This window comes from Pseudoalteromonas sp. S2721, assembly GCF_005887425.1.
GTDB classification, from domain to species: Bacteria; Pseudomonadota; Gammaproteobacteria; order Enterobacterales; family Alteromonadaceae; genus Pseudoalteromonas; species Pseudoalteromonas simplex.
This window is the reverse complement of record NZ_PNCZ01000004.1, coordinates 1-57671: the sequence shown is the minus strand read 5'-3', so window position 1 is coordinate 57671 and position 57671 is coordinate 1. Positions and strand designations below refer to the sequence as shown.

Here is a 57671-nt window from a genome sequence, read left to right as displayed (position 1 = left end):
TGATTATATGGGTGTACCTGCGCATCAAGCGTGGATGAATAATGGTAAATTCGACGGCGGTGCGCTTTCAAAGCAGCAAGCTGATCTTCGCACTTACTACTCTAAGTTAATGTCGTTAAACACACTTCCTGCCATTGTTGGTGGTGACATGCAAGCGATTGAATTGACAGGCTCAGAACAAGTTATTGCTTTTACGCGAAAGCTAGGTCAACAACTGGTGCTCGTCGTAAGTAATTTTTCAGAAAACCCTCAAGATGTTGAACTAACACTTAACCAAACGTTGTTACCTAAGCTTAATCACAGTGGCTTAACGTTAATTGATAACCTAGAAAATCATGCCGACATTGTGATTTCTGAGGCAGCTACGAATGCGCCAATTCAACTACAGCTGAATGGCTTAAGCAGTGCAGTATTTACCTTAAAGGCTGACTATGAATAATAACAAACCAACGCTGAGCTTTTGGCAAATATGGAATATGTGTTTTGGATTCCTTGGTATCCAATTTGGCTTCGCATTACAAAACGGTAATGTAAGCCGTATTTTTCAAACTTTAGGTGCCAATGTTGATGATATTCCAATCCTTTGGGTTGCAGCACCATTAACAGGTCTAATTGTACAACCGATCATCGGTTACTGGAGCGATAAAACTTGGAATAAGTTAGGTCGTCGTCGTCCGTTCTTTTTCTATGGGGCTATTTTAACGACGTTATCGTTATTCATCATGCCTAACTCACCAAGCCTTTGGATTGCGGCGGGTATGTTATGGATCATGGATGCGTCAATTAACGTGACTATGGAGCCATTCCGCGCCCTTGTTAGTGATAACCTACCGAAAAAACAACGTGCAACTGGTTATGCGATGCAAAGCTTCTTCATTGGTGTTGGTGCGGTTGTTGCGTCTGCATTACCTTGGATGATGACTAACTGGTTCGATATTGCTAATACGGCACCTGCTGGGCAAATTCCAGATTCTGTAAAATTTTCGTTTTACTTTGGTGCAGTAGTTTTATTAGTTGCTGTGTTTTGGACTGTATTTACCACGAAAGAATATTCACCAGAAGAACTTGAAAGCTTTCATGAACAAGAGCAAAGCGATGACTCGAGTGATGTTCAAAGTGATGTAAACTTTAACAAAGGCGCTGCAATCTTTACGGTTCTTGGTCTAGTAGTACTTGGTATTGTAACGGGTCTATCGCTTGAAAAAGAGCTTTATTTACTCGCTGGTGGTTTGATTAGCTTTGGTGTTATTCAATTTATTGCTGGTGCTTTAAAGGCTAAAAACGCAACCAGTGGTGGCTTTTATCAAGTTGTGAATGATGTATTCACTATGCCAGAAACGATGAAACAATTGGCATGGGTACAATTTTTTAGCTGGTTCTCATTGTTTGCAATGTGGATTTACACCACATCGGCAGTAACTAGCTTCCACTACGGCAGCAGTGATACAAGCTCTCTTGCCTACAATAACGGTGCGGATTGGGTTGGTGTATTATTTGCCGCTTACAATGGTTTTGCTGCCATTGCAGCACTGTGTATTCCGGTTATCGTTAAAAAAGTAGGGCTAAAAATGGCTCACGCTCTCAACCTAGTGCTAGGTGCATTGGGTCTGGTCAGCTTCATTATTATCAAAGATCCAAGTTTACTGATCTGGCCAATGATTGGAGTAGGGTTTGCTTGGGCGTCAATTCTATCTTTACCATACGCAATGTTAAGTACCTCAGTACCAAGTAAAAAAATGGGTGTGTACATGGGTATCTTTAACTTCTTTATTGTTATTCCGCAGCTGTTAGCGGCAAGCGTATTAGGCCTAATTTTACGTCACTTTTTTGATAATCAACCGATTTATGCGTTAGTGCTAGGTGCAGTGTCATTCGTACTAGCAGCGGTCGCTGTGCTGCGCGTTAAGCAACAATAATAAGGACACACAATGAAAAAATTTAATCTTATTACAGCAAGCTTGTTAGCGTTAGGTTTAACAGCTTGTAGTTCAGAGCAATCAGTTAATACAGCAGTTGAGCAGGTGTCAGCGCCAGGTGCACCGGGTGTTGAGCCTTTTTGGGCATACTCTGGTAAAACGGGTATTGGTACCTCTTACGAGCAATACCAAGACGGCCACTACAGCGACGCAGCTGCTACTGGCAAAGTATCAAAAGTTTGGTTTTCAATCGCGAAAGGCATGATCACAGAAACCATGTTTGGTTTAATTCACCAAGCGCAAATCAAAGATATGCAGTTTGTTGTAGTCGGTAAAGACTTTACCGTTACAGAGAACGATGATCTCGATGTGAGCATTGATTATTTATTCAAAGACGACGCAGGTCGCCCATTATCGCTTGCTTACAAAGTGGTAAGTAAAGATAAGCAAGGTCGTTTCACCTTAGAAAAACATATCTTTACAGATCCAAACGGTCAAACATTGTTTGTTCGTAGCGTATTTAATACCGACCTTGAAGGTGTGAAAGCCTACGTTAATGTGAATCCTTACATCAATAACAATGGTTTAGACGATTTCGCAAAAGTGACTGATAAGGGCCTAGTTGCGTGGCAAGATGATAACTTTTTATCTTTACAAGCCGCTCAACCATTTAAGCAAGCAAGCGTTGGCTTTACAGGTGTTAGTGATGGCTTAAAAGAGTTAAAAGCAACACAATCACTTTCAACGACTTACCAAAATACCGGTGATAAGTCGGGTAATGTAAGCTTACTTGCAGAGCTTGGCGAAGTATCAAAAAACACTACTTTTGATTTAGCGTTAAGTTTTGGTAACTCTGAAGCTGCAAGCTTAAAAGAAGGTCAAGCGAGTTTAAATCAAGGTTACCTAAAAGTGCTTGCAGCATATAACGGTGAAGGTGCTGCAATTGGTTGGCAAGACTATTTAGCAAGCCTTGAACCTTTGAGCACATTAACTAACAGCACCGCAGATAATGGTAAGTTACTTTATACCAGCGCCATGGTGTTAAAAGCACAAGAAGATAAAACCCATGCTGGTGCTTTAATTGCGTCACTGTCTAACCCTTGGGGTGAAACAGTATCAGCTAAAACAGGTTCTACCGGTTATAAAGCGGTTTGGGTACGTGATTTCTATCAAGTTGCGATGGCATTTATGGCCATGGGTGATACACGTACCGCAAAAACGGCGTTTGAATATCTAGAAAAAGTACAAGTAACAGATAACACACCAGGCAATGGTGGTGACACGGGTTGGTTTTTACAAAAGACGCACGTTGATGGTGAGCTTGAGTGGGTAGGTGTTCAGCTTGACCAAACAGCAATGCCAATTATGTTAGCGTGGAAACTACATCAAGCAGGCGTACTTAGCGAGCAAGAGCTTACAGATTGGTATGGCAAAATGTTAAAGCCAGCTGCTGATTTCTTAGTTGATGGTGGCCTTGCGAAAATTCTTTGGAACGACACGCAAATTACACCGCCAGCAACGCAACAAGAGCGTTGGGAAGAACAAAATGGTTTTTCACCATCAACAACGGCTGCGGTTGTTGCAGGCCTAGTGACAGCTGCTGATATTGCTAAAAAAGCAGGTGACACAAAAAATGCAGAGCGTTATCTAGCAACGGCTAAAACCTACAACAGTGAAATTGAAAGCACCATGTTTACGACTCAAGGTAACCTTAAGTCTGAAAACAGCGATGGTGAATATTTCATTCGCATTGGTCAAGACAAAGATCCAAACTCATCAACCACACTTAACGCCAATAATGGCCGTGAAGGCTTTGATAAAAAGCAAATCCTTGATGGTGGTTTCTTAGAGCTTGTACGTTACGGTGTTCGTGATGCACTTGCGCCAAGCATTGTAAAAACATTACCAGAATACGATGACGAAACCTTAGTCGATAATCTGCAAGTGCGTTACACCTTTAATTTTGCTGATGGCTCAGGGTCATTCCCTGGTTACCGTCGCTATGGTAACGATGGTTACGGTGAAGATGAAGTGACAGGTAACAACTATGCTGAAGGTGGCAATAACACCCCTGGTCAACGTGGTCGTGTATGGCCGTTTTTCACAGGTGAGCGTGGTCACTATGAAATCGCTGCGGCAAACGCAACCAACAGCCTAGATGCGATGAAGCAACAAGCGATTAAAGACACCTATGTAAAAGGTATGGAAGCATTTGCCAATGAAGGCATGATGTTACCTGAACAAGTTTGGGATGGCGTAGGTAACAATAAAGCAGGCTATCAGTTAGGTGAGGGGACAAACTCAGCGACACCACTTGCTTGGACTCATGCAGAATATATCAAGTTACTCCGTTCAGTGAGTGATAAACATGTGTGGGACCATTACCCAGTGGTTGAAAAAGCCCTCAAGTAATACCTTATTAATAAGCCGCAATTCATTTGCGGCTTTTTAGTTTAAATTTGAGTAGACATTATGTTTAAGAAATTAATTTGTTTAACCTTGATGCTATTTACAGGTGTCACTTTTGCAAATGTGATAATCCCTGAGGTGTCAAAAGGGCATCTTGATGTTAAAGAAAACTTTAGTTCAAAGTACGTTGAGAGCCGCTTTTTAAATATCTGGTTACCACCAGGTTATAACAACACGCGTAAGTATGATGTTTTATATATGCATGATGGTCGAATGTTGTTTGATGCCAAAACAACATGGAATAATCAAGAATGGCAAGTTGATGAAGTTGCCGCGAAGTTAATTCAAAGCGGTAAAGTTAAGCCATTTATTGTTGTTGGCATTCCAAATGCGGTAGAAAATCGTCATAGCGAGTATTTTCCACAAAAAGTATTTGAAAGTTTAGCAAAGCAAAAACAAGCAGATTTATTTGAGTTAGAGAGGTATCCAGGGCAAAAGCTGTTCTACTCTAAGGTTTATTCAGACAACTATGCTCGCTTTGTTGTTGAAGAAGTCATTCCCTTTATTGAGAATAACTATTCAGTAAATAAAGGTTTTGAACATCGGTATATCGCAGGATCAAGCATGGGAGGGCTTATTTCTTGGTATACATTACTTCAATATCCTAATGAGTTTGCCGGCGCAATTTGTATGTCTACGCATTGGCCAGGAATTTTTACTTATGACAAACAAGTATTTACTGCTTTCAAGCAGTATATTTCTGACAATATTGGCAAACTAACAACACAAAAAGTTTACTTCGATTATGGAGATGGCACATTAGACTCCATGTATCCTGATCTTCAAAAACAAATTGATAATGTGTTTATGCAACACGGTTATCCGGCTTCGTTATGGCAGAGTCAATATTTCCCTGGTGCGACGCATGCAGAAGTTGATTGGGCTAAGCGATTGCAAATTCCACTTGAGTTTATGTTCAGAGCCAACACTCAAGCACTGTAATATTTGATTGATTAAAAGAATCGAACTGCTTCTGCTAGGCTAAATGCCTGTATTAGCCGTATTCATAGCACGAAGCTATATCGATGAAGTAAATACTTAATTACATGCCCAATATTTATTGGGCATGTTGCTTTTGGCAAAAGGAAAAATAATGTTAAAAAAACTAGCCTTATGTGGTTTGTTAGCAATAAGCACGCAAAGTAAAGCGGATGACTATTTGCTTTACTTTATGGGGGGCCAATCAAATATGGAAGGTTTTGGCTTTAATAAAGACTTACCTGCACAGTATAAAAAGCCAGTTGAAAATACCTTATTATTTTTTGGTAACCCTGTTGCTGATGATGCATTAAATGGTGGCAAAGGTGTTTGGACTAATTTAATGCCTGGTTTTGGAACAGGGGCAAGATCGACAGAGCATTCAATTATTTTATCTGATAGATTTGGCCCTGAATTGAGTTTTGGTAAACGCTTATCTGAGCTAACGGGTAAGAAAATAGCCATTATCAAATATGCGCGTGGTGGCTCATCTATTGCGCTTGGGGCATCTGGTTTTGGTACATGGGGGCAGAACTATGCTGACAACACCAAGATCAACCAATGGGATAACTTTCAAACTACCGTAAGAGCTGCGTTAGCGAACAATGATATAGATGGTGATGGTGTAGCAGATACTTTAGTCCCAGCAGGGATAATTTGGATGCAGGGTGAGGCCGATGCCTATCATGAGCAAGCATCTAAGGTTTATTTAGCTAATTTAACAAGCCTTATGAATGATATGAAAATGACTTTTGGCAATAGAGAGTTACCAATCATTCTTGGCAGAATCGAAGACTCTGGTAAAACACCTGAAACACGCATGATGCCACATATTGATAGTGTATGGGATGCTCAGAAAAAGTACGTTAAATCAAATGCTAATGCTCATTTAGTTGCCTTTGATGAGCCTGTCGAATTCATCGAAGATAAATGGCACTATAAAAGTAATTACTATATAAAACTAGGTAACCTTTTTGCAGAAAAAGCAGCCGAAACATTAGCTAAGTAAGCTTCTTTTAAATAACTACTTAAATAATTAAACCGCCGAATTAACCTCGGCGGTTTTTTGTTTTGCACTTTTTTACAAATAATTTTTTAGAGTGTGATATTTTGATTAAGTATTTAGAAGAAATTGTTTCTAAAGTTAAATGTTTGCTTAAAGAACATAAACGTCATAACCTTTTATGTTCTTATCAAAAAATATGACTAAAACTTGGCTAAGTCATTTTTTAAATAAATGTCTAAAGGGAGTTGAATTCAGATGTTAAAGAAAGTCTTTTTTATAATTTTTATAATTTTGCAATGTTCTTGTTCTATTCGCTCTAACTTTGGTGATTACGTAATTGCTGACGTGGAAAACAGAGGTAGAGGTGAACATGTGCAGGTTTATAAAGATAGAGAAATTTTCAACTTTAGAACTTCTTATTTAGGCAATGTAGAATCTAACTACTGTCACGAAAAGAATGACTCTCTTATCCCAGAAAGTGCTTATTATTATAATCCTTCTAATATAAAAGAATCTTTACAAGACTCTCTGAAAGTTAAAGCACATAAAATGGGTGGTAATGGTATAGTTTTTTCTCAATGTTACACTAGGTCAAATACAAACCAATGTTATAAATCAATGCGTTGTGAAGGTTCAGTTTATAATATTGAAAATTAACTGTGAGCTCTAAAACAATGAAACACATGATTCGCTTTGTTTCTCTAATCATACTTACTTTCCCTTTATTAAGTGTTGCTATTGCAAAATTAAAACCCTTCAGTAGTGATGGTTGCAGTTCATTTCCTGATGGAACGATAGAACACAAAAGCTTATGGTTGGCTTGTTGTACAGCCCATGATCTCGCATATTGGCAAGGCGGCACTTTCAAGCAACGTGAGCAAGCTGATATAGATTTAAAAGCGTGTGTTGCACAAGTGGGTGAGCAAGAAATTGCGGTATTGATGCTTGCTGGTGTCAGAGTGGGGGGGACACCTTTTTTACCTACCAGCTTTCGCTGGGGTTATGGCTGGCCTTACCCCAAGTTTTATGGCGAACTCACTGAGCAAGAGCGCTTACAAGTTGAAAGCCGTTTAGCAGAATACGCTGATACTGAACAGCATTAACACTTAATAAAGAGAATGGGCAGAGAGCAGCCTATTCGAGTTTTTTTATAATTATTTAAAATGGAGTTTATAGATGATAAAAACAGCCTGGATGTTACTTTTATTATTTTCTCTTAATTCTCAAGCACAAAGCTTTCAATCTAAACTTGTTGAGGCCGCCAAAGAGCGAACTGAACACTTTGTAGTTTATAACGGAAGTTACCGAAAAATAGACTATCCCAATGGTGATGTACCTAAGAATATAGGTGTATGTACCGACGTGGTTATACGTACTTACAGAGCTTTAGGAATTGATTTACAGGCTTTTGTATATGAGGATATGCGCGACAACTTTAGCTTATATCCTTCAAAGCGAATTTGGGGCTTAACCAAACCAGATACCAATATTGACCATCGCAGGGTACCTAACCTACAAGTGTTTTTTGAAAGACATGGTGAAAGTCATGTTATTAGTAAAACAGCTGCTGACTATCAAGCAGGTGATATTGTGACTTGGGTTCTACCTAATAATAGGCCTCATATAGGTATCGTTACAGATGAACTATCGAAAGATAAATTAAGACCTCTGATTGTTCATAACATAGGCTGGGGTCCTAAAATGGAAGATATGTTATTCACTTACAAAATTACAGGGCATTACCGATATAAACCCTAACATACACACTAAGCTTCAATTAGTTACCACTTTAGTATACATTTAAGGTATTTATGTACCTTTATTGGGTTTGGTCTGATTTTTAACTTAAAGGGATTTATATGAAAAATGTTAGTAAATGCATTGCCAGTATTTTGTTGCTACTTCCGACGACTATTTTTGCTTCTCAAGAAGTTGTGATTGAAAAGTCAGATAAATTTACCGAACTGTCAAAAGGCTTAAAGGTAAGTGTTAGAACTGGCCCTACTAAAAATGCCAAAATTTATGACTTTTCGACAAATAAAATTACCATCACTGATGAGCATGGTGCGCCTTTTCAACGTTACTATTTGCATATTGCCACAGCAGATAAAGAATGGGCCAAGGAAATTATTACGTTTGATGATAGAACAAATGTAATTGACTTAAATGCACTACTTTTTGGTCAATTAATAGACACTTCTGAGCTGAAGAAATTAGACTCAGCGCATGCTTTTTCTTTATATAATCGTCTTGAAAATATTCTCTCGGAAGAATATGGCACATTTGAACAGGTTTACAATGATGGCCTTGCGGACTATTTAAATTATATGTCGATAGACGCCGGTTTTGAGAATTACATAGCAAGAACCGAGGGAGCGGGCGATAAACTCACAGAGTCACTAAAAGAAATAAAGCTGCCACCTCTTGTTGAGCACCAACAATTAATAAGTGAGTTTATTAAGGCTGTAAATCAAAAAGACAAAACATGGTTGTTGGCACAGCAAAGACCTAATTCCTCACAGCGAGACTCGGGAATTTATGCGCGCGGTTTAAACGTGCTGTTTGAGTATTTTGATAGCATAGGTAACCCTACAAAGTTCAATATTACCCGAGAAACAAAAGGTCGCTCCTATGACCTTAATTCTAATACACACTTTATTGTTGAATTGCTTGAGCACAAAGGTCGACGAGATAAAATAGAGATGGAGTTTATGTTTGTAGATTCTTATGGTGGCCGCTTTATTGCTGAATACGATATTACAGGTGTTCGTTTTCGTTAAGTAACGGTTTTAAGTAAAGCAGAAAAGCCGCAGGTTACGAAAACGTGCGGCTTTGATATTTCTTGGTTACAGCCCTGCTTTTTTAGCGCGGGCAGCGTGTAGCGTGTAGCTTTTTGTAACTTTCGATTAAACGAAGGTGCCTGTCTAAACCCTCAAGCTTCATGCTGGTTTCTGTTAAACCATAGAACATTACATCGCCGTTAATTGAGCCAACGACTGCATCCATCGTTTCTTGACCAAACATACGGGTGAAGCTATGAATGTAATCTTCAATCTCTAGGTCATCGCTGAGTGCGACTTCTAACGTTGCATGCATTGCTTGGTAGAATAGGCCGCGTTCAACAATGGTATTGTCGTTATACTGTAAGAATGCTTCAACAAGCTCCATTGCTGCTTCTAAATCACCAAGTGCTAGATAAATAAGTAGCTTCAGCTCAAGAATCGTTAACTGACCCCATACAGTGTTTTCATCAAATTCAATGCCGATTAAGGTGATGATATCAATGTAGTTATCTAGTTCACTTTCTTCTAAGCGCTCAACTAAATCAGCAAGTTGATCTTCTGATAAACGATGCAGGTTTAAGATATCTTCACGGAAGTTAAGTGCTTTATTGGTATTGTCCCAAATCAAGTCTTCCACTGGATACACTTCTGAGTAATCAGGCACTAAAATGCGACATGCGGTACCAAGATCTGAGAACTCAGCAATGTAAGCTTCTTTACCTAAACTTTCTAATATACCGAATAAGCTCGCTGTTTCTTCCTCATTGCTACCAGAGAAATCCCACTCAACAAAATCATAGTCGTGTTTAGCGCTGAAGAAACGCCATGAGATCACGCCAGTTGAATCAATAAAGTGCTCTACAAAGTTTTCCGGCTCAGAAACTGCCATACTATTGAACGTTGGCTTAGGTACATCGTTTAAGCCTTCAAAGCTTCTGCCTTGTAATAACTCAGTTAAGCTGCGCTCTAACGCAACCTCAAAGCTTGGGTGCGCGCCAAAAGAAGCAAATACACCGCCTGTTTTAGGGTTCATGAGTGTTACGCACATCACAGGGAACTGACCACCTAGCGAGGCATCTTTTACTACAACAGGGAAACCTTGTTCTTCAAGACCATTAATACCCGCAACAATACCTGGGTATTTATTTAAAACGTCCTCTGGTACGTCTGGTAAAACTATTTCTTGCTCAATGATTTGACGTTTAACGGCACGCTCGAAAATTTCAGATAAACATTGTACTTTTGCCTCAGCAAAATTGTTACCTGCACTCATCCCATTACTTAAGAATAAGTTTTCAATTAGGTTTGAAGGGAAATAAACCGTTTCACCGTCTGAGTGGCGAACATAAGGAATCGAACAAATGCCACGTTCTTTATTACCAGAGTTGGTATCTATTAGGTGTGAGCCACACAGCTCACCGTCTGGATTATAAATTTCGCGGGTATAGTCATCTAAAATGCCCTCAGGTAAAGAGTCATCGTCAGTCAGAGCAAACCACTTTTCATTTGGGTAATGAACAAACTCGCTATTAGCAATGTCTTCACCTAAGAACTGGTCGTTATAGAAGAAGTTACAGTTTAAGCGCTCAATAAATTCGCCTAAAGCTGAGCATAGCGCGCTTTCTTTCGTTGCACCTTTACCATTGGTAAAACACATAGGCGAAGCTGCATCACGAATATGAAGTGACCATACATTTGGCACAATATTACGCCAAGAAGAAATCTCGATTTTCATCCCCAACTCTTCAAGGATGGCCGTCATATTTGCGATGGTTTCTTCAAGCGGTAAGTCTTTACCTAAAATAAAGGTATTACTGTCATCACCGGGTTTTGCCATCAGCATTGCTTGCGCATCAGCTTCGATGCTTTCAACAGTATCGATCTTAAATTCAGGGCCAGTTTGAATAACACGTTTAACTGTACAGCGCTCAACAGAGCGTAAAATACCTGTGCGATCTTTCTCAGAAAGGCTTTCTGGTAACTCAACCTGAATTTGAAAAATTTGGTTATAGCGGTCTTCAGGGTCAACGATATTGTTTTGCGCAACACGAATACCATCTGTCGGGATATCGCGTGAATTACAATACACTTTAATAAAGTAAGCCGCACACAATGCAGAAGATGCTAAGAAGTAATCGAATGGACTTGGTGCAGTGCCATCACCTTTATAGCGAATAGGTTGGTCTGCAATGACAGAGAAATCATCAAACTTGGCTTCAAGTCTGAGGTTGTCGAGAAAATTAACTTTAATTTCCATTAAAAAATTCCACCTTTGTGCGCGTTGTTATCTAAAGCATTGTTAGCCAGATAAGCATTTTCAACATAATAGGTGTAATTATCTGCTTTTTCGAAGTAATAGTCTTGGGTAAATCGAAAAAAAACTAATTTTAATGCAATAAGTGTCTGGTTAGGGAGGGAGTAAGCGATAACAAAGCTGTTATCGCTAAAAATTAAACACTTGAACCACGAATAATTAACCGAGGTGGTAAAAGGGTATTCTCGACATCTTCACCACGAATAAGTTTAAGCAGGTTATCGACCAACATTTGTCCGGCGAGGGTGGTGTCTTGCTGAACAGTGGTAAGTGGTGGGTTTACAAAGCTCGAAACCGCAATATTATCAAAGCCAACAACGTGCACATCATCAGGAACCTTTATTTTTGCTTCTTTCAATGCGCGAATAGCTCCAATCGCAATAAGGTCACTGGCAGCAAATAATGAGTTAAAACGAATGTTATTTGCTAAGAGTGAACGAGTCGCGTGATAGCCTGATTCTTCTGTTGAAATAGCATTTGCCATCTTACGTTCGTTTAAATTAACGCCCTTGGCTAGAAATGCATCTTTAAAGCCTTGGTAGCGAGCAAAAAATTCTGGACTATGCTCAGAAGCATCGCCGATAAATGCACAATCGGTTCTTCCTGTTGCGAGTAAATGTTCAGCCGCTAATTTACCACCGCCGTAGTTATCACAGCTCACAGTTAAATCTGGGCGGTTATCTACACTGGCACCCCAACAGACAAATTTAGTGTGCTGATCTATTAGGGTTTTAAATTTAGGTTGATAATCAAGGTAATCACCATAACCAAGCAGTATTAAGCCATCTGCACGATGGCTGTCTTCGTAATCGGCTTGCCAATCAGAGCTGCTTGACTGAAACGATACCAGTAAGTCGTAGCCTTCTTTTGCACAGGCTCTGGTTATACTACCTAGCATCGCCAAAAAGAAAGGGTTTATTTGTGATTCATCCGAAGTGGGATCTTCAAATAATAACAGGGCGAGGGTGCTACTTTGCTGTGTTCTTAAGTTACTGGCATTTTTATCAACTTTGTAGTTGAGCTGCTTGGCTACCTCATGAACACGTCGACGGGTTTCTTCGTTGACCAAAGGGCTATTTCGCAGCGCGCGAGACACGGTTGACTGCGACACACCCGCATAATGTGCAATGTCAAAAGATGTCGCCTTACCTTTCATATGGTTACCAAATAACAGAACTAGTAATTGCCATTTTCGGCTATTTAATATTTTTTTCAAGCTATTTGTGACAAGCAGCTAGAGTGTGGCTGTTCTGTACACAGTTAGGTATTTTTTATGTGTTTATAAATGCCTTTTCGATACTTAATACGCAGGTTTTCTCATTAAATACGTATGCATGCACAAATAATGAAAATTTTTATTGATCCAAATCTGACACCGGTGTCATAATGTCACTGTTTTATCATTTTGTTGTCAAAACGTATTTGGCTGCCCATTCATTTGGGCAGCATTTTTTTAATACAAAAGATAGCTTCTTTGAGGCAATGACCCAAAGTTTAGCAGACACGGTGGCTTTGCCATTGAAAACTAGAAAAATAAGCGGCAACTAGCTTAGACAAATAGAGAAAACATCATGAACACACAGACAACCACAGAATTCGTTCCTATTCTTGTTGCCGATATCGGCGGCACTAACGCTCGTTTCGCTTTAATCACTGACTTTAATGCACAAACTAACCAGTTTGTTATCGAGCACAATTTAACTTTTCCAAGTGCAGATTTTGGCTCTTTAGAAAGTGCGATTAACCAGTACTTTAGTCAAATTTCGTTTTCAAAGCCAAGCCGTGCATGTTTAGCAGTAGCTGGCCCGATTAAAGCAGGTCAAGTTCACTTAACTAACCTTGGCTGGCACTTTAACGTTGCCGATTTAAAGGCTGAGTTTTCATTTGAGCAACTTGAAGTAATCAACGACTTTGCAGCATTTGCTTATGCGGCACCTTATTTAGATGATTCGCAAAATATGGCTGTTAAAGCAGGTCAGGCGGATGAAAATGCGAATATCGCAGTTATGGGGCCAGGTACAGGTTTTGGTGCTGCGTGTTTAGTTCGCACATCACAAGGCAGCGCTGTTCTTAGCTGCGAAGCGGGGCACATTACCCTTGCAGCTGTCACAGACTTAGACCGTAGGCTGATTACTGAGCTTAAAAAGCAATTAAATCATGTTTCTGTGGAGACTGTGTTCTCAGGCCCTGGTATTGCTCATTTATATGGCGCTATGGCTGCGGTAAAAGGCGTTGAAGCCAAGAATTTAGATGCAGCACAAATTAGCGAGTTAGCAACCACGGGTCAATGCGAAGTCTGTGATGCAACACTCAATCAATTTTGTGATTGGATTGGTAGTGTAGCAGGGGACTTAGCCCTGACATTTGGCGCATTAGGTGGCGTATTTATTGGTGGTGGTATTTTACCTCGTATGCAACAACGTTTATTATCTAGTCGATTTGTTGAACGTTTTGCAGACAAAGGCATTATGTCGCAATATACTTCACAGATCCCTGTTACGCTTGTAACACAAGACAACATTCCATTCATTGGTGCTGCTGCGTGTATACATGTTAAAAGTAACGCGTAAATAGCAGTTGGATGTAGAGCGGATGAAGAAAGTAACCATCAACAGTGTCGCCAGCTATGCCGGTGTATCGAAAAAAACAGTATCTCGCGTGCTTAATAATGAGCCAAACGTGAGTGATGCAACGCGCGAAAAAGTACTTAAAGTATTTAAAGAGCTCGATTACACGCCAAACCCAATCGCTAGGGGTTTAGCACAAAACCGTAGTTTTATTATTGGTTGCTTGTACGATAATCCGAGTAAAAGCTATATTACCCGGGTGCAAACTGGTGCCTTAGCGGCGTGCCATGAACTTAACTACAACTTATTGATCCATCCTTGCGAATTACGCGGTGATGAATTAATTAGTAACATTGAGCAACTAATTCAAACCTCTCGTTTAGACGGCATTGTACTGACCCCACCATTTTCAGATTTTCCTGAACTTGTAAGCTTTTTAAAGTCGAAAAAGATCCCGTATGCTCGTGTCGCCTCTGCGGTACTTGAAGACGACTCTATTTCGGTAAGAAGTAATGACGAACAAGGGGCTTTTGAAATAACAGAGCACCTTATTAAGCTGGGTCATAAAGAAATCGCCTTCATTAAAGGTCACCCTGATCACAGTGCCACAGAGCAGCGTTTTAAAGGTTATCGAAGAGCACTTGCCTCAAATGGAATTGAGTTTGATGAACGCTTAGTTGAAGAAGGTAACTTCAGTTATCACTCTGGTGTTGATAGTGCCCGTACAATTTTAGATTTAAACCCTCGCCCAACAGCAGTATTTGCTTCAAATGATTACATGGCAGCGGCGGTATTAAAGCTTGCTACGCAAATGCAGTTAAGAGTGCCTGATGATATCTCTATTGCAGGGTTTGATAACGCACCAATTGCACGTCATATTTGGCCAGGGTTAACGACCATTGCACAACCAGTGGAAGAAATGACTCAGCAAGCAGTTAAGCAATTGATCACTCATATTGGTGATCCACAAGAGTCGCCTTATCAAGTAACCCTTGAAGCAAAACTCATTACTCGTGAGTCGACAGCAGCAATTAAATAAATTTCATCTTGTTTTTTCACAGTAGCCCGAGAATGAGTGACGCGTTCTCGGGCTTTTTTATTTCAGGCTAAAAAATTTCATGAAAACACTATAAGTTACTGTTTTTAATTAAAACCAACCTCAAAGCTTGTCTTGTCTATACGCCTTTGATAGTGGTGTTCCACATGAATTCTACTCATATTCTACTAAAATAAAATTGTTCATTATTTGGTCATTTAAAAAAATTAAACTAAATTTAACAGATAAGGTTGACACCGGTGTCACAGTCATGAGTTAATACAGTGACACCGGTGTCAGGTTGGTTGTGAGAGACAGCCTGTCAGCGTACCTTTGAACGGGTAAATCAAAGTTGCTCAGTACAATTATTTTCGTGGAGTCTGTAATTGTTACTGAGCCTTTATCCTCTAACTATAGAGATGAGTCGAATTTATATGTTGCATCCTCGTATCCAAGAAGTCACCGAACGCGTTATCGAACGCAGTAAAGAGACCCGCCAAGCTTATTTAGAGCGAATCGCGCACGCAAAAAAACAAACAAGAGTTCGTGCAGGTTTAGGCTGTGGTAATATTGCACACGTTATGGCTGCTTGTAGCAGCGATGACAAAGCTCGCTTAAAAGCAGACGAGCAACCAAACCTAGCTATCATCAACGCTTATAACGACATGCTTTCTGCGCATGTTCCTTACAAAGATTATCCGGAAATCATCAAAAGCCTTGCCACTAAGTTCGATGCTACAGCACAAGTTGCTGGCGGCGTACCAGCTATGTGCGACGGTGTTACTCAAGGCCGTGATGGTATGGAACTATCATTGTTCTCACGTGATGTGATTGCAATGTCTACAGCGGTTTCTTTATCGCATGACGTGTTCGACGGTGTTTTCTGTTTAGGTGTGTGTGACAAGATTGTCCCTGGACTTCTAATAGGTGCCTTATCATTTGGTCATTTACCAACGTATTTCTTACCAGCAGGTCCAATGCAATCGGGTATCCCGAATAAAGAAAAAGCCCGTGTTCGTCAAAAATTTGCACAAGGCTTAGTAAGTCGCGAAGAGCTGTTAGAAGCTGAAAGCGCATCGTATCATAGTGCGGGTACGTGTACTTTCTACGGTACCGCTAACTCGAATCAAATGTTAATGGAAATCATGGGTCTACATTTACCAGGTAGCTCTTTCATTAACCCTTACACAGAACTTCGTGATGGTTTAACAGGTCATGCTGTCGAAACCATGTTAAAGCAGTTAATCGAAACAAAAGATGCTAACAGCCTTGCAGACGTAGTAAGTGAAAAAACAATTATTAATGGTTTAGTTGGCTTGTTATCAACAGGCGGCTCAACAAACCACGCAATCCACCTAGTAGCAATCGCGAAAGCAGCGGGTGTAATCCTTACTTGGAAAGACATGGCTGACTTATCAGAAGTTGTGCCACTTCTTACACGTATTTACCCGAACGGCTCAGCAGATGTAAACCACTTCCAAGCAGCCGGCGGTATGGGCTTTTTAATGAAGCAACTACTGAGCAAAGGTTACTTACATAACGACGTGAAAACGATTGTAGGTGATGGCTTAGAAGCATACACCACAGAGCCAATGCTAGATAAAGATTCATCAGTGATCATGACTAACAGCACAGGCCCAAGCAAAGTTAAATGGGTAGCGTGTCCTGAAAAGTCACATGATGAAGAAGTATTACGTCCGATTGATAACCCGTTTAGCAAGCAGGGTGGTTTACAGCTTCTTACAGGTAACCTTGGCAAAGCCGTTATCAAAGTATCTGCAGTGGCTGAATCTCACCAAGTTGTTTCTGCACCAGCTAAAGTATTTAGCTCACAAGGTGAGTTACAAGAAGCGTATAGCCGCGGTGAGTTAAATACAGACTTTATTGCTGTAATTAAAGAGCAAGGTCCGAAGGCGAAAGGCATGCCTGAGCTTCACAAATTAACGCCAGTAATGGCAACACTACAAGACCAAGGCTACAAAGTGGCGATTGTGACAGACGGTCGTATGTCGGGTGCATCAGGTAAAGTTCCTGCTGCAATCCACTTAGCACCAGAAGCGGTTGAAGGTGGTGTAATCGCAAAAATTCACGAAGGTGACTTAGTGACGCTTGATGCACCAGCGGGTGTATTGAAAGTACACGTAAGCGATGAAGAATTAGCAAAACGTGAATTACAACTTAGCCAACCAAGCCAAACATATGGTACAGGCCGAGAGTTATTCGCAGGTTTCAGAAATATAGTAAGTAGTGCAGACCTTGGCGCAAGTGCCTTTGGTTTAGAATAATAATACGCCGTTACTGGGCTATGAGGAACAAACAATGAGCATTGAGAAAATTTTATCATCGGCACCTGTGGTACCGGTTGTTGTTATCGAAAAACTTGAAGATGCAGCACCACTTGCACGTGCGCTTTATAACGGTGGCTTAAAAGCACTAGAAATTACTTTACGTACGCCGATTGCGGCAGAAGCTGTAAAGCTAATGAAAGAAGCCGTACCAGAAGCATACGTTGGCACAGGTACCGTGGTTGATAAAGCGACATTTAATGCATCTGTTGAAGCCGGTGCTGACTTCATGGTTAGCCCAGGTGTAAACGACGAATTATTAGCACTGGCTAAAGACACTGATATTCCATTTTTACCAGGTGCAGCAACACCAAGTGAAGTAATGAAATTAGCAAGCCATGGCTTTAAGTTCTTAAAGTTCTTCCCTGCAGAAGCAGCGGGTGGCACAGCAATGCTGAAATCAATTGGTGGTCCTTTACCACAAGTAACATTTTGCCCTACAGGCGGTATTAGCCTTGAAACAGCACCTAATTACCTGGCACTTAAAAATGTAATCTGTGTAGGTGGTACTTGGATGTTAGATAAACAACTTATTGAAAACAAAGACTGGCAAGCCATTGAAGCGCTTGCTCGCCAAGCAAGTGAAGTAAAATAATTAACGGGAGATATTAGAATGATTAATGTTGCAATTAATGGCTATGGACGTATCGGTCGTAACGTATTACGTGCCCTTTATGAGTCAGCTCAAAACAACGAAATCAAAATCGTTGCAATCAACGATTTAGCACCAGCAAATGTTAACGCGCATTTAACTCAATTTGACTCAGTACACGGTCAATTTTCTCAAAAAGTAACACTTGCTGAAAACACTATGCTAATTGGTAATGACGAAATTACCCTTACGCAAGAGCGTGATCCTGCAAACTTACCTTGGAAAGCACTAAACGTAGATATCGTTTTAGAATGTACTGGTTTATTCACTTCACGTGACGCAGCGGCTAAACACATTGAAGCGGGTGCTAAAAAAGTTATTGTTTCTGCACCTGGTACTGACATGGATGCAACAGTTGTTCACGGTGTTAACAGCGAAGTATTAAACGCTGACAGCAACATCATTTCAAATGCATCTTGTACAACAAACTGTTTAGCACCGATTGCAAAAGCAATCAACGACACAGTCGGTATCGAGCAAGGTAGCATGACAACAATTCATGCTTACACAAACGATCAAAACTTATCTGACGTTTATCACCCAGACTTATACCGTGCACGTAGCGCAACTCAGTCAATGATCCCAACGAAAACAGGTGCAGCTAAAGCAGTTGGTTTAGTACTTCCTGAACTTGCGGGTAAACTTGACGGCATGGCAGTACGTGTACCAACAATCAACGTTTCTTTAGTAGACTTAACGTTTGTTGCTAAGCGCGAAACAACTGCAGCAGAAATCAACGAAGTAGTTAAAGCTGCATCAGAAGGTGCAATGCAAGGTATTCTTGAATACAACGAACTACCACTTGTTTCTATCGACTTTAACCACAACCCAGCGTCTTCAATCTTCGATTCTACCCAAACTAAAGTAGATGGTAAGCTTGTTAAAGTGATGGCTTGGTACGATAACGAGTGGGGTTTCTCAAACCGCATGTTAGACCAAGTTAAAGCGCTAGGTCAGTTCTTATAATAGAACAGTAAAAGTTTAAGCTTTATCCAACAAAGCCACGTTTATCGTGGCTTTTTTGGTTTTAAAAAATACGCCTTAAATGTCAGCTTCATTTTTATGCGTTATTTTTCTGATTTTTGAGTAACTTTTTATATAGGAAAAAAACTATAACTGAAAGAAATATAAATGAAGGAAGTACATAAATAAAAAGCAAAGGAGCATTTTCTACTCTTTGTTCTTCATTCATAAATGGAATAGAGAGTTTCTTATAAGCTTCTAAAAACAACATGAAATTCGCGAATGCGCTAACTAAAATAAGACTTATATTCAAAATATATGACTTAGCCTTTGACATAGTTATTTAATCTCCCAAAACCAAATATCTTTGCTGTTGTTAAGATCTGATACTACACCAAAGAATTCATATATTGATCTTGTCAGCATACCACCACTAGTAATTTGATCTTCATTCCAAAGATCGATGTGGTCTCCACTACGGTTAGTAACAGACTCACTGCCTCGTTGCCAATAATCTTTAAAAAATATAATTCCAGTTTTACCATCTAGGTCATCTTGGAAAGTTTTTGGATTAATTTTTTGTAGATCACCTAACCAACTAAAGTTTGAAGTTTTAAGCCAACTGGCCATTTCTTCTGCTAAAAGAATATGTTTCATGCCCGCGTGTCCCCAGCATTTCTTAACTTTAGCTCCTGCAGTTGATACGCCAGATTTAATTAATGCGTCACTTAAGTTAATAGCGCAATAGTTTCCAAATGGGGAAGAGCTATTAGTTTGCTTATTTTGACATCTTGCTCTGATCAGTTCTTTTTCAGGAAAGTTTTCCCATAAATCATTAAATTGTAACATTTTATATCCTTATAATAGAGATGGTCTTGATTGTAAATATCTTCAAAGGTTTGAACAAAATCGACTAAAGTTCATTTTTTGTAATTAATTACTATCGAGTATGGTACTTCAATAATTGCTGCTAAAACTCTAAGTTAATCAGCCGAATTGTTTGGTAAATCGCAAGATAGGTTATCTTTTAAGAAAGTAGACATTTTTATTCCTTTAAAAATAATTTACTTGTGCAGGTTAGTTTGTTCCTCATTTTAAGTCAATGAGGATTCGTTTGTATTTTAGTTGGCTACTTACATTTGATTCTATCGATACTTGCTAGCAAACACTCACGCTGTTTTATAATGTCTTACTTTACAATATTTGTTCCTAAATTCTTCTGTGTTATGCTGCAAAAAATTGATAAATGGATTTTTATATCATGACACGTCTTTATCATCGGCTATTTAGAGCTGAGCAGTTTCAAGTGGGTGAGGGCAATATCAGTGGTTATATTGCTTGCTTCTTAGCGGTGTTATCCTGTTTAGGGGTATTAGCTTTTCATTTTCCAGAGTACTTAACGACCCCAGAGCTCAGGCAAAACTACAGTGTTGAGTTTTTACGTCAGCTAATGTTTGTGGCATTAATTATTTCGGGCAGTTTAGGGCTTTTGAATTTTGTTCGTAATACTAATAAACGGCTGGGTGCAACGGCTTGGGTATTTATAGTTGTGGCAATTGCATTTGGCGGTCCGAATGTTGAAGTGGGCGACTTTAAAGATAACACGCCGTACTTGGGGCTGGATTGGTTCATTCTTGACTTACTTGGCTCCACACTGATTTTTATTCTAATTGAGAAGCTGCTGCCGCACCGTAAAGAGCAAAAAATTCTCCGTACTGAGTGGCAGGGTGATTTAAATCATTTCTTTGTTAATCACTTAATTATTGGTTTTGTGTTGCTGGCAACCAATCAGTTCGTGCATCATGCATTTGGATGGGCTGTGTCTGATACAGTGCAAGGCTTTATTATTCAACTGCCATTTTTACTCCAATTATTTTTAATCATTTTAGTGGCTGATTTAATGCAGTACTTTGTGCATAGGGCTTATCACGAAGTGCCCCTGCTTTGGCGTTTTCATGCCGTGCATCACAGTGCAAAAGAGATGGATTGGCTTGCTGGCTCTCGTCAACATATTTTAGAAATACTCGTGACGCGCAGCTTAGTGCTTACGCCAATTTTTGTGCTCGGCTTTCCATCGGATGTCATTAGCCTCTATGTTATTATTGTTGGCTTTCAGGCAGTGTTTAACCACGCTAATGTTCGGGTAAAATTTGGATGGTTAAAGTACGTGCTCGTTACGCCTCAGTTTCATCATTGGCATCATTCATCTGATAAAGCGGCCATTGACCGTAACTATGCTGCGCATTTTTCATTTTTAGATTATCTATTTGGCACGGCAGTCAAAGGTCAAGCAGAGTGGCCCGATAAATATGGAGTGGTTGGCGATTACATGCCAGAAGGTATGTTAAAGCAGCAGGTGTTCCCGTTTAAAAAGCAAAAATAAAGCCTCACTGAGGCTTTATTTATAATTACCTACACTCATAATCGCGAAACTAGCTCAGAAAAGCGAGGGCGTTCGTCTAAATTGAGCGCTAAGCACTCTTGAACTACGTCAGCAAGCATAGTGGTAATGTCGTTTTGTTCAGTGACTACAGTCAGCAAATCATCGATGAAATAACCAAGGGCGCGTACTTCAATGCTTTCTAACCGCTGCTGTTGATCAGGCGTCAGCATGGATAAGTCGGTTGCTGCACCAAAGTCACCAAATAATAACTCGCCTTGTGAATTGATCATGCTGTTATGGGCATAAATGTCACCATGGCTTACTTGCTTTTGATGTAAATGGGCGAGGGTACTTGTCATTTGCTTGACGATTTTTAGCACCATTTCTGGCGCGTACTGGCAGTTGTCTTCGAAGGTATCACGGGTACAGCTTGCAAGGGAGGGTGGCAAACCAAGATTCGTGAACTCTTTACTGATAAGCTCCATCACTAAACCAAGTTGTGACTCTTCATCGACATAGCCCAATGCTTTAATGAGATTTGGATGCTCACTGGCTTTTAAACAACAATTTAGCTCATCGAGTGGATAGCCATCACTGGTGATCTCGCCTTTAAATAACTTAAGGGCAACAGGACGTTGATGCCAATTGGCCAAATGAATAACCCCAGACGCACCTTGGCCAATCTGCTTTTTAACTTCGATTTCATCCAGTGTGATTTTGCTAAACTGCTCACAGTGTAAGCTAGTTGAGCGATTTAAATCGTTACCAGAGAAGGCAAGCCAAGCAAGTTTCGGTAAAGCGAAAAGCCAATCTTCAACTTTTGTAAGCTTATTGGCACTTAAACGTATTAGCTCAAGCTCGTTACAATTAGCCATTGAAGCTGGCAAATGAGTTAACTGATTACCTGCCAGTGCGAGCTTTTTCAGCTTGCTGTACTCACCAAATGAATCAGGTAAAGCGGGGATTTGATTATCCGTTAAGATCAGCCATTCAATCTGCGTTGGCAAACAGTGTGCTTTAAATTCAGTAATTTGATTACCTTTAAATGCCACCATGATTAAGTTAGGGCATTCTCTTAGCACGTCTGGAATATGTTTAAACTGATTAAATGATAAAAACAGCCGTTTGAGATTTTTTAATTTGTAAAAATCGTCAGGTAAATCACTTAGCTGGTTATTAGATAAATCGAGGATTTCTAACGTATCGGCTAGGGTATAAATTTCTTTCGGCAATTCAGTTAGTTCTGCAACAAGCTGAAGCCGCGTACAACCTTGTAGAGAACCGGCTTTTAACTCTTCGAGGGTATTCAATGTTGATTCCTTTGGGCTAAAAGGTAAAAGGCCAACTTGGTTGGCCTTTTTAATTAAAACTGTGCGTTATGGTAAACGTTTTGTACGTCGTCACAGTCTTCTAGCATGGCTAAAAAGCGTTCCATGACTTCAACGTCTTCACCTTCAATGGGTGCTTCTACTTGCGGCACAAAAGCAATTAGATCTTCGTGGAAATCAGTAACTCCCATTTCTTCAAGTGCTGTACGGGTGTTGTTGTATTCAGTGTGTGGCGCGAATACCGTCACTTTACCGTCTTCAACTTCTACATCCGTTACATCTACATCAGCCATCATTAGCGCTTCTAAAACAGCTTCGTCATCATCACCATCAAAGACAAAAATAGCGAGGTGATCAAATAAGTGTGATACTGAGTTTTGCGCGCCAATTTTTGCATTTGCTTTAGTAAAACAAACACGTACGTCAGCGAATGTACGTTTGTTGTTGTCGGTTAAACAGTCAACAATGATCATACAGTTACCCGGGCCGTAACCTTCATAGCGAGTTGCTACATAATCTTCGCCGCCACCGCCTTTGGCTTTATCGATTGCACGCTCAATTACATGCGTAGGTACTTGGTCTTTCTTAGCACGCTCAATTAAGCGACGAAGCGCTAAGTTGCCATCGGGATCAACACCACCATTCTTAGCGCAGATATAAATTTCTTTTCCGTACTTTGAATAAACTTTGGTTTTTGCACCCGCAGTTTTTGCCATTGAGTCTTTTTTGTTTTGATAAGCTCTGCCCATCTGCGTGTTGCCTTTTTGTTATAGATAAAAATAAAGCGGTTATTCTAATCATTTAACCTACTAGTTAACAGTGTTTATTCATCGCTTTGCTGTAACTGCCACATTCGTGCGTATTCACCATTCGCTGCAAGCAGTTGATGGTGCTGACCTTGCTCAACAACCTGTCCTTGTTTCATAACAATAATTTTGTCTGCGTCAGTAATTGTTGATAAACGATGTGCAATAACCAAGCTGGTATGTCTTTGTGCGACTTCACGCATCGCGCTGAGAATGGCTTGCTCTGAATGCGAATCTAGCGCCGATGTTGCCTCATCAAATAATAAAATGGGTGAACCTTTTAAAATGGCTCTAGCAATTGCAATGCGCTGCTTTTCACCGCCCGACACTTTTAAACCGCGCTCACCAACAAGGGTTTTATCGCCTTTATCTAGGCTGGCAATAAATCCATCTAAATGGGCAAGGCTTATGGCTTTATCAATTTCATCTTCGCTTGCCGTTGGATTTCCGTAAGCGATGTTTTCGCGAATGCTGGTGTTAAATAGCACGGTATCTTGCGGTACGATGGCAATTGCTTGGCGCAAACTTTCAAGTGTCACTGTGTTGATTGCTTGCTCATCGATATAAATTTTACCCGCATCCACATCATAAAAACGGTAGAGCAGGCGGCTTAGAGTGCTTTTACCTGCGCCACTGGCACCCACAATCGCCACTTTGCTGCCAGAAGTAACCTCAAAGCTTAAGTTATTTAAAATTGGCCTTTGTTTGTCGTAACTAAACGACACATTTTCAAATCGAATAGCTGCTTTGGTTGCTTTTAATGGTTTTGCATCTTTGACATCACAAATGGCGGCTTTGCGATTTAACAGCCCGAGCATGTTTTCAAGGTCGGTCAGCGCACGGCGTATCTCACGATAAACAAAACCTAAAAAGTTAAGTGGTAAAAATAACTGGATCATATAAGCATTGATCATTACAAGCTCACCTATTGTCAGCTCTTTATTGACCACTGAGCTGGCACCGAGCCACATTAGCGCTGTAATAGCTGCGGCTATAATAAGTGCTTGCCCTGAATTAAGCGCCAGTAACGATAAACGATTTTTTAGCCTTGCTTGTTCCCATTTAGCTAAAAAGCTGTCGTAGGTGTTTGCTTCATAGTGTTCATTGTTGAAGTACTTAACGGTTTCGTAATTTAGTAAGCTGTCGATTGCACGGGTGTTTGAGTTGTTATCGGCAGCATTTGCTTCACGAATAAATCGGTTACGCCACTGAGTTACTATCACAGTAAAAGCAATGTAAGTAGTGACGGCAATTAATGTGACCAGTGCAAACCACGGTGAAAACAAGGTCGCAAAAATAATCGCTACTGTGATTATTTCAAATAGGGTTGGCACGATATTAAACATTAAAAAGCGCATTAAAAAGCTGAGGCCACTTGTACCACGCTCTATATCGCGGCTGATACCACCTGTTTGCCTATCCAGGTGAAAAGCAAGTTCTAAACTATGCAAGTGTTTAAAAACTTTTAGGCCAATATGGCGCATAGCGTGCTCTGTAACACGGCCAAATAATGCATCGCGTACTTCACCAAAAAATACACTGGCAAAGCGCAGTAAACCATAGGCGATCAGCAAGGCAATAGGAACACTTAATAGCGGGTTGATACTCGCATCAACCGCGTCAATTATTTCTTTTAGTGCCCATGGCATCAGCAATGTGGCGCCTTTTGCAGCAATAAGCGCTAAGACGGCTAAAATAACGCGGCCTTTAAAGCTCATTAAATAGGGCCAAAGTGTTTTGATGCTTTGTGATAGGTTCATTGCATCAGGTGACTTCGTCACTTGTTCTTTGCGGCTCATTCCACGCATTGGGCTCTCTTGAATCAATTTGATAAAAATAGGCAAAAGCTTTCGTGTTTTAGGCAAGTGTACTTTGCTAATTTACCTCTATACTGAGTGCAGTATACACCAGCGCATTAGCAAATTAGTTAAATGCATGAGTTAAACACGAAGAAAATTAAGGAGTAAGCATGAAAACCGTCGGTTATGCAGCACATGATTCTGAAAAACCATTAGAGCCGTATCATTTTGAACGCCGTGCACTTCGTGATGAAGATGTATCAATTGAAATTTTGTATTGTGGCGTGTGCCATTCTGACTTACACACGGCAGAAAACGACTGGGGCTGGACTCAGTACCCAGTGGTACCAGGCCATGAAATCGTTGGTCGTGTTCTTGAAGTAGGTAGCGGCGTTACTAAATACAAAGTGGGCGATAATGTTGCTGTGGGTTGTATGGTTGATAGCTGTTTAAGCTGTGACCAGTGTCATCACGGTGAAGAGCAGTTTTGTCGCGAAGGGATGGTAGGGACCTACTCAGGACAAGATCGCATTAGCGGTGAACTCACTCAAGGTGGTTATTCAAAACACATTGTGGTGCGTGAAGAGTTTGTATTGAGTGTGCCAGAAGGCTTAGACCTTGCTAAGTGTGCGCCAATTCTATGTGCGGGTATCACAACGTATTCGCCACTACGCACGTGGAATGTCGGCCCTGGTAGCCGTGTTGGTGTGATTGGTTTAGGTGGTTTAGGCCACATGGCAATTAAAATCGCAGCTGCAATGGGCGCACATGTTACGGCTATTAGCCGCAGTGATAAGAAAAAACAGCAGGTTTTATCTTATGGCGCAAAAGATTTATTGGTATCGAGCGATGAAGCTGCCATGCAAGCGCATGCTAATCAATTTGATGTGATCATTAACACTATTCCGGTAAAACACGACTTTACGCCGTATATTCCGCTTTTAGATATTGATGGTACGCAAGTATTGGTTGGTCAAGTAGGTGAGCTTGCTGAGTCTAACTCAGTGCCATTATTAATGGGGCGTCGCCGTGTTGCTGGCTCATTGATTGGCGGTATTGCTCAAACTCAAGAAATCCTCGATTTCTGTGCGTTACATAATATTCTGCCAGAAGTCGAAATGATTAAAATGGACCAAATTAATGACGCATTCGATAAGTTAAAGCAAGGTGATATGGCCTCACGCTTTGTAATCGACATGTCATCATTAGAAGTTTAACAAAGTTAAATGACTAAGCGGGCCTAATTAGGCCCGCTTTTTGTTTTAGTCATTTTATTTAAGTAATACCTTGTGTTTTATTTTTTTGCCCTCATTATATCCCAGTTATTCGCTTAAATTATTGGTCAGTTCTTGTTACGGTTTTTCTCAGTCATTATCTTGCTCTTTACTGTGTTCTTTAGTGCACAGAGCATGGCTATGCCTGACACTCAGTCACACTATGCTGCAACTAAATTGTTCCAAGTCGAGCTGACTAAAACACCAGTTATTTCCCAAACTCATACAGCTGAGCATCCTAAACCGGATGAACCATCGGGGTTTGATACCCTTATGCCGCGTTTAACTGCCAGTAATTCATCATTATTTCTTTATCATAGTCAGGTTGATCCTGATTACGAGCTATTAATTGAATTCTTTGCTGAAGATTGGGGGAAAGAGCACTTTTTAGCGCCGCCAGGTGCTGTGCGTGTGATCCCATGGTTTGCATTAGCCACTCAACGTAAATCCCGCATTAGTGGCTGGAAAGACGCTAATCTCTTGTACAAAGCCAATACGACCTACCATAGCTAAACGACTTCCTTCGTTACTTTTTATTTTTTGGAATTAAATTTTTACCGGCTGACAATGCCGGAAGGAAGTCATGTATGTCACATAAATCAAAGCCGGCGCTATGGCGTCGTCTAAAAATGAGTTATGTCGCTATGATAGCGGCGTGTATTTTATTAGCGGTTAGCGCACTACCTAACCTTTACCCTAACAAATCTTGGTTGCACATTAGCTTGCCAGATCAGACTGTGACGCTGCAAAGTGTGACAACGGCACTAAATCAACATGGTTTTGAAGTGACTGAAGCCAATGATAGCCAAGCACAACTGGCTATTTTATTAGCTGAACCGACTCAAAGTGCTAATGCGTTGAGCTTTATAAAAACGCAATACCCACAGCTAGAGGCTAAAATTGTTGAGCATGCGACAAGCCCACAATGGCTTCAGCAACTTGGGCTTTCACCGATTAAGTTGGGACTCGACTTAAATGGTGGGGTGTTATTTGTGCTTGATGTTGACCTAGATAAAGCAATGCAAGAGCACTTAAACAGTGTCTATCAACAAACTAAATTAACGCTTCGTAAAGACAAAATTCGTGGTATTCGGGCAAGTATTGTAAAAGAAGGGGTTGAGCTACAAATTTTACCAAGCGGCGAGGAGCAACTCGCAGGGCTTGTTTCAACGTTACAAGGTCAATTTAAAGGCCTGATGCAAACTAAATCAACAACGAATAACCTAACCACGGTATTACTGCATTTTAATGAGCAAAGCCAAAGCGAATTTAATAAACAAGTTATGGCGCAAAGCTTAACAACCCTGCGTGGTCGCATTGAAGAGCTTGGTATCACAGAAGCGGTAACGCAAAGACAAGGTAAGCAGCGTATTCGCATTGAGTTACCCGGTGTGCAAGACCCATCAGAAGCGAAACGTATTATTGGTGCAACTGCGACTCTCGATTTTTACCAAGTCGTCGAAGTAGGTGGTAAAGCGTTTAATGTGCAAGGTGGTGGCGTTGTTAATTTAAATCCTGTTGCGATTTTTTCAGGTGATCACATTAATAATGCCAGTGTTGGCAAAGATGAATGGGGCAAGCCTTTAGTGCAGCTTAGTTTAGATTCGCAAGGTGGCGATGCCATGTCTGCATTTTCTAAGCACAACATAGGTAAGCCTATGGCCACGGTGTATTCTGAATACTCGCGGGATGCAAATGGCGACGTTGTGAAAAAAAGCGAAGTGATCAATGTGGCAAACATTGCCCAGCATTTAAGTTCTCGTTTTAGCATTACTAATATGAAAAGCCCGCAAGCAGCCTATGATCTAGCGCTTTTACTACGCGCTGGGTCGCTCACAGCGCCAGTGACAATTGTTCAAGAACAAACCATAGGCCCAAGCTTAGGCAGTGAAAACATTGAACATGGTTTAGCAGCGTTAATGCTGGGTATCGGAATTACCCTTGCCTTTATGGCGCTTTGGTATCGTCGCTTAGGGCTGATTGCCAATATTGCTTTATTGCTTAATCTAACGGCTTTAGTTGGTTTAATGTCGTTATTACCGGGGGTTGTGCTGACCTTACCGGGTATTGCTGGGCTTGTACTGACGATAGGTATGGCAGTTGATACCAATGTGATTATCTTTGAGCGAATAAAAGAAGAGAAGCGTAAAGGCCGGCCTACTTATCAAGCGATAGAGCAAGGTTACAACCAAGCATTTTCGACCATTTTTGATGCCAATGTGACTACGATGATCACGGCAATTATTTTATATGCCATTGGTTATGGGCCGGTGAAAGGCTTTGCAATCACATTGGCGCTTGGGCTATTAACTAGTGTCTTTACTGGCGTTTATATTTCGAAAGCGCTTAGCCAAACACTCTACATTAAACTAACTAATTTAACGGGGGCTAAAGCATGAGTTGGTCAACATTAACTGCAGCTAGTAAAGCGCGCGTTTTAGGATTATTGCTTAGTTGTGTTTTAGTCATTACGAGCTTAACTGTTTTATCTGTAAAAGGGCTAAACTTTGGTCTTGATTTTACAGGTGGCTACATCACGGAAATTAACACAGCGTCAGTCACAACAATTACAGATTTAAAGGCAAAGTTAAGCCCTGAGGTTGCGAGTAAATTAACTATAAGTAAAGCGGGTGAATATCACTTTGTTTTAAGAGAAGCACCAGAGGTTAGTAAAGCCAGTACTTGGCAAGCAGAGCTGAATGAGCAAGGGGTAGACTATACCGTTTTATCTAGCTCATTTTTAGGCTCACAAGTGGGTGATGAGCTTTTTGAACAAGGTTGTTTAGCTTTATTTGCAGCGCTGATTGCAATTATGGTTTATCTTGCTGTGCGCTTTGAATGGCGACTCGCGGTAGGTTCAGTGGTTGCACTGTTACATGATTTAATCTTAGTGCTTGGTTTATTTTCCTTACTTGGGCTTGAGTTTAATTTAACCGTGCTGGCGAGTTTACTGGCTATTATTGGTTATTCATTGAATGACTCAATTATTGTTGGCGACAGAGTTAGAGAGCTTTTACGTATTCAGCCAGACAATCAACGCATAAATACCCATGTTGTGATTAACGATGCAATTGGTTCTACCTTAACACGTACATTGATCACCTCAGGCACAACACTTGCGACCATTGCTTGTATTTGGCTGCTTGCAGGGGCTGCATTAACGGGTTTTGCTATCGCGTTATTTGTGGGTATTGTTGTAGGGACCTTCTCATCGATTTGTATCGCCGCGACCTTGCCGCAGTTATTGGGGTTAAGTTCAGAAAATTACACCCAAACACTGGATGATAAAACTAAAGCCTATATGGAGTTGCCGTAAGCCAGTTTTATAACTTACTTTCATCAGCCGCTATTTTTCCATAGAATAGCGGCTTTTCTGTTTTAGCTACTTTGATATGAATAAAACACACGTAATTGAACATTTACGCTTTGCGCTAGAGGCACAACTGCAAAACGCCAAAGCAGCGGCAAAAGCGGCCCATGATGCAGCAACTCACGAAGAAAGTGTTGCTGAAACTCAATACGATACCTTGGGTTTAGAAGCCGCTTATTTAGCCCAAGGGCAAGCTGAGCGAGTTAATGAATGCTACCGTGATATTCAGGCATTCAATGCGGTGTTTAAAGAAAGCGAGTTTAATAAGGTTCGTGAAGGTGCATTAGTGTGTCTTATCGATGAGCAAGATAACGCAAAGTGGTTTTTTATGGGCCCAAGTGCAGGTGGCTTAGTGGTTACCGTAAAAGAGCAGCCTATTTATGTTGTAACCCGAGAAGCGCCGTTAGGTAAGCAATTGATTGGAAAGAGCCTTGATGATGAAGTTGAACTCTCAATAGCTGGCAATAAACAACTGTACAGCATAGATCAGTTAATTTAATTATTGGTATTTTTAATCAGTAAATTTCATCTTCAAGTAAAAAATATCTCGTTGGTCACAAAGCAAAAAAACCTCTATAAATCACATCAAGCTTAAGGCTTATACCAATACGCTTAATTACCAATTATTGTGTTTTGGTATTTCAAGCACCCATCTAGTTAAGTGAAGTTTAGCCTCATGCGTTCACTTAATTGGTTGGGTGTTTTCATTTTTCTCATAAGACTTAATTTAGGAAAAGTCGTGTTTAAAACCTTGATAGTGGTTGATAACAATGAGCAACGTTTTGCTCAAAATTTCGAAAATGTCATTACCTTTGACACCTACTTACGTGATTATCCAAAACATAATGAGCCAAAAACGCGCATTTTAAACTTGTGTGATACAGGGCAGTATTTAAGTAAAGGTTATTATTGTTCTTTGCTTGCTGAAGCGAGAAAGCATCAGGTATTACCGAGTGTAAAAACAATTAATGCGCTACGTAGCGATGAGCACAGCTCGCGTCATAAAGAACTTGCTGGTGGCACTGTATTTTTTGGCCATACAGATCAAGAGCAGCATAGTAAAGCAACCAAAGCACTATTCTCACAATATCCCGCACCTATTTTAGTGTGTGATGAGCAAGGAGTTGTTAAGCAAGGCACGATTGCATCATTAGATGACACAGCCTTTACAGAATTTGTAAAACAGCTCAGTAGTTTTACAGAGTCAGTATGGCGTATTCACGATAAAAAACGTCGTTACCGTTGGGATATGGCTATTTTGGTTGATCACCAAGAAAAAGTGCCGCCAAGTGATAAAGATGCCATTGCTAAATTCATCAAAGCAGCCGCTAAACATGGTATTTATGCTCAAGCACTGACATTTGATGAAATAACCAATATTGCACAATTTGATGCGTTATTTATTCGTCAAACAACGGCTATCGACCATCCAACTTATCGCTTAGCAAGTAAAGCACAAAGCTTAGGGTTAGTGGTCATTGATGATGCTGAGTCAATACTACGCTGTTGTAATAAAGTGTTTTTGCACGATGCCTTTAATTATCAAAAAGTGCCGAGTTTAAAAACGCATGTTGTTGCTGATACAAGTGAAGAGACAATTGACAATTTAGAAGCAAACTTTAGCTATCCGCTGGTATTAAAAATGCCAGAAGGCTCTTTTTCGAAAGGCGTATTTAAAGTCGCTAATCGTGATGAGTTAGTTGCTAAGTTAACAGAGCTGTTTGAGTTCAGTGCACTTGTGCTTGCGCAAGAGTACATGTATACCGAATACGACTGGCGTGTCGGGGTGTTAAATGGTCGTGCAATTTATGCATGTCGTTATTTAATGGCGCGTAATCACTGGCAAATTTACAACCATGATGCAAAACGATTCTTCTCAGGTGGTTTTGAAACCTTGCCTACCTTTGAGCTACCTAAAGTGGTCCTCGATGCAGCATTAAAAGCCTGTAAAACGGTGGGTAAAGGTTTGTATGGTGTTGATGTTAAAGAGCATCAAGGTAAAGCATACGTGTTAGAAGTGAATGACAACCCAAGTATCGACCATAAAGTCGAAGATGCCTATTTAGGTGATGAGCTTTATATGATCATTATGGATGAATTTAAACAACGCCTAGAAGCAAGAGGCCGCGGTTAATGAACGCATCTGTTTGTCAAATCCGCTTTGCACAGGCCACGGATTTGATGGCTCTTGTTGCCATTGAAGAGCAAAGCTTTAGCCTAGATAGATTAAGTAGCCGTAGTTTAAAACGCTGGATCAGCGCAACTCACGGTTTACTGATGGTGGCCGAGGTAGATAATCAACTAGTTGGATATGGCTTAGTGTGGTGTCACAAAGGGACACGCCTTGCTCGGTTATATTCACTGGCGGTTTTGCAATCTCAGCAAGGTAAAGGTATTGCTGCGCAGTTACTGCTTGCGCTTGAAAGTGAAACGGCTAAACGGGGCCGTTTATACATGCGCTTAGAAGTTGCGGTAAACAACCAATCAGCAATTCGTTTATATGAAAAACTGGGCTACCAAGTTTTTGGTCATTACAGTGATTACTATGATGACCACAGTGACGCCCATCGAATGCAAAAAAACATTCGTCGTAATATCGAATTTAATGCCGATAAACACACACCTTGGTACCAGCAAACTACCGAATTTACCTGTGGCCCAGCGGCGTTATTAATGGCAATGTCATCCTTGAATGATACCGCAATGAGCCAACACAAAGAGCTGGATATATGGCGTGAAGCCACGACTATCTTCATGACTTCAGGGCATGGCGGTTGTCATCCTCTAGGGTTAGCACTTGCTGCAATGAAACGTGGTTTTAAAGCTGATGTAGTTTTAAATACCCGTGATACCTTGTTTATTGATGGTGTCAGAAGCGAAAAGAAAAAAGCCATTTTGCATACCGTACACAATCAATTTGTAGCCGAAGCAATAGCTGCAAAGCTGCCAGTGAGGTATCAAGAGTTAACTTTGGCCTCCATTGAAGATTGGCTTGCTGAGGGTAAAGCGGTGGTGTTATTGATCAGCACTTATCGATTTGATGGTAAAAAGTCACCGCATTGGGTGTGTGTAACCCATATTGATGAGCATTGCTTGTACGTGCATGACCCGTTTTGTGAGAACGAAAAGCAATTGGCGATTGATTGTCAGCATGTGCCAATAGCTAAAGCCGATTTTACTAAAATGGCGAGTTTTGGTTCATCGCGTCTCAGTACTGCGATGGCCTTTTATTTATAATTTTGATTGTTAGTTTGATTTGGAAGTGCAGTGACACTAAGTAGTTTATTTGATATTGCTCCTTATTCTTGGTCAGCAATAGGTAGCGCCGCATTTTGCGGCGCAATTATTGGTATGGAGCGTCAATTACGCGGCAAACCTGTGGGCATTCGTACTTCAGCGCTCATTGTGTTGGGTACTTATTTGTTTCTATCAACAGCGTTTATGTTACATGGTGAAGATATTGATCATTCACGTGTAGTTGGCCAGATCATTACTGGTATCGGCTTTTTGGGTGCCGGGGTGATGCTTGCAAAAGATGGTGCGGTTGTTGGTGTAACATCCGCTGCAACGATTTGGGTATTAGCATCAATTGGTGTTGTCATTGCCACTGACAACTTACTCGCTGCGATAAAGCTATCAGTGCTAGTGGTGGGGATTTTATATGGCGTAGATGTTCTTGAAGCTAAATTTAAGAGCCTAGGTCGTGGTGTGCATGCCCGTGTAAAACGCTACTCAAAGTTGTATTATCGAAAAGAAAAGTGACATTAGATATCAGATTAGAGTTATTCATGGAGCCTCTTTACGTAATAAACCCAGCTAGATTAGAAGATTTGTTGTTTATAGATAGTCAAATACCAGAGTTTGATGGCCGAAATACCCTCAGTAAATTACAAGCACAGTGTGCAGATGTTGACCACCTAGCTTTAGTTGCTTATATCGATAATGAGCCTGTGGCCTACAAACTGGGTTATGCGTTAGATTCAAACACTTTCTATAGCTGGCTTGGTGCGGTTGCACCAAAATGTAGAGGGCAGGGCATTGCACAGGCTTTATTAAACGCGCAAGAAGCATGGGTTAAAGCCAACAATTACCGAACCATTAAGGTTAAGTCGATGAACCGTTTTCCTGCAATGCTGAGTCTGCTTATCAAAAATGGCTATTCAATTGTAGGTTATGAAGACAGAGGCAGCCTACAAACTAGTAAGATTTTATTTACGAAAGACATTTAAACTTATCAACTTACTTAGGCAAACTAATTAAAAAATGGGCGCCTGCATCACTTTCTTGTACACAAATATCGCCTTGCAGTTGTTGGCTAACTATTTTCTTCGCAATACTCAGGCCTAGCCCTATACCTGATTGATTGCTGCTACCTTTAAAAAAAGGGGTGAAAATTGAGCTTAGTTCATTGCTGCTGATACCGTTGCCGTTATCTTTATAGTGAATTTTTAACACCTCATCAAAATTAAAAATATTAATTTCTATAGCAGGGTCTGCAATATTGTTGAACGCATGCTCCATTGAGTTTTGTAGCAAAATAATGAGTACTTGCTTGAGTAGCTCTATTTCAACTTCAAATTGGCTATGTGGGTTTTGATAATTAATGTCTAATTTAATTGCACGATATTTTATTTGCTCTTTTAAGTGTTCTTGAAGTGATTCTGAAAGCTGAGCTAAGGTAATGACAGTTTTACTAGATTGTGATTTGGTATACAGCAAATCTTGTAAAATTCGTATTTTATGTGCACATGCGGTTAAATTTCTATCTAGCAGTTCATTAGTGTTCTCTAATGTATCTAATGTGTTTTGTAGTGCTTGTTGGCTTAATTGTTTTTTTACTAGTAGGGATTTAGTGTCATTTAAGGCAAGTTTGGTTACATCAACGGTTGTAATACAGTTACCTAAAGGAGTATTAATCTCATGAGCAATGCCTCGAATTAAAGTCGCGAGCTCAGTAAACTGTTGCTGCTCAAACGCTTGTTTTTGCTGATGTAATAATTTTAGTTGCGTCTCGAAGCTTTGTTTAATGGTTTCGAGTAGCTTTATTATTGGCTCATTATATTCATGGGGTTTACTATCAAGGATACAAATAGTACCAAATGGGGTAGTATCTCCAGCACAGATTGGTAAACCCAAATAAGAAATCATATTCAACTTGATATCAGGGTTTTCTTTCCAATCATCATCAATAAGTGCGTTTGGAATATTCAGTAAGTTCTGCGTTTTTACGACATGCTCGCAATAGAGGCCTGAATTTTCTAACTCTTCGCTGTCACCAATTTCATAAGGATTTGCTTGGTTATCGTTTTTTGAAAACACACTAATAATATTGTTTTCTATTTTCATTACTAATGCGACGGGCACTTCAGCAATCAGGGCTAAAACAGCGAGCGTTTTATTCCAACTTTGTACTAACTCATCATAATTTGGCTGATACATTTATCAAATTTACTCAATTACTAATACAACAAGTCAAAGGATAGTAATAATCTTGAATTCAGCAACTTAAATATGATTAATCTGACTTAGCCTGAAATATATTTAGATACTTTAGTTTTAGCCAAATAGTTTTCGTCTAACAACTGTGCGATATTCACTGGGTGTTTGCGAAAGCACTTTCTTAAAAACTCGTGTTAAGTGACCTTGGTCGTTATAACCTACTTCCAGGGCAACTTCTTGAATAGATAAATTTGAAGACGCTAATAACTCTTTTGCAGTTTGTACTCTAAGCTGTTGCCAATACTCAACAGGAGTTTGGCTGGTGGCTTGACGAAATCGGCGCGTAAAGGTGCGGTAGCTTAAACTAAATTGCGCTGCAATTTCTTGCAGGGTTAATTCTGAGGTTAAATTGTTTTTCAGCCAAAATTGAATTTGTGCAATGAGCTCATCTGGGTGTTTATCAACGGCACCTTCAAGGTAGCGCTGATCTTCGTAAGGTTTACGAATTTCATGGGAGAAATTACGCTCAACATGTTGCGCCGCTTCTCGGCCGTAATATTGACTAATAATATGCACAATAACATCGGCAAGGGCATTTAAACTCGCAACGGTGTACATGCGCTCAGATTGTGTAATGAAAAAGTCAGGCTTAAGCTGTACTTTAGGGTAGTCACGTTTAAATTGTTCTGCGTAGTGCCAGTGAGTGGTAGCAGGGTGGCCATCTAGTAATCCCGCTTCGGCAACTAAACAATTACCTGTGCCAACACCAATGATATGGCTGCCTTGCTGCCAAGAATCACCAAGCCAGTTCACCAAACTCTTTTGTTTGCTTACTACTGGACGCGGGTTTCGCCAAATCCCAGGAACGATAATTAAGTCACTTACAGGCGCTGTGACGGTTTCACAATCGGGCATAATTGAAAGCCCAGTACGATTGGGGATCGCTTCTAGACTACTTGCAACTAAATTGATGTTTAAGGGTTTAAATTCGTTTTGCTGACGATGGCTTTTAGCAAAGGCCTCACCAGCTCTGAGCATTTCGATAGGCAGGGTTAAACTGGTTATTAATAAATGAGGATAAACCAAAATACTAATTTCAATGGCTTTTACTTGTTGAAGTTTCGTCACTCAAATTGCTCCGACCAGTTATTTTTGGCCTGTTATGCAGGTTATTTGGCTATTTAAGCATAAAGCGTGTTAATTAATCCATTTAAACTTGGCTTAATTCTCATAACACGTTTTCTCAAGGTTTTTTTATGACAGCATTACCCGTTATTGTCGGTATGGGTGGTATTAATGCCGCTGGCCGCACTTCTTTTCATCAAGGTTATCGTCGTATCGTGTTAGACAGCTTGGACGCTAAAGCCCGTCAGGAGACATTCTTAGGCTTAGCGACATTAATGAACTTAGTCACCCTTACTGAAGGTTTACTAAAAGATGCTGACGGCAATACCATTGCCGAATCAGACATCGAAGCTAAGTTCGGTGAACAAATTTTAGCTGGTACACTTATTCGTAAAATTGAAAAAAATCACTTCGATGTTGATGCAACGCCATGGCAGCAAAAAATGACGTTAACAGCGTCTGATGAACAGCAGATTGTTTTTGAAACGCGCCGCCGTGATTTACCAACTCCAGTACCAAGTGCTTGGCAGGTTGAAGAATTAACTGATAAAAAAGTGAAAGTTACAATTAGTGCTGATCTTGCTATTAAACATGACAGTACGCGCGATAACCCAATTAAAGCGGCCGGTCAATTACCAACAGGTTTTGAACCTTCGGCTATGTATAACAGCCGTTATCAACCAAGAGGCTTGCAAGCGACTATCTTTGCCGCAACTGATGCGATTCGTTCGACAGGTCTGGCGTGGCAGCAGGTAATGAATAGCGTTGAGCCTGATCAAATTGGCACTTACTCAGCTTCTGTGGCTGGTCAAGTTGATGATGAAGGATTTGGTGGACTTATTCGTGCGCGTCAGCAGGGCGACCGTGTGAGTACAAAACAGCTTGCACTTGGCTTAAACACCATGTCGACTGACTTTATCAATGCTTATGTAACAGGCAATGTGGGAACAACCTTTACTACATCAGGTGCTTGTGCAACGTTTTTATATAACCTACGTGCAGCAGTAAACGATATTCAAGCAGGACGTACGCGTGTAGCTATTGTGGCGTCTGTTGAGTGTGCTATTACACCTGAAATCGTTGAAGGTTTTGGCAATATGAGCGCACTTGCTAATGAAGAGGGCCTAAAGCGCCTTGATAATACAGATGTGGTTGATCATCGCCGTACCAGCCGTCCATTTGGTGAAAACTGTGGTTTTACAATTGGTGAAGGCGCACAAGTTGCTATATTAATGGATGATGCATTGGCATTAGAGTTAGGTGCAGATGTGTTAGGCAGTGTTGCAGATGTGTTTGTAAATGCCGATGGCATTAAAAAATCAATTACAGCTCCGGGCCCTGGTAACTACATTACGATGGCCAAATCTGTTGCACTAGCAAGCAGTATTGTTGGCCAAGAAGCAGTACAAAAGCGTAGTTTCATTTTAGCTCACGGCTCAAGTACACCACAAAACCGCGTAACAGAATCACTGATCTATCATAAAGTGGCAGAGACTTTTGCAATTGATAATTGGAAGGTTGCAGCACCTAAAGCGTATGTTGGCCATACTATAGCTCCTGCCAGTGGTGACCAATTAGCTATGGCATTAGGTGTGTTTAGTCACAATATTATGCCGGGTATAACCACAATTGATAAAGTGGCAGATGATGTTTATAGCGAGCATTTAGATATTCGCACTGAACATTATCAATGTGATGCAATGGATATTGCCTTCATTAACTCAAAAGGCTTTGGTGGCAATAACGCTACTGCGACAGTTTTATCACCGGCAATTACATTAAAAATGCTCGCAAGGCGTCACGGTGATGCGGTAATAGCGCAATATCATGACCGTCATACTCAGGTAGTCCAAGCACAAACTGACTATCAGCAACAGGCAGATTTAGGTCAATATGAGCTAATTTATCGTTTTGGTGATGGCTTAATTGATGAAAATGACATTGAGATTAGTGAAGATTCAATGACAATCCCAGGTTTTGATAAAAAAGTTTTATTATCTAAACCAAATCCTTATCAGGATATGTTTTAAGTTCAAGACATGTTTAAGCACATTCTTGACAGCAAGGCGCTTTTAAAGCGCCTTTTTTAGTGCTATAAATGTTCCTATCAAAGGGAATTGGAGCCATTGTCATGATTAAATTCACTAAACTCGCAGCACTTTGTTCACTTATCGCATTACCAACACAAGCTTTAGCACGAGATGTCAACGACTTAGGTGTTGATGTTCAAGCTGCTACCTCTGCCTATATTGTTAAAAATTCAAACAAACGTTACCCAGGTAGTTATAACGGCTCTCGCCTTGAAGGTTGGGCATTAATGTCTTATGTGGTTGATACACATGGTAAGGCAAAAGATATTGAAGTGATCATGGCATCTGATACTCGCGGCAGCGAAGAAAACGCAGAGAAATACTTAACCAACTTAGAGTTTGCACCCGCTACAAAAGAAGGTAAAACCGTAGAAGGGGGTTACCTATTTTCATTTGAAGTAGGTAAGTATTTTAATGGTTACTCAAATGATAAAGCGAGCCGTGGTTTCATTAATGAATACGATGAAATCAATAAAATGCTACAAGCAAAAGAGTTTAATAAAGCTGAGCAAGCATTGGCTGAGTTATACAAAGACCATACTAAAAACACCTCTGAGCAGGCATTGTTTGCTTGGTTGAAAAGCCAATATTATTATCATCAACAACAATGGTTTGGCTTTGATGAGCAGTTGTCTGTAGCCTATTTACTGCGAGCTAAGTTGCCAACGGATATACAATATTTAGTCGCTAAAAGTGCGCTACAATGGTACAGCTTCAAGGGCGATTTTAATCTTGCTTACAATGCTATTTATGCGTTAGATAATATCGAGGGTAAACAGTTTTCAGAAGAAAACAAACTTGCCACCATCAAGCAAATTGATGACCTATTGGCGCGCACACCGCAGATTAATTCACAAATTAATGTTTCAAAAGATAAGCTGTCATATTTATCTTTATCTCGCGGTTCAATCAAAATTGAAGGCGCGAGCGATGTTTCTAAATTACAGATCCGCTGTGCTGATCAAGTCATTGACCTTGAAGCGAGTGAATCAGTTAACTACGTTATTGATGAGCGAAGCAGACGTTGCGGTTTATTAGTTAAATCTGCAAATCCTGCTGAGATTAAAGTGAAACAAACTGGCTATGCCATCGTTAACTCAAAATATGACGCTAGCTAATCGTTTACTTTAAGCGCTTAACATACCTTAGCGTTACGAAATTAATCAACGCCATTAAAAAAGCGATTTCGTAGCGACTAAATGCCACAGCAATGCCGATGAGTCCCATGTTCCAAATACTGGCTGCTGTGGCTGTTCCATACGTTGAATTCTTATTCTTCAAAATGGCACCACCGCCAATAAAACCAATACCCGTGATGATCCCTTCGAGTACTTTTGATTCTGCCTCTGAACTTGTTAAAACAGACATACCCACTAATGCATAACCACAAGATGCAACAGCGACTAATGGAAATGTTCTAAGACCTGCACCATTACTGGTTTTTTCTCGGTCAAATGCCATAGGAAGGGCAAGTAAGTAGGCAATGCCTAGGTGAATTAAATTATCGAGAATTTCATACCAATCAATATTAAAGTCCATGCTTTGTTCCTTGCTATCTAGATTATGATAGCTTTGCAATTTCAATACCCGATCAACAAATTGAATAAAATGATGAAACTAGGGACATGTAGCCGGGTTTTTAAAAGCATGCCTTGCTATAATTTGCGATTTTTACGCAGTGCTATGTCATTTTTTCAGCCTTTTGGCTGTTTGAATTTAAGTCATGCTAACAGTATGCTAAACACGCTGACAAAATAGGCTTCACATTGAAACATTCCATCTCCTCTCTTGAAAAAACCGCGCTTGCACTGTGTATGTTTGGTGCACTGATTGCTGTGATTTTGCCTGATGTTATCACTGAGCAAGTTCAGCCGTTTGTACAAATGATTTTAAAATGGATTGGTAGTAGCTTTTTCTTATTGGTGAATTTTTTATTGTTTGCCATCATTATTTTAGCCATTAGCCCACTCGGTAGCCGTAAAGTAGGTGGCGAACACGCTGTTGTTGAGTATTCAAACTTTGGTTGGTTTGCCATGTTGTTTGCAGCAGGAATGGGATCTGGTTTGGTTTTTTGGGGCGTAGCAGAGCCTGCATTACATTCTCTCGACCCTCCACTTAAACAAAGCTTATACCCAGATAGACTAGCTAGTAGCCTCGCTTTAACCTTGGTTAATTGGGGCGCCCATGCTTGGGCACTTTATGCAGTATTTGCGCTCGTGCTTGGGGGATTAACGCAATACAGTGGTAAATCAGGAGATATTTGTGCCCCTGTTTTAACGGCGCTTGGTAATCAGATAGATAAGTCTGCAAAATTTACTGTGTCGTTTATTGTTAAGTTAATTGCGGTAATCGCTATTTTTTTTGGGGTCGTCGGCACCATAGCTAATTCGACTTTACTGATCAGTAAAGGTGTTGAGATAGAGTTAGGTGTTACTTCAACTTTATTAGTAGGTTCATTAATCGTTTGTTTGTTAGCCGTTATTTATTCGCTGTCGGTTAAATTTGGATTACGTCGCGGTGTACAGTCACTGAGTATATTTAACGTATTCCTAGCATTTAGTCTGCTTGTTTGGTTGCTAATAGTGGTGCCAATTGAGCCTATTATAAAGATTGCATTTGATGGAACTGGCTACTATTTACAGTTGCTTGCAACCGGCACTTGGCAATTTGATAGCCAGTTAAAAACGCCTGACTGGGCCACTCATTGGACATATAATTATTACTTTTGGTGGTTAGCCTGGGGGCCATTTGTTGGTGTGTTCCTAGCCAAAATTAGTCAGGGGCGCAAGGTTTGGCAATTTATTTTGGCGGTTGTGTGTATTCCAACTTTAGTCACTATAATTTGGTTTGCGACCTTTTCGGGGGCAGCAATTGAATGGGATAGACTCAATCAAGCAGGTATTTTAGTCGCAATAAAACAGGATTATAGCCTAGGCTTATTTGTATTTTTTAATCAACTAGACTGGCAAGGAACCGTGTTTATTTGGGCCAGCTTATTATTACTGTTGATATTTGTTGCCACATCCGCTGACTCTGCAATATTAGTCATAAGAGAACTGGTTAGCTCTGAGCAAAATAACCGCGTAACCCTCTATGCATGGTGTTTAGCATTATTCCTATGCAGCTTTGCATTATTAATGTTACAAGATGAGCCGTTAAATCGTAGCGTTGCAATTTTAGGCGCTTTACCTTTCTTATTAATATTCCTATTGCAGTTGGTTGGGTTTTTAAAAGAGTTTATTCGCGATATTTGTGATTAAAACTTATTTGTGCAGAGATAAAATCTCTACACAAATAGGTAGTATTATAGATACTTTTTATGAAACATTAGGTGTTCATCAATAAAGCTGCTGATAAAGAAGTAACTATGATCATAACCCGCGTGCATGTTAATTTCGGCTGGGTAACCTTTTTCGTTCACGACAGCAAATAAGTTCTCCGTTTTGAGTTGCTCAGTTAAGAAGTTATCGGCCTCACCTTGATCAATACGCATGGGTAAATAATCATCAGTGACGGCATTTTTCATTAATTCACAGCTGTCGTATTCAAGCCAACTTGCTTTATCACTACCTAGGTAATTACTGAACGCTTTTTCACCCCAAGGGCAATTAATCGGGTTCACTATCGGGCTAAAAGCACTGGCGCTGACGTATTGTTTAGGGTTTTTAAGTGCAATCATCAATGCGCCGTGACCACCCATAGAATGACCAGCAATGGCTTTTTTGGTCGTCACAGGGAAGTGCGCTTCGATAAGTGCAGGTAACTCAGAAACAACATAGTCGTACATGTTGTAGTGCACATTGTAAGGCGCTTGAGTCGCATTGACATAAAAACCAGCACCTTGACCAAAATCGTAATTGTCATCGTCAGGCACATTTTCACCGCGCGGGCTAGTATCTGGAGCGACAATCGCAATACCTAGTTCAGCCGCTTTTTTAAATGCTCCGGCTTTTTGCATAAAATTTTCATCAGTACAAGTTAAGCCTGACAACCAATACATCACCGGTACTTTATTCGTTTCGCTGGCACCGGGCGGTAAAAAAATCGCAAAGCGCATAGCACAATGCGTGCTGCTCGCTTGGTGGGTATATTGTTTATGCCAGCCACCGCTGACTTTTGTTGAGCTTATGTTTTCTAGCATAACCATATCCTTGAAACAAAAGCGCTAGGTATCAACCTAGCGCCAAATAAAAGATTAATAATGAATAACTGAGCGGATGCTCTTACCTTCGTGCATTAAGTCGAAAGCTTCATTGATATCTTCAAGTTTCATGGTGTGTGTGATGAAATCATTTAAAGCAAACTCACCGTTCATATAACGCTCAACAATTTCAGGTAGTTCTGAGCGACCTTTAACGCCACCAAATGCACTACCGCGCCATACACGACCTGTTACTAGTTGGAATGGACGTGTTGAGATCTCTTGGCCTGCACCTGCAACACCAATGATTACCGATTCACCCCAACCTTTGTGACAACACTCAAGAGCAGAGCGCATTACATTAACATTACCGATACATTCAAATGAGAAATCAACACCGCCGTCAGTCATTTCAACGATAACTTCTTGGATTGGTTTGTCGAAGTCATTTGGATTGACTAAATCAGTTGCACCTAGTTTAGTCGCAAGATCAAACTTACTGGTATTGATATCAACACCAATAATACGGCTTGCGCCCGCCATTTTCGCACCGATAATCGCCGATAAACCGATACCGCCTAGACCAAAAATAGCGACGGTATCGCCTTTTTGAACTTTTGCTGTTTTAGTAACAGCACCCATACCGGTTGTTACACCACAACCAAGTAAACAAATTTCTTCAAGCGGCGCTTCTTTGCTTACCTTAGCAAGTGAAATTTCAGGTAATACAGTGTACTCAGAGAAGGTAGAGCAACCCATGTAGTGATAAATTGGTTGACCATCTTTATAGAAACGCGTTGTTCCGTCAGGCATTAACCCTTTACCTTGCGTTTCACGTACCGCGGAGCATAAGTTTGTTTTGCCCGATTTACACATTTTACACTCGCCACATTCAGCAGTGTAAAGAGGAATAACATGATCACCAACCTCAACATGTGTTACGCCTTCACCGATGGCTTCAACGATACCGCCACCTTCATGGCCAAGGATTGCTGGGAAAATACCTTCAGGGTCTTCACCAGATAAAGTAAATGCATCGGTATGACAAACACCTGTAGCAACAATCTTTACCAGCACTTCGCCTTTTTTAGGCATCATTACATCCACTTCTTCAATTGATAGTGGTTGATTTGGACCCCAAGCGATAGCCGCTTTTGATTTGATAAAATCAGTCATAACGTTCCCTTATAGTTGTTGGAAGTAAGTATTAAACTTAGTCTATTTTATTTGTTTCTCAATGAATGATAATCTTCGTTTTATTAAAACACTTTTACAGTATGGTAATAATGAGTCGTTGGCACGGAATTGATGAGTTTTTAGCGGTAGCAGAAACAGGCAGTTTTACAAAAGCAAGTAAGCTATTGGGTATGTCAGTGGCCCATGTAAGCCGCTATGTGAGCCAATTAGAAGAGCGATTAAACACCCAATTGCTAACCCGAACCACTCGTAAAGTGGTGCTAACGCAAGAGGGGCAGGTATTTGCGCATCAAACAAAACAATTACAGCATGCCATGGATGATGCTACGGCATTACTTGCAGAGCAGCAATTGACACCTAAAGGTAGTATAAAACTAACAGCTCCTGTTATGTACGGTGAAAGTTTTATCATGCCTGCGGTACATTCGTTTATGCAAAAGCACCCAGATATTGAAGTGATCAGCCATTTAAGTAATGAGCAAGTTAATCTATTAGAAGATGGGTATGATCTGGCTATTCGCCTCGGTCATTTAAAAGATTCATCTTTAAAAGCACGGCGCATTAGTCAGCGCAGGCTTGTTATTTGTTGTAGCCCTGAATATATCAATAAATTCGGCCAACCACACAGTGTCAGTGAATTACATCAGCACAATTGCCTTATCGGTAATAACAGTTACTGGCGGGTAAAAGAGCAGGGCCAAGATAAGCACATCAAAGTGGCTGGGCGTTTAGCCTGTAACAGTGGTTGGGCATTGGTTGACGCTGCTATCAAAGGGTTAGGCATCGTGCAATTACCAGATTACTATGTCAATGAACACTTAACCGATGGCAGGTTGACTGCTGTTCTTTCGAATGTTGCACCTGAACCTGAAGGGGTGTGGGGGGTGTATCCACCAAGGCAGTTTATTGCAACCAATGTAAAAGCATTACTTGACCATTTGGTTGCTACTGTTCAAGTATCAGATTTATAATTATTTTTTACAATTTCGCGCATCCCATGCTAGCTAAATCTATGCTAACATGAGCGCATATTTAGCCCTTGGAATACCCATAATTTATTATGTTTCAACCTGTTAGCCTTTTTATAGGGCTGAGATATAGTCGCTCCTCAAAGGGCAATGCCTTTATCTCATTTATTTCATTTTTCTCTATCGCGGGCATTGCTATTGGTTTAATGGCCTTGTTTACAGTTAGTTCAGTAATGAATGGCTTTGAAAATAACCTTAAAACCAACATGCTAGGTTTAATTCCTCATATTGAAGTATCAGCCGAAGATAATTCGAAAGAAACCATGCTGCAGTTAAAGCAGCAACTAGCAAATTCTCAAGATGTTAAACAAGTTAACCTATACCGCCATGGCGAAGCCATTTTACAAACTAACCAAGATTTGCACGGCGTATTGTTACAAGGCCTTTATGATGAAGGAAGCTCCATCTATAACGTAAAAGATAAAATTGTTGCCGGCAATTGGTCACAAGTAATGGACAGCAACTACCATATTGCGATTAGCCGCTACTTGAGTCGAAAGTTGGGTATTTCGCTTGGGGATAAAGTACGGGTGATCATGCCTAATGCCAGTTCATATACTCCCCTTGGTCGAGTACCTAGTCAGCGCTTGTTTACCGTTGCTGCACTTTATGAAACACAGTCAGAAATTGATATGTCATTGGCATTTACCAGTGGCTATTCGTTAGGCAGAGTTTTGAAACTAGCAAAGTCAGCAGCACCTAACTTGAGTGTATCTCTGTATGAACCATTTGCTGTTGAGCAAGTATTACAATCTCAGTTAGCTATTTTAAACGATTACAAAGTGACTGATTGGCGAGCTAGCCAAGGGACACTATTTGCCGCTGTGGCAATGGAAAAGCGTATTATGTCGATGTTACTTGGCTTAATCGTGCTCGTGGCAGTGTTTAATATCGTGTCGGCATTAACCATGATGGTGAGCGAAAAACAAAGTGAAGTCGCTATTTTACAAACACTGGGTTTAACTCCGTTACAAGTGCAGCACGTGTTTATGATCCAAGGCTTATATAATGGCCTTATCGGTACCAGTATTGGTGCGTTACTTGGTGTGCTATTGAGTAGCAACATTAATGAATTATTGAATATGTTAGGCATCAATTTACTAGCGGGCGTGAGTTTACCCGTTAAATTTGATGTGATGAGTTTGAGTTTTATTGCCGCAGGGAGTATTGCGATGAGCTTTTTAGCTACCTTGTATCCTGCCAGAAAAGCTGCAAAAGTGAATCCAGCAGAGGTATTACGTTATGAGTGATTTAGTTATCAATTGTCAGCAGCTAAATAAAGTCTATCAAGATGGCGATAACGAGGTTGCGGTATTAAAAGGGGTTGATTTAGCTCTTAAACAAGGCGAAATGTTAGCCATTGTAGGGAGCTCAGGCTCAGGAAAAAGTACTTTACTGCATATATTGGGTACCTTAGATAACGAAAGCTCAGGCAAGGTTGAAATTAAAGGCCAGCAAGTTTCTAAATTAAACCGTAAACAACAAGCCAGTTTCCGAAATGAAAATTTAGGTTTCATTTATCAATTCCATCATCTATTAATGGAATTTACTGCCATCGAAAATGTTGCAATGCCATTATTAATTAAAGGCTTAAGCGCAAAAGCGGCAACCGAAAAAGCCCGTAACATGCTAGATAAAGTAGGGTTATCTCATCGTAGCGAACATAAACCATCGGCGTTATCAGGTGGTGAGAGGCAGCGGGTTGCAATCGCACGTGCATTAGTTACTGAGCCTGCTTTAGTGCTAGCCGATGAACCTACGGGTAACCTAGATAAACAAAACGCAATTAAGATTTACGATTTAATTAAAGAATTAAATACTAGCTTAAAAACCAGTTTTGTTGTGGTAACCCATGATTTAGAACTTGCAGATAAACTAGGCAAAATTGCCTATTTAGATGATGGTAAGCTTGCTATTAAAGAGTCTCAGCATGTTGCTTAGTGCCTTTATTTCTAAACGATTTCGTGCCCATAGTGGCCAAAAAGACGGACAAAACGGTTTTGTTAGCTTTATCGCTAAAGCATCGACAATCGGCATACTTTTAGGTGTCGCTGTGCTAATTGTTGCTTTGTCAGTGATTAATGGCTTTGAGCAGCAATTAGTACATCGACTTTTATCGGTAGTTCCGCAGGTTGAATATGTTGCCCCTAACAAACCAATCAATAACTGGCAGTCAAAAGTTGCTCTACTACGCTCTCAAGCCGGTGTAACAGGTGCTGCGCCGTTTATTAGTGTCAACGGTATGGCGCAATATAAAAGTGAGTTAAAAGCAGTTGAAGTGCGTGGTGTTAGCCCTGAATTTGAAAACCAAGTGTCGGCGTTAAACCAATTTACAGAAGGGCGCTTAGTTAGTCAGTTACAACAAGAAGATGTACTGTTAGGGCAGCAAATAGTCAACCGATTAGGTCTTAAAATTGGCGACCCAGTTACCTTATTAATCCCACAGATAAACCAGCAAAGTAACACTTTATTGGCGCCAAAACGTGTGAGCTTGAATCTTGCGGGTATTATAAAAATGGGTGGCCCAATTGATGAAACGGCGGCTTTCATTCGCCTTGATAAAGCGCAAAGTGTGTTGAGTTTTGAGCAAAACCAAGTAACCGGTTTACGTCTACAAGTAGCTGATGTGTTCGCAGCCCATCAAACGGCGATGCGTGTGGGGCAAGTTATTCCTGATTATGTCTATGTCTCGAGTTGGTTTAGAACCCAGGGTAGCTTATATCAAGATATTCAAATGGTTCGCACGATTGTGTATATCGTGGTGTTTTTAATAATTGCGGTAGCGAGTTTTAATATTGTTTCGTCTTTAGTGATGGAAGTACGTGAAAAACAGGCAAACATCGCAATTTTAAAAACCATGGGCGCACAAGATAGCACCATTTTAGCAACCTTCGTAATGCAAGGCTTTACACAAGCTTTAATCGGTGTGATCTTAGGCACGATTATCGGTGTGATGCTTGCGTTAAACATCAGTGAACTGTTCACTTGGGCAAGTAATTTATTTGGCGATAACCCGTTACAAGGGGTTTATTTTATTGAGTTTTTACCCAGTAAATTAGTTTGGCAAGATATCGTTATTACGGTGATTGTTACTTTTGTTCTCGCTATTTTGGCAACATTATATCCTGCGTGGCAAGCAACCCGTGTTGATCCTGCAAAAGTTCTTGGTAATTAAGGAGTGTTTATGAATAAGCAAAGGATTATCGATTTCTGGTTTAATGAATTAGGACCAGAAGCTTGGTATCAGCAATCTGATGAAGTTGATGCCTTAATTACACGTGAGTTTTCAGAATGCCTTTTGCAGGTTATCGCAGGCGAGCATGCTGATTGGCGAGTTGATGCTCTAGGTTCTTTAGCTGAAATTATCGTGTTAGATCAGTTTTCGCGCAATATTTATCGTAATACGGTGAAAGCGTTTAGCCAAGACCCACAAGCACTAAGCTTAGCGCAAAGAGCAATTGAACTTGGCTTTGATAAAAAATTACCTAGCTCTCAAGCTGCGTTTATTTACATGCCGTTTATGCACAGTGAATCTAAAATCATTCACCAGCAGGCTGAGCAATTGTTTAAAGGCATGAGTAATTCTGAATTTGAACTAAAGCACAAAGTGATTATTGATAGGTTTGGTCGCTACCCACATCGCAATAGGATTTTAGGTCGCGAATCAACTCCTGAAGAACTGCAATTTTTGACTGAGCCTAACTCTTCTTTCTAGGTTGATTGAATAGTACGCAAGTAAATTTAAATGCTCTTTGATTGCCTGTAAATACTTGCACAGCGCCATTTTAAACCTTAAAGTGTCAGAAATGTTGTAAAAGAGTAACCACCATGGAACAAAAACAAGCAAGACCATTAACACCAGAAGAACAAGCTGAAGCGCAAAAACAAAGTGTTATTTGGCAAAGAGAATGTTTCGAAAATGCACAAAAGCATTTAGCTGAAAAAGGCGTTATTCCGCAAACTGTTGTAGAAAAAGAAAGCCGTTTTATTGCGCCATTAGTAGCTATTTGGAAATTTAAAGCACAAAACGGTAAGAGCTATTGGGTGATCACAGGTCGTTTACCAACCGATCACGCTGAAGCAAGTGCAGCAAACAATGCACGTGAAGTATTACGTTATTTCTCAATGCAGTGGCAAATGAAGGCTGATCAGCTAATGCAATCAGGTGCGGTAGATAAAACCAAAGCTGATTTTGCTAATCTGTTAATCAACCGTGCCCATGGCTTATATGAGTTATTTGAAAAAGAAGAAATGTGGCAAAACGAGCCAGCATAACTAACTCTGCATACCTTCTAAGAAAAAGCTGAATAATGTTATTCAGCTTTTTTGTTTTACATGTACCTTAATGCACCAAAGTGAATGGCCGCGTATCAAATTGCTTAATAGGGCAGAGCATTCGTTGCCTTGGAATACCAGCTTCCATAAACACTAAACCATCAGCCGAAAAACCATTTTGTTTGAATCTATCTACTTCATTCAATATGCAATTAATGCTGACACAATCACAGCCTTGCTTTTCAGCCAAATTAACTAAGTAATTCAATAATGATTTATAAACCGAACGATTACGGTGTTCTGGTAAAACTGCAATACGGCCGATAAGGCCATCATTACATAAACGCCCAGTAGCAACTGGGCGTTTACCTTCATCTGTAACGAGCACGTGATGTGCTATTTTATCTAGATGGTCAAACTCAATGTGTCTTGGGATATGTAGTTCATATACAAATACCCGCTCTCGGATTTGTTGTAAGAGTTCCTTGTCGATACTCCATTCAACTTCATCTATTTGATAGCCCATAAACACACACTCCTAACAAAACCAAATACCCTCATTTAAAAGTGTAGTAAAGGTTTTCAAGAAAATGTGATTATTTTTTGAACTATTTATGTCAGCAGCGGTCACCCATGTCTGATCGGTGAGCTTTGTTATTAATTCAAGGTCAGTTAAATCATGCATGTAATTAACACCATTAATACTTAAAAGTATTTTATCGTCAATTACTTGATAGATAGCGCGGGTACCACCTAAACGCTCAAAAACAACGTCTTCATCATTGAGTAAGTCATTTACGTCATCTAAAGTATATGGCTCTTCTAAAGGCGCTAAATCCATGTCATGCTTTGGCTGACTCATACTGTTACCAAGCCAAGTCTTGAATACTGCGTCATCATTAATTGCAGCAATCATAAGTTGCTTTACTTTTTCTGCTTCAGTTTGGTTAAGCTCACCTTTAGATGAGCGCAACTTAAGCTCTGCATCACCGTATCGTTGATTACCAAGCTCAGTATCGATGAGGTGATCGGCAAATTGTGATAATAAATCGCGTTGGTTTGGCGCTCTAAAACCCACAGAGTAATTAAGTGCATTTTCAACTGCGTAACCTTCATGTGGGCAACCTGGTGGAATATAGAGAATATCTCCCGGCTCTAACACACAGTCGATCACGGCAGGAAATTGCTCAACTTGTAACAGGCTCTTATTTTGTGCAAATTGCTTTAAGTTTGCATCAGGTAAACCAACTCGCCAGTGGCGTTTACCTTCACCTTGAATAATAAACACGTCGTATTGGTCTAAATGCGGGCCCACGCCACCACCCGGGGTAGAGTAGCTGATCATCAAATCATCGATACGCCAGTTGGGAATAAAGCGAAATGGCTCCAATAGTTGCGCTGCATCGCTATGCCAATGGTCAACTGCTTGCACCAGTAATGTTGAGTGCTTTTCAGTTAGCAAGCTAAAGTCTTCAAAAGGACCATGGTATGCTTGCCAATCATCTGAGTGATTGGTCACAATACGTGATTCAATGCTTTCTTCCATGGCAAGACCGGCCAATTCTTCGGGCTCGATCGGATCTGCAAAATCCTTGAAGCCTTGCTTTATAAGTAATGGTTTTTTCTGCCAATACTCAGCAAAAAATTGCTCTTGGGTTAATGAATTGATGGTTAATTGATACATAACATGACCTAAGCGAATTGATATAAAAAAAGCGAAAGGAAGGCCTTTCGCTTTTTTAAGTCTTAATTTGAATTTAAGCTAAGTTGTCGATGAACTCAACAGCACGACCAATGTAATTAGCCGGAGTTAATTTTTTCATTTCTACTTTTGCTTCTTCAGGTAACTCAAGACCATCAATGAAATCAGCCATGATTTCTTGGTTTACGCGCTTACCACGAGTAAGGTCTTTAAGTTTTTCATATGGCTTTTCGATACCATATTTACGCATAACCGTTTGGATTGGCTCTGCTAGTAATTCCCAGTTTTGGTCTAGTTCTGCTAATAAACGCTCTTCGTTTACTTCAAGCTTGCTAACACCTTTTAATGTCGCTTGGTAAGCGATAAGTGTGTAGCCCATACCAACACCTAGGTTACGTAACACTGTTGAGTCAGTTAAGTCACGTTGCCAGCGAGAAACAGGTAGTTTTTGCGCAAGGTGAGTAAAGATAGCGTTAGCAATACCTAAGTTACCTTCAGAGTTTTCGAAATCAATCGGGTTTACTTTGTGAGGCATAGTTGATGAACCAATCTCACCTGCGATTGTTTTTTGTTTAAAGTGGTTTAGTGCAATGTAGCCCCAAACGTCACGGTCAAAATCAAGTAATACAGTGTTGAAACGTGCAACTGCATCGAATAACTCAGCAATGTAATCGTGTGGCTCGATTTGTGTTGTGAACGGGTTGAATGTTAAACCTAGGCTCGTTACGAACTGTTCAGCGTGTTTGTGCCAATCGTAATCTGGGTATGCACTCAGGTGAGCGTTGTAGTTACCTACAGCACCGTTGATTTTACCTAACATTTCTACGCTAGCAATTTGGTCACGTTGACGCTTTAAGCGCATGTAGACGTTTGCAAACTCTTTACCCATTGTCGAAGGGGTAGCTGGTTGACCGTGGGTACGTGTCATCATCGCAACTGACTTGTACTCAACTGCTTTTTCTTTTAATGCATTTAGAAGTTGGTCACAGTATGGAAGTAATACTTTGTCACGCGCTTCGGTAAGCATTAAACCGTGAGACAGGTTATTGATGTCTTCTGAAGTACATGCAAAGTGAATGAATTCGTTAACTGCGTTAAGCTCTGCGTTATCAGCTACTTTTTCTTTAAGTAGGTATTCAACTGCTTTTACGTCATGATTAGTTGTGCGCTCGATCTCTTTAACGCGTGCTGCATCCGCTTCGCTAAAGTTATCAACAATGGCATTAAGTAAAGCATTAGCCTCGTCGCTAAAAGCCGGTACTTCTTTGATTGCGCTAGCTGCAGATAAAGCTTGTAACCAACGAACTTCAACAGTTACACGGTATTTGATTAAACCAAATTCGCTGAAAATGCTGCGTAGTTCCGTGGTCTTGCTGCCATAGCGACCATCTACCGGAGAGATAGCGGTTAACGCTGAAAGCTCCATAATGACTCCTAAATTGTCTAGTTTGAACGATAATTAAATTGATTGTTTAGCAATGGCGAGGATTTTTCTTTTTGCAAAGAAAAAGTGACGGCGTTTACCGCCCATTTGTCGCCATAACACGGCACTACGAATTCCGGCCAATAATAGGGCACGAATTTTGTTTTGCGTGAGCTGCTGTTTTAATAACTCTGGCTTGCCATACACTTGAATACGATGCCCAAGGGGGCTTAGCACCGATGAGTAAATATCAGCAAGCGCTGCTACTACAGTATCATCTGTGATAGCAAAATGGTCGAGGCGACGTTTAACATCATCAATGCGACGACCTAATTCATTTAAACTGTTTTGTTTTGAACTTAATGCACGTTCTAATTGCATTAAACCACCCACATATTTTACGATTTCGACGTCTTTGTCGGCGCCAGCCGAAAGCTGTGCAATCAAAATGCGATAGCCTTCACGTAAATTATGTTTACCCTGGTACACGTCTTCAGGGCTATTTGGTGATGTTTCGACAATACAGTTTAGTAATTTTTCTAATTCGTGATCACTGCCTTGGCCATATTGCGCAACTTTTTGTACTTGTTTAGCAACTTGACACATGGCAGCTAAAGCCATGACTTGGTGCTCTGTCATTATTTGATCACCGAATCAATAATGCCGCCACCTAAACAGACTTCGTCAGCGTAAAATACGGCTGATTGGCCCGGTGTCACTGCCTTTTGTGGCTCATCAAATAGTACGCGTGCCATACCATCTTCACCAACAAGTAAAGTACAGCTGATATCTTCTTGGCGATAGCGGGTTTTAACAGTACAGCGTGTGGTCCCTTTAGGGCCTTCGCGGTCAACCCAGTGAAGCTGGTTTGCATTTAAACCATTGCTGTATAGGCGAGGGTGGTCTTTACCTTGACCAACCACTAATACGTTACGATCAACGTCTTTATCAACTACATACCAAGGTTCACCCGAACCTTCTTTCATACCGCCAATTAATAGACCTTTACGTTGACCAAGTGTGTGGTACATCAAGCCTTCGTGCTCACCCACTTCGTTGCCATCGGTATCTTCAATTTTACCTGGCTGTGCTGGTAAGAATTTTTGTAAGAAGTCTTTAAATTTACGCTCACCAATAAAACAAATACCAGTACTGTCTTTTTTATCGTGCGTAATTAAATCTTGCTCTTCAGCAATGCGGCGTACTTCAGGCTTAGCAATATCGCCAACAGGGAAAAGTGTTTGCGCAATATGCTCATGGCTTAAAGTGTATAAGAAATAGCTTTGATCTTTGTTGTCATCGAGGCCACGACACATTACAAATTTATCACCGCGCTTTTCACGGCGAACATAGTGGCCAGTCGCGATGTAATCAGCCCCAAGTGCTTGTGCTGCAAATTCTAGAAATGCTTTGAATTTAATTTCTTTATTACACATGATGTCTGGGTTTGGCGTACGGCCTGCTTTGTACTCTGCTAAAAAGTACTCAAACACGTTGTCCCAGTATTCGGCTGCAAAATTTACAGTGTGAAGCTCAATACCTAGCTTGTCGCACACAGCTTGTGCGTCTTTTAGGTCTTCAGCTGCAGCGCAATATTCATCATTATCGTCTTCTTCCCAGTTTTTCATGAACAGGCCTTCAACTTGATAGCCTTGTTGCTTTAATAAATACGCTGATACAGAAGAATCAACACCGCCGGACATACCCACGATGACTTTAATGTGACTATTTTCGCTCATAATATTCGCTGTCATTTTTTAACTGCTATGGAAAGGCCGATATTATAGCATGTTTTTAGACGCCCAAACCAGCCAAAATCACAGCGCTTATTGGTAAATCAAACTAAGTGGGTAGGCTTTACCAGCTAAATGATCTTCAATGCATTTTAAAACCAGAGGGCTTCTAAGCGGCAGGCTTTTAATTTGCTCAAGGCTAAACCAATCTGCGCTGAGAATGTCATCATCTTTGGGAGATGGTTTAAACAGCTCTGGGCTATTAAAAGCAAAGCTAAAACGCATATAGTGATTGCCATTCGTGGCGTGTAAATTATAGATACCAACAAGGTGACTAGCATTTAGACTAATCCCTGTTTCTTCAATAAGTTCTCTATGAGCTGCTTCAGCTAAGGTTTCATTGGCTTCCAAATGGCCGGCAGGCTGGTTATAGCAAATCTCACCTGTGTGTTTATCGCGCTCTTTAACAAGTAAAAATTTTTCTTGGTATGTGACGATGGCGGCCACTGTGACATTGGGTTTATGCATCTGGGTTGTTCACTACTTTAAATTGACCACTGTCTAAGCCATCAAGGGTATAGTTACCAATGCTGTAACGAATTAATCGCAAAGTAGGGAAGCCAACATGCGCTGTCATACGGCGAACTTGGCGATTACGCCCCTCAGTGATAGAGATTTCTAACCAGCTGGTTGGAATGTTTTTACGCTCGCGAACGGGCGGAGTACGTGGCCAAATTGACGGCTCGTCAATACGTCTAACTTTGGCAGGCTTGGTCATGCCATCTTTAAGCTCTACACCTCTGTTAAGTGCAAAAATTGCCTCATCAGTCACATCACCTTCTACTTGCACCCAATAAGTTTTAGCTGTTTTTTTATTGGGTTCAGTAAGTGTGTGTTGTAATTTACCGCAGTTGGTAAGTAGCAACAGTCCTTCGCTATCTCTATCTAAACGTCCTGCTGCATACACGTCTTTAATAGTAATAAAGTCGGCAAGCGTTTTGCGGTTTTGATCATCGGTAAATTGGCAAAGCACATCAAATGGTTTGTTAAATAGCACCACTTTGCGCTGCTCAGGGCTAATTACTTTTTTAACTTGGCGTTTTTGAGTCGGCCTTGAATAAGTTCGACCGCTACTGCGACGTGGTTTGCTATTGGCTTTATTAACCATTAAATACACCTAGCCGGTTTAGGTAAACCTGCAATTTTAGTCGCTTGCTTTGCTGGGCCTTTAGGGAATAGCTTATACAAATACATGCTATTACCTTTTTCTTCACCTAGCTTTTGGGCCATTGCTTTGACCAGCATGCGTATTGCCGGGCTGGTGTTGTACTCTACGTAAAAATCACGCACAAAATGCACAACTTCCCAGTGCTGCTCACTTAAGGTAATGTTCTCTTGCTCAGCAATAATAGGTGCAAGCTCTTCACACCAATCGTTTGAATCAAGTAAATACCCTTGTTTGTCTGTTTCTATCTGTTTGTCATTAAATTCAAGCATGGTTTACCAAGTAATCGTGTTTTTTGCGTTTAAAGTCATTTCTACAAACTGCGCGTAGTTTATTGCGATATCGCCTTGATTAAATGAAATATCACGGGCTGCAGCGTCTTCTTCAAGTAAATGAATTGCTGCAGAGAACTGCTTAAACTGCATGTTGTTATAGCAAGCGTCACTAACAAGTAGCACTGTATCTTCTGAAGAAATTAAATTTGCCAACATATTATTGCAGTAGTGCGATAAAGGTTTTGAAAAAATATGCAAGGTACTCATAGTGTCACCACCTGATGTTGCTGGCTAATTAAGTCTCGCTGTTTTTCAAAGTTAGCTACTTTAACATCGATAATCAGACTATCTTCTGAAAGGTTAAAATCTATTAACGACTTTTCACATACATATATGTTTTCAACATCGTATAACTCTAGGGTTTTAATGGTTTTAAAATAGTTTTTTATGCCAAGTTGCTCTGGCTGTTGATTTTTTTTCAAAGCTAAAACAGCCTCACCACTGAGTAGCCAACTAATGTTTTGTTCAATAGCGGCAAAAATTAGTGTGGTGTCGAGTGATTCACGAATATGTTGATCGTCAAATGGGCTATGTTGGCTTATTACTAAAATGTTTTTCATTTAAATTGCACCCATTTATCCGCTTCACTGACAAGCATCGCAAATTCTGCAAGCCCAGCGACGGTAAACACGCCTGTGTTATCGATATCTAAGCCACGCTTTTCAGCAGCAGTGACACATAGCAGTAGAGGGATCTCTTGCTCACTTAACGACTGCCACAAACGATTAATTGGAAGCTCGTCGCTGGCAAGTTCTAAATGGTTACTTGCGTGGTAAACACCAGCTTGATAAAGAAAGATAGCTGCAATTGAGTGACCAGAGTCAAGACAGGCCTGTGCAAATTTAATTAGCCGTTGAGTTGTGTCGTGATCGGTCGGCGCGGTATGAAGAGAAAGTACAAATTGTGCCAAAACGCATCCAATAAAAAAGCCCCTAGAAAGGGGCTATTTTAGCAGAACTATTTAATTAGTCATCACTTGCACCAAGTAGGTGAAGAAGAGACGTAAATAAATTATATACGTTCAGGTATAAAGCAACTGTTGCGCGGATGTAATTAGTCTCGCCGCCATTAATGATACGGCTAGTATCAAATAAGATTAAACCAGACATAATTAGCACAACTGCAGCATTAATAACCATAAAGGTGATTGAGCTGCCGATAAATAAGTTAACTAGGCTTGCAATAATAACCACGATTAAACCCACAGTTAAAAAGCCACCCATAAATGAGAAGTCTTTTTTCGTGGTAAGTGCATAAGCAGACAAACCAAAGAAGATTAACGCAGTAGAGCCTAACGCTTGCATAATAAGCATAGGACCATTTGGCATTGCAGCATAGTAGTTAAGCATTGGACCGAGTCCTGCGCCCATCAAACCTGTGAATACAAACACCCAAGCAACACCTGATGCACTGTCTGCCTTTTTGTGAACAACAAAAAGCACACCAAGTGAAATCAAGCTAAAAACTATCCCCATAAAATAAGGTAGATTCATTGCCATTGAGATACCTGCTGTCACTGCGCTAAATGCCAGTGTCATGGCAAGTAAGAAATAGGTATTTTTTAAAACTTTATTGGTTTCAATAGTCGACATTACTGGTCTTGCAGTATTGTACGATTGATTAAACGCCATTGTCAGAGCTCCTTTAAATGAACTTATACGTTCGTTAGTTCCAATTATTAAACTGAACTAAGCCTATCAAGAGTTATATATTTGGGCAAACTATTGTGGATCAATAGACAAGATAAATAATTGAAAAGTTCAATGTTGCGCACAATCTAAACATTATTGTACTAATGCTGAGCAAATTAATTGTTTTTTAATCACTTAAACAGTTTTTTTGAAAAAAAGCTTCACAAACACGGCTGCCTTATCTATTATGCACGCCGTCGGAGAGATGGCAGAGTGGTCGAATGCACCGGTCTTGAAAACCGGCAGGGGTTTGTAGCCCCTCTAGGGTTCAAATCCCG

The 57671-nt window shown here is 40.5% G+C and carries 56 protein-coding genes (1 of these 56 running past the window's edge); 33 read left to right on the top strand and 23 right to left on the bottom strand.

Features of this window, described 5'->3' with window-relative positions; genetic code table 11:
- From CWC02_RS00850 to CWC02_RS00810, 9 genes are all read left to right on the top strand, one after another.
- Nucleotides 1–439 carry the 3' end of an alpha-amylase family glycosyl hydrolase gene (locus tag CWC02_RS00850; protein ID WP_502705389.1) on the top strand. 1436 nt of this gene lie to the left of the window's left edge, so only the last 439 of its 1875 coding nucleotides appear in the window; its start codon lies beyond the left edge, outside the window; its stop codon occupies nt 437–439.
- The gene (locus tag CWC02_RS00845) at nt 432–1916 is read left to right on the top strand and encodes an MFS transporter (RefSeq protein ID WP_138600557.1); all 1485 of its coding nucleotides are present in this window, start codon (nt 432–434) and stop codon (nt 1914–1916) included. Before CWC02_RS00850 ends, CWC02_RS00845 begins: the two co-directional genes overlap by 8 nt.
- A gap of 12 nt (nt 1917–1928) precedes the next feature.
- On the top strand, nt 1929–4328 hold the full coding sequence (locus CWC02_RS00840) for a glucan 1,4-alpha-glucosidase (RefSeq protein WP_138615895.1): 2400 nt from the start codon (nt 1929–1931) through the stop codon (nt 4326–4328).
- Nucleotides 4329–4388: 60 nt separating this feature from the next.
- Complete coding sequence (locus CWC02_RS00835) at nt 4389–5327, top strand: alpha/beta hydrolase (protein WP_138615893.1); 939 nt, start codon at nt 4389–4391, stop codon at nt 5325–5327.
- 151 nt (nt 5328–5478) lie between these two features.
- Nucleotides 5479–6372: a sialate O-acetylesterase gene (locus CWC02_RS00830; RefSeq protein ID WP_171043803.1), complete on the top strand. Its 894-nt coding sequence runs from the start codon at nt 5479–5481 to the stop codon at nt 6370–6372.
- A gap of 252 nt (nt 6373–6624) precedes the next feature.
- Nucleotides 6625–7026, top strand: coding sequence for a hypothetical protein (locus tag CWC02_RS00825; RefSeq protein ID WP_138615889.1), 402 nt, complete (start codon nt 6625–6627; stop codon nt 7024–7026).
- A 17-nt stretch (nt 7027–7043) separates the two neighbouring features.
- The gene (locus tag CWC02_RS00820; protein ID WP_502705388.1) at nt 7044–7472 is read left to right on the top strand and encodes a hypothetical protein; all 429 of its coding nucleotides are present in this window, start codon (nt 7044–7046) and stop codon (nt 7470–7472) included.
- A 73-nt stretch (nt 7473–7545) separates the two neighbouring features.
- The gene (locus CWC02_RS00815) at nt 7546–8127 is read left to right on the top strand and encodes a DUF1287 domain-containing protein (protein ID WP_138615887.1); all 582 of its coding nucleotides are present in this window, start codon (nt 7546–7548) and stop codon (nt 8125–8127) included.
- Nucleotides 8128–8228: 101 nt separating this feature from the next.
- Nucleotides 8229–9149: a hypothetical protein gene (locus tag CWC02_RS00810; RefSeq protein ID WP_138615885.1), complete on the top strand. Its 921-nt coding sequence runs from the start codon at nt 8229–8231 to the stop codon at nt 9147–9149.
- Nucleotides 9150–9231: 82 nt separating this feature from the next.
- On the opposite strand, the gene CWC02_RS00805 is transcribed toward CWC02_RS00810, so the two are convergent.
- Together CWC02_RS00805 and CWC02_RS00800 are read right to left on the bottom strand one after the other, a co-directional pair.
- Entirely contained in the window at nt 9232–11409 is a 2178-nt protein-coding gene (locus CWC02_RS00805; protein ID WP_138615883.1) for an OsmC domain/YcaO domain-containing protein, read from the bottom strand.
- A gap of 193 nt (nt 11410–11602) precedes the next feature.
- A complete protein-coding gene (locus CWC02_RS00800; RefSeq protein WP_054551443.1) occupies nt 11603–12622 on the bottom strand; it encodes a LacI family DNA-binding transcriptional regulator in 1020 nt (339 codons plus the stop codon).
- Nucleotides 12623–13037: 415 nt separating this feature from the next.
- Here CWC02_RS00800 and glk point away from each other — a divergent pair, with 415 nt between their 5' ends.
- The 5 genes from glk to gap all read left to right on the top strand — a co-directional run bounded on the left by glk (nt 13038) and on the right by gap (nt 19032).
- On the top strand, nt 13038–14036 hold the full coding sequence (gene glk / locus CWC02_RS00795; RefSeq protein ID WP_138615881.1) for a glucokinase: 999 nt from the start codon (nt 13038–13040) through the stop codon (nt 14034–14036).
- A gap of 22 nt (nt 14037–14058) precedes the next feature.
- On the top strand, nt 14059–15072 hold the full coding sequence (locus CWC02_RS00790; protein ID WP_054551441.1) for a LacI family DNA-binding transcriptional regulator: 1014 nt from the start codon (nt 14059–14061) through the stop codon (nt 15070–15072).
- A 431-nt stretch (nt 15073–15503) separates the two neighbouring features.
- Entirely contained in the window at nt 15504–17354 is a 1851-nt protein-coding gene (gene edd, locus CWC02_RS00785; protein ID WP_138600580.1) for a phosphogluconate dehydratase, read from the top strand.
- Between the two features lie 34 nt (nt 17355–17388).
- Complete coding sequence (locus tag CWC02_RS00780) at nt 17389–18009, top strand: bifunctional 4-hydroxy-2-oxoglutarate aldolase/2-dehydro-3-deoxy-phosphogluconate aldolase (protein WP_054551439.1); 621 nt, start codon at nt 17389–17391, stop codon at nt 18007–18009.
- 18 nt (nt 18010–18027) lie between these two features.
- Complete coding sequence (gene gap, locus CWC02_RS00775) at nt 18028–19032, top strand: type I glyceraldehyde-3-phosphate dehydrogenase (RefSeq protein ID WP_054551438.1); 1005 nt, start codon at nt 18028–18030, stop codon at nt 19030–19032.
- Nucleotides 19033–19368: 336 nt separating this feature from the next.
- Here gap and CWC02_RS00770 read toward each other — a convergent pair whose 3' ends face one another.
- Nucleotides 19369–19878 carry a type VI secretion system amidase effector protein Tae4 gene (locus tag CWC02_RS00770; RefSeq protein WP_138615879.1) on the bottom strand — a complete coding sequence of 170 codons (510 nt, stop codon included), beginning with the start codon at nt 19876–19878 and terminating at the stop codon, nt 19369–19371.
- Nucleotides 19879–20290: 412 nt separating this feature from the next.
- On the opposite strand from CWC02_RS00770, the gene CWC02_RS00765 reads away from it, so the two are divergent.
- Nucleotides 20291–21412 (top strand): sterol desaturase family protein, encoded by a 1122-nt coding sequence (locus CWC02_RS00765; protein ID WP_138615877.1) that lies wholly within the window; start codon nt 20291–20293, stop codon nt 21410–21412.
- A 35-nt stretch (nt 21413–21447) separates the two neighbouring features.
- Here CWC02_RS00765 and CWC02_RS00760 read toward each other — a convergent pair whose 3' ends face one another.
- The 3 genes from CWC02_RS00760 to CWC02_RS00750 form a co-directional block, all read right to left on the bottom strand.
- A complete protein-coding gene (locus CWC02_RS00760; RefSeq protein WP_138615875.1) occupies nt 21448–22722 on the bottom strand; it encodes a protein kinase in 1275 nt (424 codons plus the stop codon).
- Between the two features lie 53 nt (nt 22723–22775).
- The gene (locus tag CWC02_RS00755; RefSeq protein WP_135924910.1) at nt 22776–23489 is read right to left on the bottom strand and encodes a YebC/PmpR family DNA-binding transcriptional regulator; all 714 of its coding nucleotides are present in this window, start codon (nt 23487–23489) and stop codon (nt 22776–22778) included.
- Nucleotides 23490–23563: 74 nt separating this feature from the next.
- Entirely contained in the window at nt 23564–25306 is a 1743-nt protein-coding gene (locus CWC02_RS00750; RefSeq protein ID WP_138616020.1) for an ABCB family ABC transporter ATP-binding protein/permease, read from the bottom strand.
- Between the two features lie 209 nt (nt 25307–25515).
- Here CWC02_RS00750 and CWC02_RS00745 point away from each other — a divergent pair, with 209 nt between their 5' ends.
- From CWC02_RS00745 to CWC02_RS00705, 9 genes are all read left to right on the top strand, one after another.
- The gene (locus CWC02_RS00745; protein WP_138600590.1) at nt 25516–26562 is read left to right on the top strand and encodes an NAD(P)-dependent alcohol dehydrogenase; all 1047 of its coding nucleotides are present in this window, start codon (nt 25516–25518) and stop codon (nt 26560–26562) included.
- 192 nt (nt 26563–26754) lie between these two features.
- Entirely contained in the window at nt 26755–27132 is a 378-nt protein-coding gene (locus CWC02_RS00740) for a hypothetical protein (protein ID WP_138600591.1), read from the top strand.
- A 74-nt stretch (nt 27133–27206) separates the two neighbouring features.
- Nucleotides 27207–29018, top strand: coding sequence for a protein translocase subunit SecD (gene secD / locus CWC02_RS00735; RefSeq protein ID WP_138600594.1), 1812 nt, complete (start codon nt 27207–27209; stop codon nt 29016–29018).
- Entirely contained in the window at nt 29015–29935 is a 921-nt protein-coding gene (gene secF / locus CWC02_RS00730; protein ID WP_138615873.1) for a protein translocase subunit SecF, read from the top strand. The genes secD and secF overlap by 4 nt, the downstream gene beginning before the upstream one ends.
- 76 nt (nt 29936–30011) lie before the next feature.
- The gene (locus CWC02_RS00725) at nt 30012–30488 is read left to right on the top strand and encodes a transcription elongation factor GreAB (protein ID WP_054551429.1); all 477 of its coding nucleotides are present in this window, start codon (nt 30012–30014) and stop codon (nt 30486–30488) included.
- A 240-nt stretch (nt 30489–30728) separates the two neighbouring features.
- Complete coding sequence (locus CWC02_RS00720; RefSeq protein WP_138615871.1) at nt 30729–32123, top strand: RimK family ATP-grasp domain-containing protein; 1395 nt, start codon at nt 30729–30731, stop codon at nt 32121–32123.
- Nucleotides 32123–33226 (top strand): GNAT family N-acetyltransferase/peptidase C39 family protein, encoded by a 1104-nt coding sequence (locus tag CWC02_RS00715; RefSeq protein WP_138615869.1) that lies wholly within the window; start codon nt 32123–32125, stop codon nt 33224–33226. The genes CWC02_RS00720 and CWC02_RS00715 overlap by 1 nt, the downstream gene beginning before the upstream one ends.
- A 30-nt stretch (nt 33227–33256) precedes the next feature.
- Nucleotides 33257–33751, top strand: a complete 495-nt coding sequence (locus CWC02_RS00710) for an MgtC/SapB family protein (protein ID WP_054551426.1) — start codon at nt 33257–33259, stop codon at nt 33749–33751.
- A 26-nt stretch (nt 33752–33777) separates the two neighbouring features.
- Nucleotides 33778–34218: a GNAT family N-acetyltransferase gene (locus tag CWC02_RS00705; RefSeq protein WP_138615867.1), complete on the top strand. Its 441-nt coding sequence runs from the start codon at nt 33778–33780 to the stop codon at nt 34216–34218.
- Between the two features lie 10 nt (nt 34219–34228).
- Here the strand turns inward: CWC02_RS00705 and CWC02_RS00700 are convergent, their stop codons facing one another.
- Both CWC02_RS00700 and CWC02_RS00695 read right to left on the bottom strand, forming a co-directional pair.
- Nucleotides 34229–35428, bottom strand: a complete 1200-nt coding sequence (locus CWC02_RS00700) for a GAF domain-containing sensor histidine kinase (RefSeq protein ID WP_138615865.1) — start codon at nt 35426–35428, stop codon at nt 34229–34231.
- A 117-nt stretch (nt 35429–35545) separates the two neighbouring features.
- On the bottom strand, nt 35546–36556 hold the full coding sequence (locus tag CWC02_RS00695) for a GlxA family transcriptional regulator (protein ID WP_138615863.1): 1011 nt from the start codon (nt 36554–36556) through the stop codon (nt 35546–35548).
- Nucleotides 36557–36684: 128 nt separating this feature from the next.
- Here CWC02_RS00695 and CWC02_RS00690 point away from each other — a divergent pair, with 128 nt between their 5' ends.
- Both CWC02_RS00690 and CWC02_RS00685 read left to right on the top strand, forming a co-directional pair.
- Entirely contained in the window at nt 36685–38583 is a 1899-nt protein-coding gene (locus CWC02_RS00690; RefSeq protein ID WP_054551422.1) for a beta-ketoacyl synthase, read from the top strand.
- Nucleotides 38584–38684: 101 nt separating this feature from the next.
- Nucleotides 38685–39761, top strand: a complete 1077-nt coding sequence (locus CWC02_RS00685; protein ID WP_171043802.1) for an energy transducer TonB — start codon at nt 38685–38687, stop codon at nt 39759–39761.
- Between the two features lie 4 nt (nt 39762–39765).
- Here the strand turns inward: CWC02_RS00685 and CWC02_RS00680 are convergent, their stop codons facing one another.
- The gene (locus CWC02_RS00680; protein ID WP_054561617.1) at nt 39766–40182 is read right to left on the bottom strand and encodes an MgtC/SapB family protein; all 417 of its coding nucleotides are present in this window, start codon (nt 40180–40182) and stop codon (nt 39766–39768) included.
- A 227-nt stretch (nt 40183–40409) separates the two neighbouring features.
- Here CWC02_RS00680 and CWC02_RS00675 point away from each other — a divergent pair, with 227 nt between their 5' ends.
- Nucleotides 40410–41903: a BCCT family transporter gene (locus tag CWC02_RS00675; protein ID WP_249364064.1), complete on the top strand. Its 1494-nt coding sequence runs from the start codon at nt 40410–40412 to the stop codon at nt 41901–41903.
- Nucleotides 41904–41947: 44 nt separating this feature from the next.
- Here CWC02_RS00675 and fghA read toward each other — a convergent pair whose 3' ends face one another.
- Complete coding sequence (gene fghA, locus CWC02_RS00670; RefSeq protein WP_138615859.1) at nt 41948–42784, bottom strand: S-formylglutathione hydrolase; 837 nt, start codon at nt 42782–42784, stop codon at nt 41948–41950.
- Between the two features lie 54 nt (nt 42785–42838).
- Nucleotides 42839–43960 carry an S-(hydroxymethyl)glutathione dehydrogenase/class III alcohol dehydrogenase gene (locus tag CWC02_RS00665; RefSeq protein WP_054551417.1) on the bottom strand — a complete coding sequence of 374 codons (1122 nt, stop codon included), beginning with the start codon at nt 43958–43960 and terminating at the stop codon, nt 42839–42841.
- A 110-nt stretch (nt 43961–44070) separates the two neighbouring features.
- On the opposite strand from CWC02_RS00665, the gene CWC02_RS00660 reads away from it, so the two are divergent.
- From CWC02_RS00660 to CWC02_RS00635, 6 genes are all read left to right on the top strand, one after another.
- Nucleotides 44071–44952, top strand: a complete 882-nt coding sequence (locus CWC02_RS00660) for a LysR family transcriptional regulator (RefSeq protein ID WP_138615857.1) — start codon at nt 44071–44073, stop codon at nt 44950–44952.
- Nucleotides 44953–45041: 89 nt separating this feature from the next.
- Nucleotides 45042–46259 carry a lipoprotein-releasing ABC transporter permease subunit gene (locus CWC02_RS00655; RefSeq protein ID WP_138600616.1) on the top strand — a complete coding sequence of 406 codons (1218 nt, stop codon included), beginning with the start codon at nt 45042–45044 and terminating at the stop codon, nt 46257–46259.
- A complete protein-coding gene (gene lolD, locus CWC02_RS00650) occupies nt 46252–46950 on the top strand; it encodes a lipoprotein-releasing ABC transporter ATP-binding protein LolD (RefSeq protein WP_138600618.1) in 699 nt (232 codons plus the stop codon). The genes CWC02_RS00655 and lolD overlap by 8 nt, the downstream gene beginning before the upstream one ends.
- The gene (locus CWC02_RS00645; protein ID WP_138600620.1) at nt 46940–48184 is read left to right on the top strand and encodes a lipoprotein-releasing ABC transporter permease subunit; all 1245 of its coding nucleotides are present in this window, start codon (nt 46940–46942) and stop codon (nt 48182–48184) included. Before lolD ends, CWC02_RS00645 begins: the two co-directional genes overlap by 11 nt.
- A 9-nt stretch (nt 48185–48193) precedes the next feature.
- The gene (locus CWC02_RS00640; RefSeq protein ID WP_138615855.1) at nt 48194–48724 is read left to right on the top strand and encodes a DUF924 family protein; all 531 of its coding nucleotides are present in this window, start codon (nt 48194–48196) and stop codon (nt 48722–48724) included.
- 113 nt (nt 48725–48837) lie between these two features.
- Nucleotides 48838–49284, top strand: a complete 447-nt coding sequence (locus CWC02_RS00635) for a DUF4826 family protein (protein ID WP_054551411.1) — start codon at nt 48838–48840, stop codon at nt 49282–49284.
- A gap of 67 nt (nt 49285–49351) precedes the next feature.
- On the opposite strand, the gene CWC02_RS00630 is transcribed toward CWC02_RS00635, so the two are convergent.
- From CWC02_RS00630 to CWC02_RS00575, 12 genes are all read right to left on the bottom strand, one after another.
- Nucleotides 49352–49810 carry a GNAT family N-acetyltransferase gene (locus tag CWC02_RS00630; protein WP_138615853.1) on the bottom strand — a complete coding sequence of 153 codons (459 nt, stop codon included), beginning with the start codon at nt 49808–49810 and terminating at the stop codon, nt 49352–49354.
- Between the two features lie 12 nt (nt 49811–49822).
- A complete protein-coding gene (locus CWC02_RS00625; RefSeq protein WP_138615851.1) occupies nt 49823–50968 on the bottom strand; it encodes a cupin domain-containing protein in 1146 nt (381 codons plus the stop codon).
- Nucleotides 50969–51041: 73 nt separating this feature from the next.
- Nucleotides 51042–52412 (bottom strand): adenylosuccinate lyase, encoded by a 1371-nt coding sequence (gene purB, locus CWC02_RS00620; RefSeq protein ID WP_138600626.1) that lies wholly within the window; start codon nt 52410–52412, stop codon nt 51042–51044.
- A gap of 33 nt (nt 52413–52445) precedes the next feature.
- Complete coding sequence (gene hflD, locus CWC02_RS00615) at nt 52446–53048, bottom strand: high frequency lysogenization protein HflD (protein ID WP_054561602.1); 603 nt, start codon at nt 53046–53048, stop codon at nt 52446–52448.
- Entirely contained in the window at nt 53048–54148 is a 1101-nt protein-coding gene (mnmA, locus tag CWC02_RS00610) for a tRNA 2-thiouridine(34) synthase MnmA (RefSeq protein ID WP_054551934.1), read from the bottom strand. Before mnmA ends, hflD begins: the two co-directional genes overlap by 1 nt.
- A gap of 87 nt (nt 54149–54235) precedes the next feature.
- The gene (locus tag CWC02_RS00605) at nt 54236–54670 is read right to left on the bottom strand and encodes an NUDIX hydrolase (RefSeq protein ID WP_138615849.1); all 435 of its coding nucleotides are present in this window, start codon (nt 54668–54670) and stop codon (nt 54236–54238) included.
- A complete protein-coding gene (locus CWC02_RS00600) occupies nt 54663–55310 on the bottom strand; it encodes an rRNA large subunit pseudouridine synthase E (RefSeq protein ID WP_138615847.1) in 648 nt (215 codons plus the stop codon). Before CWC02_RS00600 ends, CWC02_RS00605 begins: the two co-directional genes overlap by 8 nt.
- Nucleotides 55310–55639 (bottom strand): TusE/DsrC/DsvC family sulfur relay protein, encoded by a 330-nt coding sequence (locus CWC02_RS00595; RefSeq protein WP_054551404.1) that lies wholly within the window; start codon nt 55637–55639, stop codon nt 55310–55312. The genes CWC02_RS00600 and CWC02_RS00595 overlap by 1 nt, the downstream gene beginning before the upstream one ends.
- Before the next feature lie 3 nt (nt 55640–55642).
- Nucleotides 55643–55909 (bottom strand): DsrH/TusB family sulfur metabolism protein, encoded by a 267-nt coding sequence (locus CWC02_RS00590; RefSeq protein WP_138615845.1) that lies wholly within the window; start codon nt 55907–55909, stop codon nt 55643–55645.
- Nucleotides 55906–56262 carry a sulfurtransferase complex subunit TusC gene (gene tusC, locus CWC02_RS00585; RefSeq protein WP_138615843.1) on the bottom strand — a complete coding sequence of 119 codons (357 nt, stop codon included), beginning with the start codon at nt 56260–56262 and terminating at the stop codon, nt 55906–55908. Before tusC ends, CWC02_RS00590 begins: the two co-directional genes overlap by 4 nt.
- Complete coding sequence (gene tusD, locus CWC02_RS00580) at nt 56259–56612, bottom strand: sulfurtransferase complex subunit TusD (protein ID WP_054551401.1); 354 nt, start codon at nt 56610–56612, stop codon at nt 56259–56261. Before tusD ends, tusC begins: the two co-directional genes overlap by 4 nt.
- Nucleotides 56613–56667: 55 nt before the next feature.
- Nucleotides 56668–57333, bottom strand: a complete 666-nt coding sequence (locus CWC02_RS00575; protein ID WP_054551400.1) for a Bax inhibitor-1/YccA family protein — start codon at nt 57331–57333, stop codon at nt 56668–56670.
- Between the last annotated feature and the right edge of the window lie 338 nt (nt 57334–57671).

What these genes read in the sequence shown, in the direction of transcription:
- CWC02_RS00845 (WP_138600557.1), top strand. Translation starts at nt 432, where the DNA reads ATGAATAATAACAAACCAACGCTGAGCTTTTGGCAAATATGGAATATG.
- CWC02_RS00840 (WP_138615895.1), top strand. Translation starts at nt 1,929, where the DNA reads ATGAAAAAATTTAATCTTATTACAGCAAGCTTGTTAGCGTTAGGTTTA.
- CWC02_RS00835 (WP_138615893.1), top strand. Translation starts at nt 4,389, where the DNA reads ATGTTTAAGAAATTAATTTGTTTAACCTTGATGCTATTTACAGGTGTC.
- CWC02_RS00830 (WP_171043803.1), top strand. Translation starts at nt 5,479, where the DNA reads ATGTTAAAAAAACTAGCCTTATGTGGTTTGTTAGCAATAAGCACGCAA.
- CWC02_RS00825 (WP_138615889.1), top strand. Translation starts at nt 6,625, where the DNA reads ATGTTAAAGAAAGTCTTTTTTATAATTTTTATAATTTTGCAATGTTCT.
- CWC02_RS00820 (WP_502705388.1), top strand. Translation starts at nt 7,044, where the DNA reads ATGAAACACATGATTCGCTTTGTTTCTCTAATCATACTTACTTTCCCT.
- CWC02_RS00815 (WP_138615887.1), top strand. Translation starts at nt 7,546, where the DNA reads ATGATAAAAACAGCCTGGATGTTACTTTTATTATTTTCTCTTAATTCT.
- CWC02_RS00810 (WP_138615885.1), top strand. Translation starts at nt 8,229, where the DNA reads ATGAAAAATGTTAGTAAATGCATTGCCAGTATTTTGTTGCTACTTCCG.
- CWC02_RS00805 (WP_138615883.1), bottom strand. Translation starts at nt 11,409, where the DNA reads ATGGAAATTAAAGTTAATTTTCTCGACAACCTCAGACTTGAAGCCAAG.
- CWC02_RS00800 (WP_054551443.1), bottom strand. Translation starts at nt 12,622, where the DNA reads ATGAAAGGTAAGGCGACATCTTTTGACATTGCACATTATGCGGGTGTG.
- glk (WP_138615881.1), top strand. Translation starts at nt 13,038, where the DNA reads ATGAACACACAGACAACCACAGAATTCGTTCCTATTCTTGTTGCCGAT.
- CWC02_RS00790 (WP_054551441.1), top strand. Translation starts at nt 14,059, where the DNA reads ATGAAGAAAGTAACCATCAACAGTGTCGCCAGCTATGCCGGTGTATCG.
- edd (WP_138600580.1), top strand. Translation starts at nt 15,504, where the DNA reads ATGTTGCATCCTCGTATCCAAGAAGTCACCGAACGCGTTATCGAACGC.
- CWC02_RS00780 (WP_054551439.1), top strand. Translation starts at nt 17,389, where the DNA reads ATGAGCATTGAGAAAATTTTATCATCGGCACCTGTGGTACCGGTTGTT.
- gap (WP_054551438.1), top strand. Translation starts at nt 18,028, where the DNA reads ATGATTAATGTTGCAATTAATGGCTATGGACGTATCGGTCGTAACGTA.
- CWC02_RS00770 (WP_138615879.1), bottom strand. Translation starts at nt 19,878, where the DNA reads ATGTTACAATTTAATGATTTATGGGAAAACTTTCCTGAAAAAGAACTG.
- CWC02_RS00765 (WP_138615877.1), top strand. Translation starts at nt 20,291, where the DNA reads ATGACACGTCTTTATCATCGGCTATTTAGAGCTGAGCAGTTTCAAGTG.
- CWC02_RS00755 (WP_135924910.1), bottom strand. Translation starts at nt 23,489, where the DNA reads ATGGGCAGAGCTTATCAAAACAAAAAAGACTCAATGGCAAAAACTGCG.
- CWC02_RS00750 (WP_138616020.1), bottom strand. Translation starts at nt 25,306, where the DNA reads ATGAACCTATCACAAAGCATCAAAACACTTTGGCCCTATTTAATGAGC.
- CWC02_RS00745 (WP_138600590.1), top strand. Translation starts at nt 25,516, where the DNA reads ATGAAAACCGTCGGTTATGCAGCACATGATTCTGAAAAACCATTAGAG.
- CWC02_RS00740 (WP_138600591.1), top strand. Translation starts at nt 26,755, where the DNA reads ATGGCTATGCCTGACACTCAGTCACACTATGCTGCAACTAAATTGTTC.
- secD (WP_138600594.1), top strand. Translation starts at nt 27,207, where the DNA reads ATGTCACATAAATCAAAGCCGGCGCTATGGCGTCGTCTAAAAATGAGT.
- secF (WP_138615873.1), top strand. Translation starts at nt 29,015, where the DNA reads ATGAGTTGGTCAACATTAACTGCAGCTAGTAAAGCGCGCGTTTTAGGA.
- CWC02_RS00725 (WP_054551429.1), top strand. Translation starts at nt 30,012, where the DNA reads ATGAATAAAACACACGTAATTGAACATTTACGCTTTGCGCTAGAGGCA.
- CWC02_RS00715 (WP_138615869.1), top strand. Translation starts at nt 32,123, where the DNA reads ATGAACGCATCTGTTTGTCAAATCCGCTTTGCACAGGCCACGGATTTG.
- CWC02_RS00705 (WP_138615867.1), top strand. Translation starts at nt 33,778, where the DNA reads ATGGAGCCTCTTTACGTAATAAACCCAGCTAGATTAGAAGATTTGTTG.
- CWC02_RS00700 (WP_138615865.1), bottom strand. Translation starts at nt 35,428, where the DNA reads ATGTATCAGCCAAATTATGATGAGTTAGTACAAAGTTGGAATAAAACG.
- CWC02_RS00690 (WP_054551422.1), top strand. Translation starts at nt 36,685, where the DNA reads ATGACAGCATTACCCGTTATTGTCGGTATGGGTGGTATTAATGCCGCT.
- CWC02_RS00685 (WP_171043802.1), top strand. Translation starts at nt 38,685, where the DNA reads ATGATTAAATTCACTAAACTCGCAGCACTTTGTTCACTTATCGCATTA.
- CWC02_RS00680 (WP_054561617.1), bottom strand. Translation starts at nt 40,182, where the DNA reads ATGGACTTTAATATTGATTGGTATGAAATTCTCGATAATTTAATTCAC.
- fghA (WP_138615859.1), bottom strand. Translation starts at nt 42,784, where the DNA reads ATGCTAGAAAACATAAGCTCAACAAAAGTCAGCGGTGGCTGGCATAAA.
- CWC02_RS00665 (WP_054551417.1), bottom strand. Translation starts at nt 43,960, where the DNA reads ATGACTGATTTTATCAAATCAAAAGCGGCTATCGCTTGGGGTCCAAAT.
- CWC02_RS00660 (WP_138615857.1), top strand. Translation starts at nt 44,071, where the DNA reads ATGAGTCGTTGGCACGGAATTGATGAGTTTTTAGCGGTAGCAGAAACA.
- CWC02_RS00655 (WP_138600616.1), top strand. Translation starts at nt 45,042, where the DNA reads ATGTTTCAACCTGTTAGCCTTTTTATAGGGCTGAGATATAGTCGCTCC.
- lolD (WP_138600618.1), top strand. Translation starts at nt 46,252, where the DNA reads ATGAGTGATTTAGTTATCAATTGTCAGCAGCTAAATAAAGTCTATCAA.
- CWC02_RS00645 (WP_138600620.1), top strand. Translation starts at nt 46,940, where the DNA reads ATGTTGCTTAGTGCCTTTATTTCTAAACGATTTCGTGCCCATAGTGGC.
- CWC02_RS00640 (WP_138615855.1), top strand. Translation starts at nt 48,194, where the DNA reads ATGAATAAGCAAAGGATTATCGATTTCTGGTTTAATGAATTAGGACCA.
- CWC02_RS00635 (WP_054551411.1), top strand. Translation starts at nt 48,838, where the DNA reads ATGGAACAAAAACAAGCAAGACCATTAACACCAGAAGAACAAGCTGAA.
- CWC02_RS00630 (WP_138615853.1), bottom strand. Translation starts at nt 49,810, where the DNA reads ATGGGCTATCAAATAGATGAAGTTGAATGGAGTATCGACAAGGAACTC.
- CWC02_RS00625 (WP_138615851.1), bottom strand. Translation starts at nt 50,968, where the DNA reads ATGTATCAATTAACCATCAATTCATTAACCCAAGAGCAATTTTTTGCT.
- purB (WP_138600626.1), bottom strand. Translation starts at nt 52,412, where the DNA reads ATGGAGCTTTCAGCGTTAACCGCTATCTCTCCGGTAGATGGTCGCTAT.
- hflD (WP_054561602.1), bottom strand. Translation starts at nt 53,048, where the DNA reads ATGACAGAGCACCAAGTCATGGCTTTAGCTGCCATGTGTCAAGTTGCT.
- mnmA (WP_054551934.1), bottom strand. Translation starts at nt 54,148, where the DNA reads ATGAGCGAAAATAGTCACATTAAAGTCATCGTGGGTATGTCCGGCGGT.
- CWC02_RS00605 (WP_138615849.1), bottom strand. Translation starts at nt 54,670, where the DNA reads ATGCATAAACCCAATGTCACAGTGGCCGCCATCGTCACATACCAAGAA.
- CWC02_RS00600 (WP_138615847.1), bottom strand. Translation starts at nt 55,310, where the DNA reads ATGGTTAATAAAGCCAATAGCAAACCACGTCGCAGTAGCGGTCGAACT.
- CWC02_RS00595 (WP_054551404.1), bottom strand. Translation starts at nt 55,639, where the DNA reads ATGCTTGAATTTAATGACAAACAGATAGAAACAGACAAACAAGGGTAT.
- CWC02_RS00590 (WP_138615845.1), bottom strand. Translation starts at nt 55,909, where the DNA reads ATGAGTACCTTGCATATTTTTTCAAAACCTTTATCGCACTACTGCAAT.
- tusC (WP_138615843.1), bottom strand. Translation starts at nt 56,262, where the DNA reads ATGAAAAACATTTTAGTAATAAGCCAACATAGCCCATTTGACGATCAA.
- CWC02_RS00575 (WP_054551400.1), bottom strand. Translation starts at nt 57,333, where the DNA reads ATGGCGTTTAATCAATCGTACAATACTGCAAGACCAGTAATGTCGACT.